Origin of the sequence: Neobacillus sp. 19 (genome assembly GCF_049463095.1) — a bacterium.
Lineage (GTDB): Bacteria > Bacillota > Bacilli > Bacillales > Cytobacillaceae > Neobacillus.
The window spans coordinates 1-56757 of sequence record NZ_JBMPZU010000043.1; the positions used below are offsets into that span (position 1 = coordinate 1).

Below are 56757 nucleotides of genomic sequence, written 5' to 3' on the forward strand. Positions count from 1 at the left end.
TATTCAAACAACGCATATAAAAACAGCAGCACCTCCTGGTATGATCAACGTATCAATTTAAGGAGGTGCTTTTTCATATGCCGCAGCAAAAACTCACAATCGTCCCCGTTACATTACATTCCGAAAACAAAAATACTTCTGCACCAAATCCAGTAGTGATTTCTCCAAATCCTACTTGCACGATCAAAACCGGCAACGCCGAAATCTCCTTCTTCAACGGCGTAGATGAGCACATCATCCAAACGGTTATGAGGGAGTTGAAAAATCCGTGAAACACGATTTTACTAGCGTAAAAAATATTTACATCATTTGCGGTAAAACTGATATGAGAAAAGGTATTGACGGACTAGCCACATTAATTCAAGATTCCTTTGAATTGGATCCATACGGGGATTCCATTTTCTTGTTTTCAGGATGGAGTAAAGATCGCTATAAATGCTTATATTTCGACGGTGATGGCTTCGCCATGCTATATAAACGTTTGGATAACGGAAAACTCCAATGGCCAAAGGATGAAAACGAAGTACGGAATCTCTCTCAAAAGGAGCTCAGGTGGCTCCTCGAGGGGTTATCTATCCAGCAGCCAAAGGCGATTCAGCAGTCACCAAAAGGTGCCTTCTAAATTCGTTAAAGCCCTTCATTTTATCTTTATTCCACTGTTCGAACTCGTTATAATAAAAGAAGTGAATCCGAACGAAAAGTGGTGAATGATGTGGCGAATACTTCTTCTACGAATGAAAATCAATTTGATAGAGTAATTCGATTGCTCGAAAGAGCAGTTGGCTCATTCGAATCAACAAAACCAGGAGCTATCCAAAAAATTGGATCAATCGTTGAAACAGAACGAAGCGTTAACGCAACAACTTCGGCACTTAACAAAACTCTTATATGGTTCTAAAACTGAAAAATCAAGATATAACGCACCAGAAGGGCAATCGTCATTATTTGATGATGACCCGTCTTTTAGCGAATCTGAGCACACAGAAGAACAAAGCCAACAGACCATTTCTTATACTGTTGTTCGAACTATTAAAAAGAAAAAACGAAATGATTCATTACGAGATGATATAGAAGTTGAAGCATTTCACTATCATCCAGAAAATATACAATGTGACTGTTGCCAGGGACAAATGATTGAAATTGGAAGTACAATCGTGCGCGAAGAAGCAGAATTTATTCCCGCAAAAATGAAGAAAGTCCAACACATAGAACATGCTTATGAATGTAAAAATTGTAAAGGTGATTCATTTCAAAAAGCCCAAATTAAACGTGGTAAGGCACCGCAGCCTTCCATTCAACGTAGCATCGCAAGCCCTAGCGTGCTTGCCAAAGTCATCTATGATAAATTTGCGCAATACCTCCCCCTTTACCGCCAGGTTAAGGAATGGGATCGTTACGGCCTGAATACCAACGATAAGAATCTTTCGAATTGGGTCATTCGTGCATCACACGATTGGCTATTGCCTATTTATGAAAGAATGAAAGATTTGATGATGAATAAATCGCTTTTACATATTGATGAAACATATGGACAAATACTCCACCGTTCCGATGGTAAATCGGGTCAAACCAATGCTTATAATTGGGTGTCTCGAAGTGTTCCTTGCCAAGGACCACCAATAACTCTCTTTCATAGTGCATTATCGCGAGCCCGATCCGTCCTTGAAGGATTCATTGAAGGCTTTTCAGGAACGATTATTTGCGATGGTTATTCTGCCTATGGCAAGTTGGAAGGCGTTACTTTCGCAAATTGTTGGGCCCACGTTCGCCGTTATTGGCTGAAGGCGGACAGCAAAAATGGCCGTATAGGTGTGAGCTTTTGTGACGATTTATACCGTCTTGAAAGGAAATTTAAACATTTGTCTCCGAGTAAGCGAAGAAAAAAACGCCAGAAATATTCGAAGCCAATTGTAGATAAATTCCTTGAATGGGTTGAAACGTCACCATTCTATGGAAAAAATGCGCTGGCGAAAGCAGCTGAATATACATTGAACAGGGCAAATGGACTTAGAGCATACCTGAACGACGGGCGCGTTGAAATCGATAATAATCCCGCTGAAAACGCCATCCGCCCTAACGTCGTGGGGAGAAAAAACTGGCTTTTCTCAGTCAGTGAAGCCGGCGCAAAAGCGAACGCCATTTGTCTCAGTATCGCAGAAACTGCCAAAAGTAACGGTGTAGATTTCTACGAATACTTGAAGAAACTTTTGACGGATCTGCCCAATCTTGGCATCCATCAAAAACCTGAAATTTTAGATCAATACATGCCCTGGTCAAAAGTGATTCAGGCCGAATGTGGGCAAAAATTGAAATAAGCCGTAAATTCGATTGAAAAAAATCGGGATTTACGGCTATTCGTGATGCGTACCGAAAGGTGCGCTTATTTTTTATAATTCGGGCTTACGATTGAACGAGTATTTGCGGATGCGAAAGAAAAGCATGGTATGCGCTGGACAACCTTAAGGGGTCTTAAAAAATTGTCCATGCAGGCGATGCTTACTTTTGCTGCCATGAATTTAAAGAAGATGGCAAACTGGACTTGGATTAGTCCAACAATGGCATAAAAATTGACCCCGGAGGGGTCCAATTCAAGAAAAAATTAACGAAAAAGTGCTTAAAAATGGAAAAAGGCAACCGAATGGGATCATTCGGAATGCCTTTTGTCTACAATCTGAGCACGCCGATAAGGCGTGCTATTCACTTATGCTTTTTACTTTCTCCACCAATTTGTCTATTCCTTTGCCAATTGTGTATAACGCTTTGTCCAAGCCCTCTTTCCATTCCGGGGCTTTTTCTTTTATCGCGGACCCAATTTTTTTGGCATTTTCATTTAATTCCTTGCTAATTTCCTTCGCCTGCTCATCAATGCTTGTCTTTGTTGCGGCCTCTCCGGCAAGCTGGGCATTGATGGAAGTCACATGAAAGCTTTCATCCGGTAGGTATGGCAATGACTCCTTCATTATTTCTTTAAAAATCGGTACCACATTAGATGAGCTCGAGCTTGGCAGATAATGTTCACGGTCTGTTTGGTCATAACCGATCCAGATGGCCCCGACAATGTTCCGTGTATATCCGACCATCCACTGATCCTTCGTACCGCTGACATCACCGAATGGGAGCTGAGTTGATCCTGTTTTTCCGGCGATTTCTACACCAGGGATATGGGCACGCTTGCCTGTCCCGGTTTCCATCACATTCAACAACATGGAGGTCATCTCGTCAGCAACCTTTTTAGATGTTACCTTTGTTGTTTTTACCTCCCGTTCAGCGATAATGTTCCCTGTTGGCCCGACGATTTTCGTAATTAAGTGGCTATCCTGCCGCTTGCCGCCATTTGGAAAAGCGGTAAACGCATTTGCCATTTGCAGCGGTGAAACCCCTTTACTCATGCCGCCAAGGGCGATGGCCAGATTTTCGTCTTCCTTTTCCAGAGGAATGCCAAAACGTTGTAACGCATCCAAGCCTTTATTTAAGCCAATTTCATTTAAGAGCCATACAGCGGGAACATTTAACGATTCTTCCAGGGCTTTGTACAGTTGTACCTTTCCTTGAAACGTCTTCGAGAAATTTTCCGGTTTGTAATTTCCGAAGGTTGTTGGTTCATCGACAAGTTCTGACGAATAGTTATAGCCATTTTCCAGTGCAGGTGTATAGACAGCCAGCGGCTTGATCGTTGAGCCAGGCTGGACCCGTAACTGTGTCGCCCTGTTAAAGCCACGGAACACATGCTCACCTCTGCCGCCAACAAGAGCTCTGACACCGCCTGAGGCCGGATCCATCAGGACAGACCCGCTTTGAACGAGGGTATTTCCCTTTCCTCTTGGGAACAAAGAGTTTTTACTATATACTTTTTCAAGTCCGGCCTGCAGGTTTTGATCCATTTCCGTATAGATACGGTATCCTCTTGTTAAGATCTCTTCCTGGGTGACTCCATATTTTGAAATCGCCTCATTTAAAACCGCATCCACATAATAGGGATATTTTCGCTCGACAAAGCTGCCGCCGCCATCGTTTAGTGAAATCTTTTCTTTCTTTGCGGTTTCGACCTCTTGGGCAGAAATGAATCCAAGCTCCTTCATTTTTCCTAAGACAACATTTCGTCGTTTTATCGCTAAATCATAGTTTTTGTAAGGATCCAGATAGTTTGGCGCATGGAGGAGTCCCGCAAGCATGGCTGCCTCACTTACACTTATATCCTTGACATCTTTATTAAAATATTTCTTCGAGGCATTGGCGATTCCCCAAGCACCGCTGCCAAAGTATACCTGGTTGATATACATTTGCAGAATTTCCTCTTTTGTATAAACCTTTTCAATTTTAACAGCTAAAAATAATTCCTCGGCTTTTCGTTTATAGGTGCGCTCTGGTGAAAGCAGGGCATTTTTTGTCAGCTGCTGTGTTAACGTACTGCCTCCGCCCGTGATTCTTCCGGCAAACAAGTTACTGAAAAAGGCCCGGGCAATACCCTTCACATCAAAACCGCTATGCTCATAAAAACGTTCGTCTTCAATCGCGACAACGGCATTCGGAACATATTTAGGCAATTCCGCTACTTTTACTCCTTTCGTCCGATTGGTAGCAACATTGCTCGCCACCTTGCCGCCTTTATCATAAATGACCGTCGGCTGGCTTAGGCCTTCTTTCAAGGATTCCACATTTGCCCTTGTTGCCAGCCAGCCAAAATAAAGGATGGTCCCTAATAGTACGACAAGTAGGATTAATAAAATAATTTGAGTCAAGTGTTTCTTTTTCCAAAAACGAATAATCATATCTCGAAATGGATGTAATTTCTCCATAGTATCTCCTTACTTTCAAAAGGAATTTTTGCTTAACCTATTATAAATTTTCTTGCAAAAAAAACCAACAAATGTGTATTAGCCTGATGACGGAAGGACTCAAAAATAATGGAAAAAAAGGTAAAACTGTGATAATCGTGGACAACCATTTCCTTGGCCAAGCATATGTTAATAGAAAGAAAATTTAGCATACAGGAAAGGGATGGGAGAATGATTAACTGGAAAGTTCGGTTTAGAAATCGAAACTGGGTCATCGCGTTTGTATCACAGCTTCTCATTGTAGCACAAATGGTGTTAGCAGGTTTAAATACAATGGGTTTAGTTGACTTTCAACTAACAGATGCAATCCAAAGCTCGATTTTAACGTTTGTGAATGCCGTGTTTGTTTTATTGTCCATGTTAGGAATTGTACAGGATCCAACAACAAAAGGCTATGGAGACAGTGTAAGGGCCCTAAAATATAAGGATCCGAATTAAACAGAAGGTCAGGTTCAATTGGAGCCTGACTTTTTCAATTGTGTAGAAAATTTCTTTACTTTAGATACATAAATTGGTTAACTAGGTAAATAGACTATAACTTCCGAGGGTATTTCATATGAATAAAATGAAAAATTATATTGGTCAATTTCATCCGATTGTATGGGTGTTATTAATTGGTACTGTATTAACAAGATGCTCCGCCTTTATGACGCTGCCATTCCTATCAATCTATTTATCGCGGCATATGGACATTTCTCCGATTATCATTGGCTTAACCGTTGGGATGAGCCCATTAATGGCAACTGCAGGGGGTTTCATTGGCGGCCATTTATCAGACCGCTACGGACGAAAGCCGGTGATGCTAATCTCACTATTTATGTTGGCCTTGGTCTATTACGGGTTTACCATTGCAACAGGGCAAGGCTGGTTTATCCTCTTCAATGCACTTAACGGGCTTTGTACATCATTCTTTGAGCCGACCTCCCAAGCCTTAATGGCAGATGTGAGCAGTAAGGAAAAGCGGATGAAGATTTATTCATTACGCTATACGGCCATGAATATCGGGGCATCCGTTGGTCCATTGATTGGTGCCTATTTGGCCAATACCTCTGCAAAACTATCATTTGGCATAACGGGTACGACGTATTTACTCTATGGGATTGTGTTGGTTTACTTTATGAATAAATTGATTATTCAACCTGAACAGCAACAAAGCAAAAAGAATGTATCGTTTGGTGATGCATTTCGGATTGTTAAAACGGATAAGGCGTTACGGTATTTAATTATTGGGATTATTTTGGTCAATATGGGGTATGTGCAAATTGATTCCAATTTACCGCAAATTTTAGAGGGATCGCTTGAAAACGGTGTAGTCATATTTTCCATGCTCATTACCATTAATGCCTTAATGGTTGTTTTTCTGCAAATGCCCATAAGCTATGTGGCGGAAAAATTCAGAGTAATGCAGGTCATGGTGGTTGGTGCCATGTTTATGGCTGCCGGATTAATCGGCTTTAGCTTTGTTGACGGCTGGGTTACGGCTGTTCTTGCCATGGTATTATTGACATTTGGTGAAATTTTGATCTTCCCGTCAAACAGTATGATGATTGATACACTTGCACCGGAGCATGTGCGCGGCACCTATTTTGGCGCAGCTCAATTCCGCAAAATTGGAAACTTTCTTGGACCGATTTTTGGCGGATTTCTACTCAGTCATTACCACGGTCAAATCATGTTCTTGGTGGTTTCGATTATCACCCTCAGGAAGCATCATCTTCTTTACAGCCGGGAATAAATCAAGAGTAACAACCGCCGGAAAGGCTGTTTAGCTATACAACATTCAGATTTAACCAATTTTTACCCACATATTGGTAATTTATTGCTATAATAGAATGGAAGAACTGAAGATTGATCGTAATTCTTTACTGATTTATCATGCAGGATAAATCGTATCCTTTTGCAAAGGAGTTCTCGACATGTCGCATTGGATTACCATGACTGTCCTTTCTTTCGCCATCCTGATGGTGTTAGAGGGAAGGAACCTATTATGGCTGGAATCGCATTGTATACGGTCCGAACATTGAAGCAAGAAGAAAGTGGAAGAATAGAGGAATGACGATGATTAGGTTCTTTAAGCGAAAACAAGTGATCGAAGTGGATCAAAGCAATGAAGAAAAGAGCTCGCATTTTTAACTAAATGCCGAGCTCTTTTTCATTTTGCTCCCACTACATTTAATTCGCTGGCGGATTACTTTGTTGTTTTTTCTTAATATAAGAAAACATGGATTTCAGAAGAAAAATGGTAATAAAAAATATCACAATCACATATTCTGCCGGTTCCATGACCCGAAAAGGATTGATCGTTTTCCAGAAAATACCTTTAGCAGTAATGCCCATCAGTAAGTCTAAAAAAATCATTAGCGATAACATCCCGACTGCCAATAAAAGAGCGACAAAAAATTGTTTCAATCGATTCACCTACATTCCAGATTATACTTATGTTTGCATCCGTAGAATTCCCTATGCAGAAAGATTCATGGTAAAAATGGATATTACAGATGACGTTGGGTAAAATAGCCAAAAGGAATTTGATGAAATGAGGTGGAGCTTGTGTCGATTTTATCAAATATGTTGAAAAAGAAACAAAAAAAGAGACAAAACGATAATTACCGGCAACAGCAAGATCCTCAAAAACCGGAAGAATTATCCATTCTCAGGAATTATCAAGACAATTTAAACAGAATTAAAGGTGAGTTGGGAAACAGTACGGATCTGGCTTTCCGCGAATTTCAATTTAACCGGATCAAAGGGTTATGTATTTATATGGATGGCTTAGCGGACCAAGAAATGGTCAGTGACTTTTTTATGGAATCTTTATTTAAAGGTGATATCGACCTTACACTTCATGATGCCTTTCAATGTTTAGCTGATAAGGTGGTAAGTATAGGGAATATTCAGATTATAACGGAATGGAATCAAATTTATGATAATCTCCTGTACGGAAATTCCTTGTTTTTTTTAGATGGCTATTGCAAAGTAATAAGCGTCGAAACAAAAGGGTGGGAAAAGCGCTCGATCACCGAACCTTCCACCCAATTATCGATTCGCGGTCCAAAGGATTCCTTTACAGAAACGCTACGAACAAATACCGCTTTAATCCGCAGAAGAATTACAAGTCCAAATTTGTGGTTAGAGACAATGAAAATTGGCAAGGTATCACAAACGGATGTAGGAATTATGTATCTGAAAGGAATTGCGAATGAAAAAATTGTTCAAGAGGTAAGGGAACGATTAAATAGAATTGACATAGATTCCATCCAGGCCTCAGGCTATATTGAACAGTTGATAGAAGATCAATCCTGGTCAACCTTTCCGACTACGTATCATTCGGAACGTCCGGATGTTATCTCATCACATATTCTCGAAGGACGGGTTGCGCTGCTTGTGGACGGGACACCGTTTGTTGTATCTGCTCCGGCAATTTTTATTCAATTTTTTCAGGCTCCGGATGATTATTATTCACGGTTTGATATCTCAACGGGAATCCGGTTATTAAGAATATTGTCCTTCTTTATTGCTTTAATTGGGCCGGCATTATATATTGCGATGACCACCTTTCACCAGGAGATGATCCCAACTTCGATGGCAATTGCGATTGCAGCCCAACGTGAAAATGTTCCATTCCCTGCATTTATTGAAGCATTAATCATGGAAATTCTCTTTGAAATTTTAAGGGAGGCCGGCTTGCGTTTACCAAGAGCGGTTGGGCAGGCTGTTTCGATTGTCGGCGCCCTTGTGATTGGTCAAGCTGCAGTCCAGGCAGGGATTGTGTCACCTGTTATGGTTATCGTTGTCTCGCTAACGGCGATTGCCAATTTTGCAACACCAAGCTTTGCCATGGCGATTGCGGCAAGATTAATCCGCTTTGTCCTAATGGGTTTAGCGACGGTATTGGGTTTCTATGGGATCATGTTAGGCCTGATGTTTATGGCGATTCATTTATGCTCACTAAGGTCATTTGGGATTCCTTACATGATGCCATTAGCACCATTTAATATTCATAATCAACAGGATGTGTTTGTCCGCTTTCCGATCTGGGCAATGAAAAACAGACCGATGTTTATTAGTAAAGGAAATATCGTAAGATCTGGGGGGAACCAAAAACCAAGCCCACCGAAACCGGAGGACAATAATCAATCTTCCAACGGTGAATCATGATGAGAAAAGTAGTTGTGCGCTCTTTCATGTTTGTCCTTTTACTGCCAATCTTAAGCGCCTGCTGGAATCAAAAGGAATTGACCGATTTAGCCTTTGTCATGGCAATCGGAGTTGACAAGGGGGAAGAGAAAAAGTTTAATGTTTCCTTCCAAATTGTGAATCCCGGAAATGTGTCATCCGGTCAAAATGGCGGGGGGCAGGGTTTGCCAATTGCTGTTTATAAAAGTTCAGGGGATACCCTTACGGAAGCTGCCAGAAATGCTACAAAACAAATTTCGCGCCGGTTGTATTACTCCCATACGAACCTAATTGCGGTAAGTGAAGATATTGCAAAGGATGGGCTACTTTATATAATGGATGCATTGGATAGGGATCCAGAGTTTCGAACGACCACCCAGCTTGTTGTCACGAGAGACACTTCTGCGGAGGTATTGGTTGCATCCCTTGCCAATCTTGATAAAATGCCTGTTAATAAGATTACCAAAGAGATTAAAGCAACAGAAGCGATGTTAGGAGAAAATACGAGTATCAATATCGACGATTTCCTGGCCGGACTTGTTAGTGATGGCAAAGAGCCGATTGTCAACGGCTTTAAATTGACCGGTAATGATAAAATGGCTGGGGAACTCAAGGATTTGCAGCATACAAGGGCAGATTCGGTGCTGAAAGCAGATGGTTTAGCTGTTTTTCGAGAAGGAAAATTAGTAGGCTGGATTGATAATAATAACGCACGCGGAGTAATCTGGATTTTGGATCGGTTGAAAAGCACGGGTGTAAACGTTACATGGAAAGGAAAAAAAAGTGCCATAACTGTGTCTCCTATCCGAAGTAAAACAAGGGTTTCGGTTAAGATTTTGAAGGGAAACCCCGTCATCTATATAGCAATTGAAAATGAGGGCTGGGTGAGCGAGGCAAATACTGATATCGATTTAACTGATCCAAATGAAATATTGAAAGTTGAAAAGCTAACTGGACAGGAAATCAAGCGGGAAGTTTTGTCATCAGTGAAAAAAGCACAAAAAATGAAGAGCGATATTTTTGGGTTTGGTGAAAGACTTCACAGGAAGAATCCAACCCTTTGGAACCAACTGAAACCCAATTGGAATGACCATTTCGCTGAGCTTGAAGTGCATGTAAAGGTTGATTCGTATATCCGCCGTGAAGGGATTCGCACTAAGCCGTTTTGGTCTGATCTTAATAATTGACCCTGGGAAAAGGGGATAACAGAATGGAAAAGGCAAAAATCAAAGCATCCCAATTGTTTATACTAGTGGTCTTATTTGAAATGGGCAGTGCTCTTCTATTTATTCCCGGATTTCAAGCAAAACAAGACGCATGGCTTGCTATTTTGTTAGGCTTAGCTGGCGGATTGGCGTTAGTTCTCATTTACTACCGGCTATATACGTATTACCCTGATCTCCCATTTACGAGTTATGTTCAGGAAATTACCGGGAAATGGATTGGCAGGCTGCTTAGCCTATTGTATATCATCTATTTTATGTACTTTGCTACAAGGGTATTGCGTGATTTTGGTGAGTTGTTAACGACAACCATATATTTCAATACCCCACTCATCGTTATCAATTCGTTAATGATGCTGACGATTATTTATGGTGTCCATAAAGGGATTGAAGTGATTGCAAGAATGGGGGAGCTGCTTTTCGGTGTCATTTACCTTATGGCATTTGCCGGTGCCGGTCTCATTTTATTTTCAGGAATCATTCATCTTGAATATCTGCAACCAATGCTAGAACATGGATGGAGGCCAATCTTCATCGCATTTCTTAGGGAAACAAGTGCACGGCCGTTTGGAGAAATGGTTGTCTTTTGCATGCTGCTTCCCTATTTAAATGATCAAAAAAAAGCGAAAGCCGCTTGTTTGGGCGGGATCATCTTAGCAGGAATCAATGTGGCAATTACAGCTGCTATTAATGTCGCGACGTTAGGGGTAGATTTATTTCTGCGCTCCAATTTCCCCTTGCTCACTACGATTGGTAAAATTCAATTGGCTAATTTTATTGAGCGGCTGGACGTATTATTTATCATTTATTTAGTTATTGCCGGGTATTTTAAAATTTCGTTGTTTTTTTATGCGGCAGTAATCGGAGCCACAGACCTTTTTAAGTTTAAAACTCATCAGAAGCTGAGTTTTCCGTTTGGATTAATTATCCTTTTTGCGTCGATTACAATTGCCTCGAATTATGCAGAACATCTTAAAGAAGGATTAGAGACGGTGCCCATTTATGTGCAATGGCCATTTCAAATTATCATCCCATTTATCTTGCTGGTCATTGCCTTTTTTCGTAACCGAAAGAAACAAATAACAAGCTCTTAAAGAAGCCTGTTCTTATTGATTGACCCTGGGAAAAGGGGATGAAGTAATGGAAAAGGCAAAAATCAAAGCATCCCAACTGTTTATACTTGTGGTCTTGTTTGAAATGGGAAGTGCTATTCTTGTGGGTCTCGGGGTATCAGCAAAACAAGACGCATGGATCGCCATGTTATTAGGCTTAGCCGGCGGTTTAGTCTTATTTCTCGTTTATTATCAGCTATATAAGTATTACCCTGATCTCCCATTTACAAGTTACGTACAAAAAATTACTGGGAAATGGATTGGCAGGCTGCTGGGCTTGTTGTATATCATCTATTTTCTATATTGTGCGTCAAGGGTATTGCGTGATTTTGGTGAATTGTTAACAACCACTATTTATTTTAATACACCGCTCATTGTAATAAATTCCTTGATGATATTGACGATTATTTATGGTGTTCATAAAGGGATAGAAGTGATTGCAAGAGTAGGGGAGTTATCTTTTGGCATCATCTACCTTATGGCAATTGCCGGCTTCAGTCTCATATTATTCTCGGGAATCATTCATCCTGAATTTCTTCAACCAATGTTAGAAAATGGATGGAAGCCCGTGTTAATCACGTTTATTAGGGGAACAATCACTTTTCCGTTTGGGGAAATGGTTGTCTTCATTATGCTGCTCCCCTATATAAATGATCAAAAAAAAGTAAAAGCGGCCTGTATGGGCGGAATGATCTTGGCGGGTATTAATGTGACGATAACAGCTGCCATCAATGTTGCTACACTAGGGGTAGACTTATTTCAGCGCTCGAATTTTCCTTTGCTTACCACGATTGGGAAAATTCAACTTGCTAATTTTATTGAACGGTTGGATGTTCTATTTGTCATCTATTTAGTCATTGCCGGATATTTTAAAATTTCGCTGTTTTTCTATGCAGCGGTGATTGGGACTGCAGATATATTTCGGTTTAAAAATCACCAGAAGCTGAGTTTTCCTATTGGATTCGTTATTTTGTTTGCTTCGATTACGATTGCCTCGAATTATGCAGAACATATTCAAGAAGGGTTAAGAGTGGTACCGGTATATTTGCACTGGCCATTTCAGATTATCATACCGTTCCTATTACTTATCATTGCCATTTTCCGCAATCGAAAGAAAAAAACAACAAGCTCATCATAAATGAGATTGTTGTTTTTTTGTGTGATCCTGACTGATTGGCAAAGATAGGTGAACTGTGGTTCCTTGATTCTTTTGACTTTCAAAACGAATAGACCCTTTGTGTGATTGAACGATTTTAAAGCTTACTGTCAGACCTAAGCCCGTCCCTTTTTCCTTTGAAGAGTAAAATGGTTCGCCAATCTTCTCTAATCTTTCCTTTGAAATTCCGCAGCCGTTGTCTTTCACGGTAATGAAAACCTGACTATTCTCTGACAGTTCCACCCCAATTGCAACGGTGCCGCCCTTGAACGATGCTTCAATTGCATTTTTAATAATATTGATAAATAATTGCTTAAGCTGATTTGGTTCGCATTCAAGATAAATCTCTTCCTCAGGAAAAATAGACTCGATTTGAACATTATAATAAATCGCTTCGGTTCTTAATAACGAGATGACATCATTCAAGAGCTTCTGAATGGCTGCACTTGTAAATTTAAGATGCTGTGGTTTCGCAAGCAGAAGGAGCTCGTCAACAATGTGATTGATTCGATTTAATTCGTCTAACATGATTTGATAATACAACTGATGCTGCCCGTCATCTACTTTTAAAAGCTGAACAAAGCCTTTTAAAGAGGTAAGGGGGTTGCGGATTTCATGGGCAACACTGGCAGATAATTCACCGACAACTGAAAGTTTTTCTGTTCTCCGTAAACGTTCCTCCGTTTTCCTTAAGGTGGTGACATCCCTGCCATACCCAATGATTCCGGTGACATTACCATCAATGATGATGGGGAGTGATGTACATTGTAATGTGATTGCTTTCCCAGACGCATGTGGGATGTTTATCTCATACATAACCGGCTTTACCTCTTCAACAACAATGGAAATAAAGCGCGGCAAGAATCTTTTATAATTTTTCGGTATAATGTCTTTTACATTCTTCCCAATAAACTCTTCCCGGGTGAGACCTGTGATGACATCAAAATGCGGGTTAAGATTGGTGATCTTTCCATCCAAATCCAGCATATAAACAATATCCGGACTATATTCAAAAAGTGATTTATATTGCTGCTGGCTTTCGGCCAATTGTCGAGCCATTACCTTTTTTTCAGTAATATCCCTTCCGATAATTACTAAACCTTGTCTTGAACCATCGGCATGGAAAAGCGGTACTTTAATGGTATCAAATATTTTCACTGAACCATCAGGAACGGGAAGGAACTCCTCAATACGGGTAATTTCACGATTTTTCCATGTTTCTTCATCAGAAATCTCACAGTATCTGAGAGCATCAGCATAGTAGTCCGAATACTCAGCTAATTCCGAATCCTTTTTGCCGCGATAATCGACATGTTCAAGCTGAAACAATTGCAAGCCAAAATCATTCGCTTCAATCCATCGTCCTTCGCCGTCTTTGAAATTAACAAAGTCAACCATGGAATTGATTAACGTGGATAACCGGTTCTGATCTTCTCGGGATTCCGATAATTCTTGCTTCTTATTAAGGAAAAAATAGATAAATCCTCCTGTGACAACTACATAAAAAATTTCTTTCGAGCGCTCTACAAACGGTATAAAGGAAGCAGGGACAAGCTGTTGAATTAAATAATTTGATCCGTATATCCAAATAAAACTAGTGATAAGATAAAGGATAACTAGCTTTTTTTTCTCCATTGAATATCTCCAGTTCTTTCAAGAAAACGATGTGTCCTTGAATAGTTGAAAATGATTTACTTCTATTGTATATAGTACTAGATATTGAATTATATTGGAATAAAGCAATCTGAAAAATAAAAAAGGCAGTGGAAATTGTGAGAGCAAATTCACTGCTTTTCTTTAGCTATATAATTCGTTTTCCCAGGATTAGCAAATCCCTTTCAATCCCATCCAATTCGGCTACATTTGGGAGGTGGGCCCACTTTTCAAATCCAAAGCTGTTGAAAAGTTTAATACTTGGTTCATTATGTCCAAAAATAAATCCAAGTAGAGTCTTGATTTCAAGCCTTGGGCAGGCATCAATTGCTTTTTGGATAAGAAATTTTCCAAGCCTCTTTCCGCGGAATTCTTGATGAATATAAATACTGATTTCTGCGGTATGTTGATATGCGGGTCGCCCGTAAAACGATTGAAAGCTTACCCACGCGCAAATCACGCCATTTGATTCTACGACCCATAGTGGACGAAAAACAGGAGAATGATTGTTGAACCATTGCATCCGGCTTTCTACCGATACTGGCTCTAAATCGGCTGTAACCATTCTGTCAGGAATCGTTGAATTATAAATTTCAATTATAAGTGGCATATCATGTATTTCTGCATCCCTGATGGTGAAATCTTCAAACATCGTTTTACTCCACTCCAATAAATCATGATGGTTATGGTTTTAATATTATAGGGCAGAGGGATCAATTACAATAAGAAATTTCAGTCATTTTGGAAAAAGAAAGACCCTTTCTCGAAATTGCATCGAGAAGGGGCCATTTTTCGTTTCTATGCCAAGACTTCTACCAGCGATGTGCCTTGGCATTGCTCCTTAAGATGATTGTGTTTTGCGTCATTTGCGTCTGCCCGTTCACCTGTGATTTTTGGCGTTTCGGCCGTGTAAAGGGGTGGTGAAATAACTCAGAGTGCGGATCTAAATGATCTTTGTAGCTCATCTAAAATCACCTCATCATAGGATACTTTGAAACGATGATATTCTGAATGAATATCACTCTTATCATTTGTAAAAAGATGAGGAATTAAACTAGGAAGATAAATAAAACTTTTGTTATCTGAAATTTCAGAATAAAATTGTGGTAACATTCCAGCCGGTAGGGATTTTTTGAAGCGGTCCCGCAAATAAAGTGAAATGAGGTGCTAGACAATTGTTTAAAGATTTAATAGGCAAACAATCGAGTAAGGTGAAAAATGTCGTTGAAAGGGGTGCCGTCAAGAAATTTGTGGAAGCCATCGGCGACCTTCATCCTATCTATTTTGATGAGGATACTGGAAGACTTTCCAGATATAAAAACAATCTTGCACCACCGACACCGACATTCCCAAGGGTATTGGACTATGGTGTGATCGAAGGCTTTCATCTGCCAGATAAAGGATTGATCCACGGCGAAGAATCATATCATTATGAAAGACCATTAATGGTTGGCGAGGAAGTTTATTGCTATTCCATCGTAAAAAAGTATTCAGAGAAAAAAGGCAGCTTTGGCGAAATGGGATTCCTTGTACTTGAAAGCTTTGGTGAAGACTTAGATGGGAACACCATTTTCAGTTCCATCTCAACGATTGTCATCTCTGAAGCTGTAAAGAGGGGGATGGAGAAGTGAGTATACTTTCACAGTTAAAGGTTGGAGAGCCGGTAAAAGAAATTCAGCTTGAGCCTGTCTCTAGAATGGATCTGATTAAATATTCCGGTGCCTCCGGTGATTTTAACCCGATTCACACGATAGATGAAGAAGCGAGAAATGCAGGCCTGCCGGGAATCATAGCCCATGGCATGTGGACGATGGGGAATTTAGCGAAGCTGTTTACCGATTATTATGAGGATGGATTTATTCAGGATTACTCGATTCGCTTTAAAGGCATGGTATTTTTGAATGACGTGATCACGCTTCAAGCGACATTAAAAGAAAAGCAGGACAACAAACTACACTTTCAAGTCCAAGCGGTTAACCAACAGGGGAAGGTAGTGTTAAAGGGTGAGGCAGTCTTTCACCAATATAAAATGGACTGACCAACAAATATTGATGAATTTTTTTAGGGGTGGAAATTTCGTGCATGTGAAGCAGCTGTTTGATTTAACGGTAAAGTTGCGATTGTCACAGGAGGCGGCAGAGGGCTTGGACTGCAAATTGCCGAGGGTTTTGCGGAAGCAGGGGCAAACGTGGTCGTATGTTCAAGGAGAGTGGAAGCCTGTGAGGAAGTATGCGCAGGATTGAAGAAGCTCGGAGTTGAGAGCATGGCGTTAAAATGTGATGTCACCAACCCGGAGGACGTTAGAAATGTGGTTGAGCGAACAAGGGAGAAGTTTGGCCGGATCGATATTCTTGTGAACAACAGCGGTGCATCATGGGGAGCCCCGGTGGAGGAGATGCCGTTAGAGGCCTGGCAAAAGGTGATGAATGTGAATGTCACGGGCACTTTCCTCATGTCACAGGCAGTCGGAAAAGTAATGCTTGAGCAGAAATCCGGAAAAATAATCAATATTGCCTCTGTGGCCGGCTTAAAAGGCATCAACCCGAAATATATGAATGCCATCGGATATAACGCCAGTAAAGGTGCAGTGATCACATTTACAAAGGATTTAGCAGTAAAATGGGGGCCGAAAGGAATTTATGTGAATGCGATTGCCCCGGGCTTTTTTCCAACGAAAATGTCTAAAGGCATTCTTGAGCATGGCGGTGAGGCCATACTTGAAGGAACCCCACTGCGGAAATTTGGCTCGGATACCGACCTAAAGGGGGTTGCATTATTTTTAGCAGCACCGGCATCAGATTTTGTGACCGGAGAGGTCGTGGTTGTTGATGGCGGGGCGCATGCGATGTAAATGAAATCAGCTATTTCACAATAGAGAAGGGGTATTCGCTGATTGGATCGGGGTATCCGCCAATAGCGGAAGTTTATCCGCTGATAGAAGGGGTGACCTGACAGTAAACGTAGCCTATCCGACAGTAAAGCGGTCTCATACGACAGAAAAGCAACTTCAACCGACAGTTACCAAAGCTTATGCGACAGTAACCCCCCTAGGTAACAAATAAACGCCAAGCTCATCAACCTGACGTTTACCATTTATATTTCAATCATATCTAGCTATTTCTTAAAATAACAATGTTCACTCGGCGATTGGCTTGTTTATGCTCTGCCGTATCATTCGGAAAGAGGGGCTTATACTCCCCATACCCAACAAATTGCAGTCGTTCCTTGGCAACGTCTTTTGCTTCAAAATAATGAAGGACGCTCACTGCCCTAGCAGAAGATAGCTCCCAGTTTGATGGGTATTGCGCATTGTTAATTGGAACATTATCGGTATGACCTTCAATGCTGATTGGATTGGGCACCGTATTAATCAAAACAATAATAGAATCCAGCGTTTGGTTGGAGGTGTCCTTTAGAATTGCCTTTCCGGGATCAAAAAGAATGACTTCCTTAAAGGTAATTTCCACTCCCCGTTTTGTATCTTGAAGGGTGACCCCCGCCTGTAAATGGTTGTCAGCGATGAATTTTTCAATTTTCCCCTTCAATTCTAAAAGCTCGGTCTCCTCCTTGCTTGGACCGGGAGCAGCACCTTGAGCAGGCTTCGGTTCTTTCACTTCTTGTTCGGGCAAATCTTTGTTTGGCGGCTGAACCGACAACCCGGCATTATGATTATCAATTTTCGTCCCGGTTAGTTCCGATTTAAAGGATTGCATGATCGACATGAATTTCTGTTTATCCACCGCACTTGAAGCAAATAAAACGATAAACAACGCCAGCAAAAGCGTCAAAATATCGGCATATGGAATCAGCCACGATTCGTCGATATGTTCTTCATGGTCATCGTCAAAATTTCTACGCTGTTTTCTCATGTGCTTTTTCCTCTGTCTTCTGATCAAGCTTTTTCCGTTCTTTTGGCGGGATATAAACCGTTAACTTTCGCTCTAATGCACTTGGCGAAACACCTTGATAAATCGCTAACAGCCCTTCAATCGTCAACAGCTTTAATTCCTGTTCCCGCTTGGAAAGCCGTTTTAATTTATTTGCCAGCGGGTGCCACAACACATAACCGGAAAAGATCCCGAGTAAGGTCGCGATAAAAGCGGCAGATATGGAATGACCCAGTTTTTCAACATTATTTAAATTTCCGAGCGATGCGACCAGCCCGATTACTGCTCCAAGAACCCCAAGTGTCGGGGCATATGTACCTGCTTGAGTAAAGATGAGCGCACCCGTCTTGTGGCGTTTATCAATAGCGGCCACCTCATCCAGCATCACTTCCTCAATGAAGTCTGCTTCATTGCCATCAATAATCATTTCCAATCCTTTTTTGAAAAAAGGATCCTTTGTCTCTCCGGCAATTTCCTCTAATGCCAGAAAGCCTTCCCGCTTCGCAACCTCCGCACATCTAACTAAATTGGTTGTTTGCTCTGCTTTTGATGGAAGTTTTGGTTCGAAAAAGGCGATTTTTAAGAGAGCAGGGAATTTTTTTATCTCACTTAATGGAAAGGCGATAAATAGTGCTGCTGCTGTGCCCCCAAAGATAATTAAAAACGCAGCTGGATTATTTAACGCCGACAACGTAGCTCCCTTTAAAATCATTCCAAATCCAATTGCTAGTAATGCAAGCAAAATTCCAATAATCGTAGACATGATTTTCTCCTTTAAAACTAGAATAAATAGATTTATAATGATATTGTACGTGAATCGGTAAAATTCGACAATTAGTTTTGAAAAATATCATTTTTTGATAGAGAGGGGACATGCCGTTTGAAGATTCAACCGAATCGTGGGGTGAACCAGGAACGGTTTTTTTCTATACGAGAAAAAGGAAAAGAAACATTGTCCTTTCATCATATTTTGCAAGAAAAACAAATGACGCTTTCTCAGGAAAGGCTTGAAACACTATTCAACGAGCTTGAGCAGCATGGCTCCCATTTAAGCCGCTCGCGGTCATTAAAAGATTTAATCGCTTACAAGCAGACCATCCAATCCTTTTTAAAAGAAGTTGCACAAAACAGTGTTGCCATCGAAGAACACACGGGCAGCTATCCAAACGGCCGGGAAAAACGGTTAAAGATGATTAAGCAAGTTGATCAACAGCTGCTTGAATTATCTGATTTAGTTTTGGAAAAGCAAGCTTCATCAATCGATTTGTTGGATAAAATGGGCGAGATTAAGGGGTTATTAGTGAATCTTTATTTATAGATAAGATAAAAGCGAGAGGGGCACGAGCATGCTTCGCGGGATTGAAACAGCGGCGTCGGGGATGATTGCGCTGCAACGAAAGCAGGATGCGTTAACAAATAATCTGGCCAATGCCGAAACACCCGGCTACAAGCAGGATGCCAGTCCATTTCGGGCGTTTCCGGATTTGCTATTAGAACAAATACATAATCAAAAACTTGAACCAGGTAAAAAAATTGGAACCCTTACGACGGGTGTCTATAACCAAGAAACATTAGCCTTATTTACCCAAGGCAGCCTTTTTAGTACAAACAGGTCCTTGGATGTAGCGATTAACGATTCGCTGCTTGCACCGATTGTATCCAATAATAAATCGATAAAACCGGCAATCCTGTTCGCTGTGCAAACAGCTGATGGCGGTTTTCACCTTACGAGAAACGGTAATTTTTCTGTCAATGCGAGCGGGCAGCTGATAACCGCCTCAGGTGATTTGGTTTTAGGACAAAATGGGGCGCCGATTTCTGATCCCGAATTAGCTTCAGGCAATGTCGCCATCAGCGAAAACGGTGAAATCATCCTCCATCCAAATGGCGCCAGCCCCGCCAAAAGTATTGGCTCGCTAGGATTGGTTGTCGTGAATGATCCAGCAAAACTTGTAAAAGAAGGCAATGGTTTGTTTACGATTGAAGGAGGAAATCCTTCGATGATTGCGCAAACGGTGCCGAGCGGTGTGCAATTGCAGCATAAAATGCTCGAACAATCGAATGTCGATCTTGGTCAGACGATCACAGAAATGATGGCGAATATCCGCCTGTATGAGGCAAACCAAAAAGTACTCCAAGCATATGATAAAACATTGGAACAATTAAATACTGTGGGAAGGGTATAAATCGAATGAATACATCCTTATATATTGCCTCTACAGGAGTCAAAGCCTATCAAGGAAAACTAGATACGATTGCCAATAATATCGCCAATGTCGAAACGACAGGCTATAAACGCAGGGAAGCCAATTTTTCTGATAATCTTGCAGTCTCGATTCAAAATCAACTTGAACAGCAAAAGGAAGTCGGACGGTCGTCACCTCCGGGCATTCGAACGACGTTTGGTTCAAGAATCGCCGCAACATCACTTGACACAACCCAGGGGCTAACGGTTGAAACAAATAATCCGTTCGATTTCATGATTGTTGGCGGCGGTTATTTTCAAGTCCAGCGCACAACCGGTAATACGACGGAAACCTTATTTACTAGAAACGGTGCTTTTCAGCAAAAGCCGATTGGCAATGGCCGTTTTCAGCTCGTTAATTCCCAAGGGGATGTGCTCCTTGATCAAACGGGAAGACCGATTGAGTTATCAAACGCTGAAAATTTTCATGTACAGAATAACGGTACGATTACAGGTACGGGTCAGAAAATAGGAATTGTGACGATTCAAAACCCTCAGCTGTTAACGGATGAAGGCGGTGTTTCCCGGCTCAGCGGCTCTACTGTTTCATTAGCCAATACGGTTCAATTGCAACAAGGATTTCTCGAATCGGCCAACGTTGATTTAACGAAAGAAATGACAGATATGATTAAGGCGCAGCGAGGATTACAAGCAAATGCCCGGTCCCTCGGCTATGCTGATCAAATGCTTGGAATGGCTAACGGAATAATGAGGTCATAAAAAAACGCTCGCATCATTATGCGGGCGTTTAACTAAAATTGTTATTGTGCTGCTTTCCTCATAAACGAGGTTAATTTTTTTTGTAACTTGTCCTCCATGCCAGAATTGAGAAAAATAAATTTGATCCCATATTGGTCTCGATTCGAGGCAACGGATTGATTTCTTTTTACCATACCTTCAATTAAAAAAGTTTCATCACCGAGAGTAAAATAAATCAATAACAAGGATTTTAATGCTAGTGAATCAGGTTTGGTCTCAATTCTGATCCCACTTGCACTGATATCGCAAATCATAGCTGCCTCTCTGGATGAAGAATAGAGTGGCTGAATATTACACATTTTATTATTAACGTATAATCGATAGGCTTGCCGCCTCTCGATACTTTGCGTTTGTGTGTCGGTTTTTGTTTTTCTCGTATTCTTCATATTCATTACAAGCATCATTGCAATGATAAGAATAAGGACCAATGAGAGTGCAAGCAGTATGTACATGTAATGTCATCCCCTGAAATCGTTTTCTAGTAAAATAGTACCATTAAAAACAATAGAATAAAAGGATAACTTTTCCACTAATCATTTTCATTCAACCTGCCGATACATTAAAATAGAGAGAATGACGCGAAGGAGCGGACCCTTATGAAAATCAATAATATCAATCAAATTAACAGGATCGGTGCAGCCTACAATGCCTATCAAAAAAATAATGAACAGCCTAAAAAAGCCAATGAAGAGAGACAGGCAAAATTTGAACAGGTAGAATTATCCAGTGAGGCACAAAAACAGCTTCAGCAGCAAAAGTCGGAAAAAATTGCGCAATTGAAGCAGCAAATTGCGAATGGTACGTACCAAGTGGACAGTGAAAAAGTCGCTGAAAAAATGCTGGCATACTGGAAGTCAGGAGCAAAAATCGATGAATAAGCTGACAGAGGTTTTGCAAGTATTGGCAAACCTTCATGAAACCTTACTTGAAACAGCGAAAAAGAAACAGCAAATCTTAATCAGTGGTGAGATCAATCCGCTTTTAACGGTGTTAGCGGAAGAATCGAAGCTGATTAAAAAAATTCAGGAAGCGGATCGGGAGCGGACGGCGCTGAGCGGAAATCACGTTTCGTTATCTGAATTAATTGAACAAGAGCGGGATGGGACTGTTAAAGAGGAATGGAGCGCCCTAAACGCACATTTACGTTCGTTACTTGCTGAAATTGAACGTGTCAATCAAACGAATCAGCAATTAATCGAGCAGTCATTAACATTTACAAACTATATGATGGAACAGATGCTGCCAAAAGCGAATGGAGCTGGCGTATACAGTCCAAAGAAAGACGCGCAGGAAACGCTGGGTTCTGTTCGCTTTTTTGATGCAAAGGCATAGGGGTGAAAGAAGATGGGTTCGACTTTTGGAGGATTAGAAATCGGCAAGCGGGCAATTTTAGCCCAGCAATCGGCATTGAATACGACAGGGCATAATATCGCGAACGCCAATACGGTTGGTTACACTAGACAGGAAGCGATCCTAAATGCATCCAATCCATATGCATACCCAGGAATGAATAACAGTACAGCACCGCAGTCGATTGGAACGGGTGTGGAAGTGAGCGAACTGCGGCGAATTCGCGATCACTTTCTAGATCAGCAATACCGCAATTCCCAGCAGACAGCGGGCTATTGGGATGCTAAGACAAATGCACTATCAAGTTTAGAAGCGATGTTTAATGAACCGTCGGATGCCGGTTTAAGTATGACGCTTGACCGGTTTTGGGGCAGCTTTCAGGAGCTCGCGAAAAATCCTGATAGTCTGGCCATTAGAACCGTTGTCGCAGCGAATGGGAAAGCCGTAGCGGATAGCTTTCAATCGATTACACTAGGAATTGACCAGATAGAAAATGGTTTAAAGAATGATTTGACGTTAAAAGTAACCGATATTAATTCTTCAATAAAAGAAGTGGCGGCATTAAACAAACAAATTTCATTGATGACGGCAGCCGGCCAACAGCCCAATGATTTATTAGACAAACGGGATTTATTAATTGATAAGCTATCAAAATTAATGAGCGTCCACACTTCGGCAGGTCCAAATGGGGTAGCGATTCTTTCGGTTGGCGGCGTTGCGATTGTCAATGGAATGACAATCGGCACAGTTTCCGTCAACCCGCAAACGGGCGAGGCAATGATTAATGGGAATGCCGTTGCCTTAGAGGGCGGCGAAATGAAGGGTATCTTGGATACATTGACAGGTAGTATTCCTTCAATAAGAAAAAACTTAGATATACTGGCAGGTACATTCGCGAAACAAATGAATGACTCGCAAACGAGTGACGATGCTAGAAATCTGGATGATATCGCCGCGAAAACGCAGCTAGAAAAGGTGCCGTTTTTTGTTGATAAAGACGATCCAACCAAGCCGCCAAAAGATGCTGCTAGTATGATGGTGAATCCTAAACTTTTAGCATCACCTGGAAAAATAGCTGCTGCAAAGTCGGATTTAATTGGCGATGGTTCAAACGCAAAAGCAATGGCTGATTTGCAATTCCAAAAAATTAATATTAACGGCAGCCAGACAACAATCGGTGATTTTTATCTGTCGATTGTTGGTCAATTGGGACTTGATGTGAATGGAGCAAAACAGGCGAGTGATCGTGCAGATGCAGTGGCAACGCAGGCTGATAGCCGGAGACAATCGATTTCTGGCGTTTCGATTGATGAAGAAATGACCAATATGGTTCGCTTTCAACAAGCCTATAATGCGGCCGCGAAATATGTTTCAGCTGTCAATGATATGCTAGATAAATTGATTAATGGTTTATAAGATGAACGGTAGAAAGGAGGACGGAGTATGCGCATAACACAGCTTATGGTGACACGGCAATTTAACCAAAATCTGCAGCGGAACAATGCCTCAATAGATTCATTACGCCAGCAAATCGCTTCAGGGGTGAAATATGAAAAGATATCCGATAATCCGATGGCCGCCATCAAAGGATTGTCACAACGGTCTTCGATTATGCAGCTAGAACAGTATCAGAGCAATGCCGAGGACGGAATCAACTGGCTCACCGCTGCCGATGACGCCTTAGATCAAGCAACAAACGTCCTTCAGCGCATTCGTGAATTAACGGTCAAGGCGAGCAATGATACGTCAGACGTGGTCGACCGAAAAAGCATCGCCACAGAAATTCGCTCACTAAAAGACCAGCTCGGCAGTGTTGCCAATACCAACTTCATGGGAAAGTATCTTTTTTCAGGAATGGATCAGAGCAAGGCTCCATACAGTGATGACGAATTAAGCGATGTGGTTGCTTCCGGCATGAATTGGGACGTCGGCCAAGGGATGTCAGTGAGTGTGAATGTAAATGCCGAATCAGTATTTGGTTTTTCAGTGGACGGGAAAAACTTATTCCAAACCCTGGATTCATTGATTCAAGAATTAGAGGACGGTCAAAACCCTACTAATCTATTGGGTTCGCTAGATAAGCAGTTTGATAATGTAGTAAACCAACGAACGATTGTTGGTGCTAATCAGAATTTACTAGAGTCAGCTGTCAATAAACTAGACCAAGCCAGCTTGCTTCAGCAAAAAATGCTGTCAAAGGCAATAGATACAGATTATGCCCAGGCATATATAGAATTAACTGCTCAGGAAACAGCTCTAAAGGCATCGCTTTCGGCAGGGGCGAGGATTATACAGCCGACATTGGTGGATTTTTTGAGATAAATCAAATAGTTGATAAAACTCGCTTTCTCTTTAGCGAGTTTTTTTGACGGCATTTTTAAGTATTTTATTTTTAAGGATAGACAACGGATGATCACATGCCGATACAAGTAAATAGAGAAAATTATAGCTAATGCAAAGGTGATCCAGATGATAATTAATCATAATTTAACTGCAGCAAACACTTTAAATAAAATGAATAAGCATGAAAAAGCGACGGCAAGTGCGACACAAAAATTATCTTCGGGATTACGAATTAATAATGCTGCCGATGATGCTTCTGGGATGGCCATCTCCCAGAAAATGAAATCACAAATTAGGGGACTTCAACAAGCGGAACATAATATTCAAGATGGAATTTCCCTTCTTCAAACAGCCGATGGAGGATTAGAACAGATTGAGAATCCGTTGCTGCAAAGAATGAGGGAACTCGCTATCCAAGCTGCAAACAGCACGTTAAGCAAAGAGGACCGTCAATCAATCCAAACAGAAATTGAACAAATTAAACAAGGGATCAATGACCTTGCAAATAACACAAACTTTAATGGGATCCCATTACTGAATCTGCCCGCAAAAAATATTAACCTACAAGTGGGTGCCGGATCAGGAGATACTATTAAAATAGAATTAACAGATGCCCGAACAACAACATTAGGTATAGATGCGGTGAAGGTAGATCCGATAGAAGAAGCAGAAAAAGCCATTGCAAACATCGATCTAGCTTTCGAAAAAGTTTTAAATGAGCGGACAAAATACGGTAGCTATCAAAATGGATTAGAGCATGTTCTAAACAATGTAGCAAATATGGTTTTTCATTTAACAGCTGCCAATTCACGAATTGAAGATGCGGATATGGCATTTGAATCAATGGAATTAGCAAAAAATAATATCCTCTTCCAAGCCTCCGGGGCAATACTAGCTCAAGCGAATAGCCAACCTAATTCGGTTTTACAGTTGTTGAAGCAATAGATAATACTAATTCGAGGCACTCTTTTGAGTGCTTTTTAAATGTATTGAGTTGTTGATTAGACAATATTCCTCAGAAAAATACAAAGTAAGATAAATTATTTCACATCTCCTCTATACAATTAAGAAAGCACTGTCGATACATAAATATAGAGAGGATGAAGTTCCTCATCACAAAAGGAGGGTACATAATAATGAGAATTAATCACAATCTTTCGGCAATGAACACCTATAGTCAATTAACAAGAAATGAAGCCGCACAATCTAAGTCTATGCAACAATTATCATCAGGTAAACGAATTAATAGTGCAGCAGATGATGCTGCAGGATTTTCTATTTCAGAAAAGATGAGAAATCAACTCCGAGGATTAGAACAAGCTTCTCGTAATTCTCAAGAGGGAATGTCTTTATTACAAACCGCCGATGGTGGTCTAAATGAAATACAAGATCAATTAACAAGAATGCGTGAATTAGTAGTTCAAGCCAAAAATGGTACTAACAATACTGAGGAAACAGATGCTATCCAAAAGGAAATTAATACACTAATCGATGGTATTCATTCAATTGCAACTGATACACAATTTAATGGACAGTCATTATTAAGTGGTACACTTGGGGCGAAAACAGCAACTGTAGGTGCAGATTTAACAAATGGAACAGGGAAATTTAAAATAGCAGATGTTACAGGTGCTGCAATTGGAAATGGATATAAAGTGGATACTAAAACGGCTGGAGAAATTACAGTTACAAATTCCACGGGTACATTATCCCAAACTATAAAAGTATCTAACCTTGCAACAGTTAATGTTGGAGACCAATATAATTTTGATAAATTAGGAATTAAATTGGAAGCGCAAAAGAATGATATATCAGGAGTTGATAGTGCTGCAGCTGGCGGGAAATTCGATGTAACAGGAAGCGGAATTTCCCTTCAAACTGGTGCAAATAGTGGTCAGAAACTTGATATTTCGATTAGCAGTGTAGACAGTAGTGATTTAGGTACTGCAGGAGGATTGAATATCCAATCTATTAATGTAAAAGATTTTACAACAAACAATTTTGCAACACAATTACAAGCAGTTGATGACGCAATTAAATTCGTATCAACTCAGAGAAGTCAAATTGGTGCTTGGCAAAATAGCTTACAACACACTGTAAATAACTTGGATGCACAAAATGAGAACTTAACTGCTGCAAGCTCACGTATCACCGACGTTGATATGGCAAAAGCTGTCATGGAAAACAGTAAAAACGGTATTCTTGCACAAGCGGCACAAGCAATGTTGGCTCAGGCGAATCAACAACCGCAAAGTGTTCTTCAGCTACTTCGTTAATAGAACAAATATACAAGGAGATTCTAGGGTTCCTAGAATCTCTTTTGTTATTAATATGGTATTTTTTTATGATCTATCTTAAAGCAAAGGTTAACAATATTACTGAAAGTTAATCCCGTAATTTTCTTGAAGAAATTTAAGGGGCACCAATGTTGTGGATTTAATGCTATTCTATAGACATTATTAGGAAGTGGATTCCTTAACGGTTCAATATTTTTTTTATAAAAATTTATGTAGGAATCATTGGAGATTATTAATTTGAGAAGATAAGGAAGAACATTCAGTTGTTTGTTAATTTCATATGTAGGCATAATAATAAATATATCGTTATGTAGATAAAGAGTTGATATCTTCGGAGGAGGCATTGCTACATCTTGATTAGGCTTTATTATTTTTCTTTTCATAGCAGGATGCATATAACGGCTTATTAATCTGTTAAAGTACAACATTTGTGTCTGATCATAGAGTAATAATCGGTTTTGACCGTCTTGTGAAAAGCGCAATGAAAATCTGTCGTATAATAAAGACTGAAGCTTTTGATTTTCATATGAGGAAAAATTATCGGTGGACAAAATAATTTTTCTATGAATGCCATTTTCTATTTTTAAATGACCATCATCCTGATACCACCATGCTAGCGATTCTTCAGTAAAATATGAATCAAGATAGTTAAAAGGGATTCGTTTTTTTCTTTTAGGATACCAAATCAAATCCAACTGTGTAATAATAGGACTTGTTTTTGACTGTACAAAGTAACATTCTGTAAAGCCTTTTTTTACACGAGGATCGTTTTTTCGGTAATATTTAGGTGGACTTAATGGAATAAAATCTTTTAATTGTTTATAACAATAATTCGCCCATTCAAAATCATCAACTTTATGGGTATATTGAAATCTCGGTTTTCTACCCACTTGCTTGGTAAAACTACCATCCCCGAGTAATTTTCCGCATATTTGTGAGTGTAATCTGCTATTAATGTCGGATTCCATGTTTCCATCTCCTTTTTATATAGAACCTATGTTCTTATTGTAACATAATATCAGATGAAATACTAAATATTTCAATTGAAATTACTCAACTTAATAACGAAAAATGCCGATACATGGTATTAGGTATTTAGAAAAAGAAATTATCTCATAAACCTATCATTATGTAATAGTTCTCAAAATGTAAAATAGTAAAATTCGCTTATATAATTTTTAATATTTCTTTCTAAAATAAAAAAATCACTATTTGTGTGAGGTGAAGATAATTGGATAGTTCTTCAATAACAAGGATTACTGGTATGGCAACAGGTCTCGACACTGACACAATGGTCAAAAAATTGATGAATGTCGAGAAAATCCCTCTTGATAAACTTAAACAAAAACAACAAAAGCAAACTTGGTTTAGTGATGCTTATCGCCAGTGGAATAAAGATTTGCTTTCATTTAATACAAATACACTTTTTAATATGAAGCTGTCGGGTTCCTACAATACGTTTGATGTTTCTTCAAGTCTATCAAATTCGGTTACTGGAACAGCTACCTCCAGTGCAATACCTGGGACCTATACTGTTAAGGTAAACAAGCTTGCTCAATCAGCGACATTTACAGGAAAAGATGTTCTGTTAAATCCTAATCAAACATTAGGGGATGCTGGACAGTTGGCGGCCAAGACATCGATAAAAATTAAGATTTATAATGACCCGAAAGATTCAACGATTTTTCAAGAGGCGGATATAGCGATTGATCCAGGTGACACGATAAGTAAGGTTGTTTCTAATATAAATAGCGCAGCTGATTCTTCGGGTAAAAACTTAGGTTTGCAGGCGTTTTATGATTCTACCTTAAAACAATTTATTGTAAGGTCAAAAGCTACTGGTGAAAATATTAAAATTGAAATAAATGATGATGGGACGACAGAAAGTCAAAATATTTTAAATAACACTTTAAAGATTGGGGCAGGGGTACAAAAAGGGCAAGATGCTGAGTTAACCTTTAATGGCGACCTGGTTAAAACGTCATCAAATAATGTCATGATAATGGGAATAAACCTTTCCTTAAAGAGCCTTAGTATGGATGCAAGTGGTACACCTGTTTCAAGTACAATAACTGTTTCCCAAAGCATCGATGCAGAAGTTAAAAACATTAAAGATTTTATCGATAAATACAATGAGCTTTTAGATAAATTAAATAAAGCAAATGATGAAGCGGTTTATCGTGATTTTCTGCCTCTTACGGATGATCAACGCAGCGAAATGTCCGAAAAGCAAATAGAACAATGGGAAGCAAAAGCAAAAAGTGGGCTACTCCATGGTGATAGTATTATTAAGGACCTAGTTAATAAAATGCGGAGTGTTATGAACTCCATAGTGGGCAATGGAAGTACATATAATTCCTTGTCAGCACTTGGGATTTCTTCTAAAAGCTATCAAGATAAGGGAAAGCTTTACTTGGATGAAACAAAATTACGTGCAGCTATACAGGCGGATCCAGATGGAATAAGAAATTTATTTTCACAAATTGGTGAAACGGATAAAGGGACTAATGGAATCATTCATCGACTATCCGAAACAATGACTCTAGGGATTAGTGAATTAACAAAAAAAGCAGGATTAACAGGAAGTTCACAGTATGACCAAAGTATGATTGGTAAGTTATTATCGAACATCCAAAAGGATATTACCCGTCAGAATGACCGGTTAAATAAAGCTGAAAACCAATACTACAAACAATTCGCCGCGATGGAAGCGGCGGTAAATAAATTTAACTCCCAGGGTTCGTGGTTATATTCACAATTTAGCGGTGGTCAATAAAGAAAAGGTCGATTTCGATTAAGCGAAATCGGCCTTTGTTAGTTGATCGAAGTAGTGTTGGACTCCGGTTACCCAATGATTATTCAATTGATTTGGGTCGTTGTCGGCGCCGATTGGTGCGTATTTTGCCCCAATTTGGGCGATGGTTGTTTTTCCTTCATTAAGGTAATTTTTTCGGAGATTGCGAGCCATGTCAAAAATGCTTTCCTCAACAGACGCATATGTTTTTAAGCCATTTTTCCCCATCATCCCGGCGACATTGTGTTTGTAATTTGCCGCATTTGATGACCCGTTGCCTGTTTCATGAATGGAAATCGCGGCAAGCAGGGCAGGGTTAATCTGATACTTTTTGCCGGCTTCAACAAAGATATTTCCCTTATTTTTAAGCGCACCATTTAGTTGGGCATCCATGGCAGTGGAATGGACATCATCAAATGGAAGTGAAGTTTCAGAAGTGTAAGTCGACAGCAGCCCTTCAAGATTCGCAGTTTGTGTGTTCAATGAATTTGGAATAACCCCCGCATTCATCATCGAAAAGAAATCCACGATGGAATCATTCTTCGTGCCGCCGATTTTGGCAAGTTCAGCTTCGAGAATGACTTGGCTTAAAAGTGAGGAAAAGGAACTGCTTGTTGTTTTAGATGGGGTGTTGTTCTGGCTGATATTTAATTTGATTAATTGATTACTAAATAGGGAAGGTATGTTCATGATTTTCGTTCCTTTCAAGCCTGCATACCATTTTATTTTACCTGATTTTGTCGAAATTGGAACGAAATAAAAATAATTTTGTCATATTTTGTTTTTTCGTGTTGTTTGATTGCTTGAAAACGATTATTCTTATGGTAGTAAAGTTATAGAATAGTAGGTGGCCATTAGGTGATTCAGCCTCCATTAGTGGATAGTCAATACATACAAAGTACAAATAGTAAATCTGAGAAAAAAGAACAGACAGCGGTGTTTGATGAATGGCTGCAAACCGCTCAAAACAAGACAGACAATGAAGAGGCTAGTGTTGATGCGCTTTTCGGATTAGTGGTGGCCACAATGCAACCTTCGATGGTCCAGCTGCCGACAAAACCAGGATTGCCTATACAAATAAACCCTAAATCTTTTAACCTAGATGCTAGTCCCTTAACCCGGCAACCGTTAATGGAAAATGCGCAACTATTTGACCAGCCATTTTTACAACAGGGAAATGATCAAGCATTGGGAAAAGTGGAAAATAACCAACCATTGATTCAGCTGCCAGTAGATTTTACTGAAAATGAGGTTCCTTTTCTTCAACAGAAGGTGGTCGAAGCAGCACCTCCTCATGCAAAATCCCAAGTACCTGTAGAATTGCTGGAAAAACCTGCAGAATTGCTTTCATCATTACAGCCAGAAATCCTTCAAATGGGTAAGAAAAACGAAGTACCGATTCATGGCATTACGAACGGGTTTATTCCTGCTGTCAATACAGAACCGACTGTTGCACCGTTGAGTAGGGTTCAATCAAGTGAAACACCTATCCCCACCGTACCAGTCCGTCTGACAAATTTTGATCAGGACGTACAGCAATTTTTCCAAGCGGCCATTAAAATGCATCAGGCGACAGAGGGAATAGAAGCAACCTTTAGCCTGCAGCCGGAGCAGTTAGGGAAAGTAGAGGTGAAAGTGCTGATTAAGGATGGCAAAGTGACAGCGGAATTTATTGCGAATACCCAGATGGGAAAGGATGTCCTGCTAACCAATGTACTTGCGCTTCATACGGCGCTGGAGCAGCAGGGATTTCAGGTCGATAAAATTGACGTTATCCAGCAATATAGCCATTTGGCGAATTCCTTTTCACAGAAGGGTGATTCTAACCAACGACAAAGTCAGCCCGATTCCCGCAAACGAAATGATCGCTTCGGCCAACAAAATGAGGAGAATTATCACGATTTCTCTGCCGAAATAGGATGGGGTTCACAAATTAACACAACGGTCTAGAGGTGTATTCATTGTCAACTATTCAATCCGTACATACATATTCGCAGCAAACAGCAAGTACTTCCCTGAAAAAAGAGATGGGCAAGGAGCAATTTTTAAAAATATTGGTGGCCCAGCTGCAAAATCAGGATCCGTCCCAACCGCAGAAGGACGGGGAAATGATTGCGCAAATGGCGCAACTAAGTGTGTTGGAGCAATTATCCAACTTAAATAATAATCTTTCTGCCTACTTATTTACGAATCATGATAATTTAGCGCAATATTCCAATATGCTTGATAAAAAGGTAACTTGGACCAATCCGGAAACAAAACAGCTGGAAAGCGGGATTGTTTCCGGGATTCAAACGAAAAACAATCAGGTTTATTTTCAAATTGGTACTCAAGAAGTGCCGGCAACTGCGATTCAATCAGTGGAAATTAATCATAATGAGGTGGAAAAATAATGTTACGGTCATTAAATACAGGGGTATCCGGCCTTCGTGCCTTCCAAACAAAGCTAGATGTTATCGGAAATAATATCGCCAACGTAAATACTGTCGGCTATAAAAAAGGCCGGGTGGTGTTTGAGGATTTATTTAGTCAAACGCTAAAAAGCGCAACGGCTCCAACACCTGGAGCAGGTGGAATAAATCCGCTGCAAGTAGGGTTAGGAACAAAGGTTGCCAGTGTGGACAACATCTTCACGCCGGGAAGCCCAACTTCCACTGGAAATGGTTCCGATCTTTATATTGACGGAGACGGCTTTTTTATGGTGAAAAAGGGAGCGGAGGAATTTTTAACAAGGGCTGGTAATTTCACTGTCGATAAAGATTACAATCTCGTCAATCCAGAGGGAATGATGGTTATTGATGACAGCAGTGAAACCATTTCCCTTGCAGGGTATGTATCCTATTCCATTGATGCGAATGGGAAAATTACGGGGGTTAAAACGGATGGAACAACTGGAGATGTTGCGACTATCGGTATAACAAGCGTAACGAACCCGAATGGTTTAATGAAAGTGGGAGGTTCATTATACTCCGTAACTGATAATACCCAAAAAGTGGCTAGCCCGGGTTATCAAATCCTTGCCGGCCAGCTTGAGATGTCCAATGTTGATTTATCTGAAGAAATGACAGATATGATTACCGCCCAGCGCGGCTTCCAGGCAAATGCAAAAATTATCACTGTTTCCGATTCGATTTTAGAGGAATTGGTGAACTTAAAACGTTAAACAGTAACGAAAAGGGGATAGGGGAGTGAAACGTTTCCCCCTTCCTCTACTTTTTTCTGGCACTAATAGATTGAGAGGAACATGGGAATGGCTGATCGTAATTCGATTTCACAGGAAGAATTGACTAAAGCTCATCGTACAGCGAATGTGAAGGTGTATGATTTTAAGCGGGCACAGCGGCGTCTTTCGTCAGAGCAGCTGCGTGTGCTTCAGAAAATTCATGAATCGTTTGCCTATCGTTTATCTTCAACATTTTCAACTCTGCTTCGTTCCATCACGCAGGTTGATATAACCGCGTCCGAACAGTCCAGCTATGAAGAATTTATTCAAACGCTGCCGGGCTTTTCGGTCCTTTCCGTGCTGGAAGCGGCTGGACAGGAGCAGCGAATGGCGGTAAACATACCGGCGGCTCTAGCGTTTGCGATGATTGACAGGCTTCTTGGCGGAAAAGGGAGCTGGGTGAATGAGGATCACAATGATATTACTTCACTTGAAAAAAATGTGTTGAAGCGCGTTGTCGAGGGGATCATTCAGAATTTGCACAAAGCCTGGACAGATATCATCACGCTGAAGTTGAAAAGTGCGGATGTTGAAACAAACCCGCAATTTTTACAGCTTGCAGACCCAACAGATGCTGTCGTCGTATTGAGCTTTGACGTCTGTTTTGGAGAAGTGGCAGAACGGATGAAGTTGTGTATCCCCTATACATTATTAGAACCATTTATTCCGAAGCTTTCTGCGCATAACTTGTTAGTCCAACATCAAGATATGAAGGATCACCAAGAAAATAACCTTATCCAGGAACGACTTGAACAATTAACCGTTCCCGTGCGGGTGGAGTTAGGGAGAGCCGCGATTTCGATAGAGGATTTTCTCGGTTTGGCCATCAATGATGTCATTCAATTGGACCAGCAGGTGGATGAACCACTGCACGTGAAAATTAATGATGAGACGAAATTTTTGGCTTTCCCTGGAACGAAGAAGTCACGGATGGCTATTAAGATTGAACAAGTGCTAGAAGGAGAAGAAACAAATGAATGATAAAGGCAAGCTTACACAGGAGGAAATGGAGTCACTTCTCGGAAGCGGTGAATCAAAGTCAAAGGAACCATTTCAATTTTCTGAGCTTACGGCAAATGAAACGCAGGAACCACTAGAGGATTCCATGAATTTACAGCATCTGCTCGATATCCCGCTCGATGTGGTCGTTGAGCTCGGCAGGACGAAAAAGAAAATCAGTGAGGTTCTTGAATTGACAAGCGGCTCGATTGTCGATTTGGACAAAATGGCCGGAGAACCAGCTGATATATATGTGAACAACAAACTTTTTGCAAAAGGGGAAGTGGTAGTGGTGGACGAGCACTTTGGCGTCAGAATAACGGAGATCCTGCCAACCCCATTTTAACTTCTAAACTAGGTGAATAGAAATGATTGAAGAAAAATTAGCGCTGCTAAAGGGATTTTATGAGCAGACGATAAATATGAAGAAAGCCGTAGAAGCTGGCCGTGATGCAGAGGTTTTTGCCATGCTTGAAGAGCGGCAGGAGTGTATTGCCGCTATTGATCAACTGGATCAGCAGGCTGGAAAAATCCTGATGAATGAAGAGGTAAGGCAGCAGCTACAACACCAAATGCTCCTGGAAGCTGAAATGAAGCACAAGCTCGAGCAAGCATTAAAGAAGCTCAGCCAGCGGATGCGCAGCCAGCAAAATGAAAGTTTTTTAACGAAACAATACGAAGAAATAATACCAGTTTCCAAGGGTATTTTTTATGATTCAAAAAAGTGAGGGAAAGTTGTAACATGCAAAATCCACAGGAAGTCTACCTAAGAAATCAAGTTAATACAGCCCGCCCAGAGGACCTTACACTCATGCTCTATAATGGTGCCATCAAATTTCTGAACCAGGCGAAAATGGCGATTGAAAAAAAGGATATTCCAAAGGCGAATAGTTCACTCGTCAAAACCCAAGACATTATCACAGAACTAATGACCACGTTAAATATGGACTATGAAATTTCCAAATCACTGGTATCATTATATGACTATATGAAAAATCGCTTGATAGAAGCCAATATAGCGAAGGACGTTGCAGCAATTGTTGAAATTGAAAGCATGCTTTTAGAACTAAGAAATACGTGGGCGATGGCGATGAAACAAGGGAAATCCTCCTAATGTGAATTCATTAGGAGTTATTTTTTCCTACATTAAAAAATTAATTTCCAACAAACCCAAAATAATGTAGAATAATATCGAACGTTGTCACATAAATGAAATATTTGTAGGTGAAATCAATGAATCAGGTAATCGGAATGATGTCACAAGCACTAGATGCTTCATCTTTAAGGCAAAAAGCGATTTCGAATAATATTGCAAATGTTGATACCCCCAATTACCATGCCCAAAGGGTGTCATTTGAGGACATGCTGCAAAAAGAAATACATAGCTCCTTTTCAGGAAATCGCACGAATGAAAAACATCTCGCCATTGGGAATTCTCTTCCTATTCCATCTCCTAAACTAGTAACTGAAAATACCATAATGAGGAATAATGGAAACGGTGTCGATTTGGATTTAGAAATGACGGAAATGAGTAAAAACAGCTTATGGTATCAATCACTTACATATGGAATGAATGAAGAGTTTAATTTATTGAAAATGTCTATTAGAGGAAGAGGGTAAGTAAAGTAGATGTCCATGTTTCAATCTCTTTCAATTAACGGCTCTGCGCTAACAGCACAACGTCTTAAATTAGATGTCATATCCTCGAATATTGCCAACGCCAATACCACAAGAGGAGAGTTTGTTGATGGCAAATGGGTACCATACCGCCGAAAAATGGTAGAACTTGCCCCCAATAAACCATCCACCTTCGATACTTACTTAAAGCAAGAATTAAACCTCACAGGGGTCCGTATCAATAAAATCACCGAAGATCAGACGCCCTTCAAAGCGGTCTACGATCCAGCAAACCCGGACAGCAATGAACAAGGGTATGTGATGATGCCGAATGTTGATATAACCAAGGAAATGGTTGATTTGATGTCGACTTCAAGAGCCTATGAGGCAAATGTAACAGCCTTTAATGCTGGGAAAACGATGCTGCAAAAAGCATTGGAAATTGGTAAATAGGGAGTATACATGTGATGAAGATTACAGGAATTGACCCAAGCAGTAGTTTATTATCGTTACAAAAGCCACAAAAAACGGATGGCGGGGCATCATTTGAATCGATGTTAAACCAATATATCCAGCAGACCGATCACGCAGTAAAAGATTTTGAAGCGAAATCGATTTCCTTAGCAAAAGGGGAAGATATCAACTTGCACGATGTCACGATTGCCGCACAAAAAGCCAGCATCGCGGTTCAATTAACGACACAAGTTCGCGACAAAGCAGTAGAAGCCTATCAAGAAATAATGAGAATGCAAATCTAAAAGCGGAAGCACTGCCAGCTAAGTTTAGAAAAGAATGCGATATATATTAAGAAGGAAAAAGTGGAGAAAGCATGAATCAGCAGATACGTGAATTTAGTGGGAAAATCACTGATTATTGGAACTCAGTCAGTAAGAAAAATAAGATTCTAACAATTTTACTCTTTATTTTTATTGTCTTGGCATTGTCTCTCAGCATTTACTTTGTTTCCAAGCCAAAGCTTGTTCCGCTCTACACGAACGAAATGAGCCAGCAGGAAATCGGTGATATCAAGGCTGAACTTGATCGTGAAGGGTACACAGAATACCAGTTGGACAATAACGGGACAACGATTTTAGTTGCAGAAAAGGATGCCTCCAATTTACTCGTTTCCCTGGCGGCGAAAGGACTTCCGAAAACGGGATCCATCAGTTTTGCAGAAATGACCAAGAATATGCAATTTGGTGCAACAGACCGGCAGCTCGATGCCATGGAGAGGGAAGCGCTGCAGGGTCAAGTTGCAAGTTTACTCTCACATGTTAATGGTGTGAAAAGTGCACAAGTCATGGTATCAACGCCTAAAGAGACGTTGTTTATTAAACCTGATGAAAAAGAAAAGGCAACGGCTTCCGTGGTTATTACACTTCAGCCCGGTACCGACCTGGAAACGAAGCAAATTCAAACCTTATACCATCTAGTATCAAAAAGCATTCCTAATTTGCCTAAAGAGAATATTGTCATGACCGACCAATACGGTAATGGCTTAGACGATGTTTCTCAGGAGAATGCTAGCGCCACGGGTTCCTATGAAGATCAGCGGAAAATTCAAAAGGATGTGGAAGCGGATATTCAAAAAAACCTTCAGCAAATGCTGGGGACCATCATCGGCCAGAATAAAGTACTTGTTCAAGCCTATGTCCGTTTAAATTTTGACCAGGTGAAAACAAAGGAAGATCTTGTTGAACCAGTTAATAAAGAAACGAACGAAGGGATTGCCATCAGTGCTGAAAAAATCCAAAAAACCTATAGTGGGAAGGATAACTCGGCAGGGGTTAGCGGAACAGGGCAATCTGACACGCCGGGATATGCCGGAACCGGATCCGGGCAGGAAAGTAAGTCAGATGATATTGAAAGCCGGGTTAATTATGAAGTGAATCGTATTTCGAAGGAGATTGTCCAAAGTCCTTATAAAATTGAGGATATGACAATTAATGTTGGTGTCGAACCGCCTGATCCTAAGAAGCCGAGTTCATTAACAATTTGAGACGAAAGAAAATATCCAACAAATCCTTTCCAATGTGGTTCGAACCGCATTAAGCGATAATCCGAATGTAACGGATCAAAATGCAGCCTCACGGATTACGGTGTTTCCAAGAGAATTTAGCGGCAAAACGACACCAGCTGCCGAACCTGAAAAGGGTGCCATGCTGCCCGATTGGCTCCTTTATAGTCTAATTGGTGCCGGGGCACTGCTCCTCTTTTTGATCCTGTTTTTTGTTTTACGCAGGAAGAAGACCGTGGAACCAGAGGATGACGTGTTCCCGATGTTTGAGCCGCAAATGATTAAAACAGTGGCAGATAAAGAGGAAGAGAAGGTTGCCCTGAAACAGCAAATCGAACAAATGGCGAAAGAGCAGCCGGCAGAATTTGTTGGCTTGCTTAGGAATTGGATGAAGGAATAACAGAAAGGATGCACTAAGATGGAAAAATATACGAACATCCAGAAGGCAGCCATCTTACTGCTTTCCTTAGGTCCGGATGTGACCGTCCAAGTGATGAAGCATATGGAAGAACGAGAGATTGAGAGTATTACAACGGAGATTTCCAATTTACGTAAGGTTCCACCTGAAGTTACCGAGAAAATAATGAAGGAATTTCATGATCTTCTCATTGCATCAAGGGTCGTTTCTTACGGCGGGGCTGACGTCGCAAAGGAATTATTGCTTCGGACGTTTGGTGAGGAAAAGGCAGCCAGTTTTATGAATCGGATCGATGAGGTGAAGCGCCCGGATGAAAAGCCATTTGAATTCTTAAACCAAGTGGATGCGAAAAAGATTGTTCACTTGTTGCAGGCAGAAAATGCCCAAACCATCGCGCTCGTCTTAACTTATATTGATTCTGAAAAAGCAGCATCGATTCTATCGTTAATTTCACCGGAACGGCAGTTCGAAATTTCAAAGCGGATTGCGCTAATGGGAACCACCTCACCGGAAATCATCCGGCAGGTAGAACAGGCGTTAGCTGACAAACTGTCAACGAGTGACTCAAGTGACTTGAATAGTCAAAATGGCATCGATTCGATTGTTACTATTCTCAGCAGCGTTGACCGCGGCACGGAGAAGAATATACTTGAAACCTTACAGGATCAGGACCCGGATCTTGCCAATGAAATCAAACAGCGGATGTTTGTCTTTGAGGATCTTGCCATTCTCGATAATCGCTCCGTTCAGCGGATTTTGATGGATGTCTCCAATCAAGATCTTCCGCTTGCGTTACGTGGTGCCAGTGAAGGCGTTAAAAATGCCATCTTCACGAATATTTCCAAGCGCCGCCTAGAAGGGCTGGAGGAAGAACTGGCAAGCACGGATCCGGTTCGTCAGAAAGAAATCGAAGATGCGCAGAGCCGGATTGTCAGCATCGTAAGAAAATTGGAGCATGAAGGTGTCATTATCATTTCTCGAAATCAACAGGCAGGGGAGCCGGTTGAAGAGAGTATGAAAGAGGAAGAGAACCTTGTCAGCTAAGATCGTAAAATCATTACATGTTGTGAAGAAAAGTGGACCCAAATTAATCACTTTGCCAAATAATCAACTACTAAAGGAAGAACCAATAGATGGAGCGAAGGAGCAAGATTTCTTTTTCAATCAACAGCTGGAAATGGAGCTTGCCCGGCAAAAAGCACAAATTGCTGCAGAATTAGCTGAATGGAAAAGCCAGGAACAAGAGCAATTCACCCACCAGCTGGAAGAAGAAAAAATGCGCGGCTACCAGGAGGGCTATCAAAGTGGCTTTGACGAGGGGAAAGGCCATGCTGAGCTTCAATATCGCGAGCTTCTTGAACAAGCCGGAACCATTGTCGAACATGCCTATCAAGAAAAACAAGTGGTGATTCAAGAGGCAGAACCGTTCGTGATTGAGTTGAGTTTGGAGATTGCCAGAAAAATTTTGCAACAGGAACTGCAGCAAAACCAAGAGGCACTGCTGCCGATGATCAAGCAAGTGCTTTCTTCTGTCTATGAATCAAGCTCCTTAACCATCAATGTTTCGCCCGTAGACTTTGCTTTTGTTCAAAAACAGCGGGAACAATTGTTATCCGTGGTGGACGGGAAAATTGAGATCAAGATTGTTCCTGATTATTCTGTCAAGCATGGCGGGTGCATCATCCATACTTCTTCAGGCAGTGTCGATGCCAGAATCGATGTCCAATTAAGTGAAATCAAAAAAGCGTTACTAATCTATCAGCAGGAGCTGCAGACAAGTGAGTAAGTGGAATCTTCAGTCCTATATGGATGTCCTTGAATCGGTAAATCCCATCAAAATGAATGGAAAAGTAACCCAAGTGATAGGACTGACAATCGAATCGCTGGGACCTGATGTGACATTGGGCGATATTTGTCATATTCATTCGAATCAGCAACAAAAGCCCATCAAAGCAGAGGTGGTAGGTTTTCGCAACCACAAGGTGCTGCTAATGCCACTGGGGGAAATTCATTCGATTGGCCCGGGCTGTGATGTGGTTTCGACTGGGAGACCATTAACGGCAAAGGTAGGCACTGACCTGTTAGGTAGAGTGTTAGACGGGCTTGGTAATCCGTTAGATGGCAGTCATCTTCCTGCCGGTCTATTGGAAGCAAAAGCAGATAACCTGCCGCCGAATCCATTATTAAGACCGAGAATTACGGATCCATTGAGTGTCGGTGTCCGGACGATCGACGGATTGTTAACGGTTGGAAAAGGGCAGCGGGTCGGCGTGTTTGCAGGGAGCGGTGTCGGAAAGAGTACGCTGCTGGGGATGATGGCGAGAAACACCGAGGCCGATGTGAATGTCATCGGCCTGATTGGGGAGCGCGGGCGCGAAGTTCTCGACTTCATAGACCGAGACCTAGGAGCGGAAGGCTTAAAAAAATCGGTTGTCATTGTCGCGACCTCTGATCAGCCGGCACTCATCCGGATTAAAGGAGCGATGATAGCCAACGCGATTGCCGAATTTTTCCGTGATCAGGGAATGAATGTAAATTTGATGATGGATTCCGTCACGCGGATCGCGATGGCGCAGCGGGAAATTGGTTTGGCAATCGGGGAACCGCCCGCCACGAAAGGATATACTCCGTCAGTGTTTGCTATGCTGCCGCGATTACTGGAGCGGGCGGGCACGAATGAACACGGAAGTATTACCGCCTTTTATACGGTGTTGGTTGACGGTGATGATATGAATGAACCGATCGCGGATACGGTTAGGGGAATTTTGGACGGGCATATTGTCTTAGACCGAAATCTCGGCCGGAAAGGAATTTATCCGGCGATTGATATTCTATCGAGTGTCAGCCGTGTGATGAAGGATATTGTTCCCGCTGAACATTTACAGGCAGCGGAAGTGGTCAAACAACATACAAGTGTATACCAAAAAGCGGAGGATTTGATCCAAATTGGTGCCTATAAACGAGGAACGGACAGGGAAATTGACATGGCCATCGATGCCAAGGCTTGGATTGATCAATTTCTGAAACAAAGCACAACGGAATCACCTTCTATGGCAGCAACGATTGAACAGTTACAATCAAGATTTGGAGGGAGCGGCAGATGACCTTCCAATTTGCATACGAACATATTTTAAATCTGAAAGAAAAGGAAAAAGAGCAGGCGTTTTTAGAGTATGGCCGTTTAGTGAAGCAAAAGGATCAATTGCAGGCAGATATTTATTTGCTGGAGCAGGAGCATGATCAACGCAATGAAAGATCCCAGTGCCTGACTTCCTTATTAGAAATCCAGCAGCAATCACACTATATGAATCTCTTAATCCTGAAGATTGACGGGGCAAGAGAAAAGCTGCAAAAAATGGAAGATGAGCTCCGGAACAGGAAGGAAAAATATATGCAAAAGCACAAGGATGAACGGATGTGGACTTTTTTGCGCGAAAAAGCCTATGATACCTTTTTGCAAAAAGAGAAGAAAATCGAGCAGGAACAGCTCGACGAAATCGCAACCATCCGCCACTTTCATCAGCGAATCAAAGAATCGTCACAAACTTAACAATAGAAAAGGGGCATCGCAGCGTGAAGGATGGAAGAACCGAAGCGTATGGAGCTGTCCAATCGGTGCAGTTTTCGCCTATTATCGAACAGCCGACCATTGCTCAAGAAAAAAGACAACTAACATTATTGACCGACGTGTCCGTTCAAGTATCCTTTGAACTTGGCCGGACAAAGAAAACGGTTCGAGAGATTCTTGAACTGAAAAAGGGGTCTGTCCTCAGTTTGGACAAGCTAGCCGGCCAGAATGTGGATATGCTGGTAAATAGCATGCCAATGGCCACAGGAGAATTAGTGGTAATAGAGGAGCAGCTGTCCGTAAAAGTAGCAGAGATTGTCTCAAAACAGCAGCGGGAAAAAAACTTGAAGTGAAAGGGGAAAGGTTTGTGCATCAATGGAAAAAATGGCTGGTATTGCTCACAGCGCTATTTCTCATGGTTAACATGCCTGTACAGTCGGCGTTGGCAAGTGAAAAAACGGTGTATGAACAATTCCAAAAAAATTCACAGCAAGAAAAAAACCTGACCCCTGCCAGAACGGAATCACCAGCCGCCTCAACAGGGCTATATGCCTTGCAATTTATCGGGTCGTTTCTATTAATTATCGCCCTAATCTATCTTTTATTGCGCTTTATTTCGCGAAGGACAAAAGTCCACGGCGCTGGCGGCATCTTTCATGCGATTGGCGGCCACCCGCTTGGGACGAATCGCTCCGTGCAGATCCTGATGATTGGAGATACGTTATACATACTAGGTGTAGGTGAAAGTATCAACGTCATTCGCACGATTCCTCCAGGCGAGGAGCAAACCAAACTGTTAGCGTCCGTTGCCCAGACTCCCGTTGATCTCACCAGCCAATGGAAAGGTAAGTGGAAGTGGAAATGGGACCAGGATTTCTTCAAACGAAAAACAAAGCAGGAAAAATGGAATGAATTTTTCATCAAGCAGCTAAAGGATGTCCAATCAAACCAAGCTGACAGGCAAGACCGATCATGAAAGGGGGAGATGGGCATGAAAAAAGTGTTCCTTCTGACACCTTTAGTGTTTTTTCTTTTTTCAATAAGTTCTTTAGCTGTACAGGCAGAAACGACCTTACCGGGAATTAGTTTCAGCGGGGCGGGCAATGATTCATCAATGACCGTGAAGTTGATCCTTCTGTTAACAGTTTTATCTGTCGCTCCAAGTATCCTCTTATTAATGACGTCGTTTACGAGGATCGCGATTGTCCTTTCCTTTGTCCGCAATGCCCTAGGGACGCAGCAGATGCCGCCGAACCAAGTGATAATGGGGATCAGCTTATTGCTCACTTTTTTTATTATGGGACCGACGCTGCAGCAGGTGAATGAACAGGCATTGCAGCCATTTTTTAAAGGAGAAATCAGCCAGAGTGCGGCAATGGATAAGGCAAGTTTGCCGATGAAGGAATTTATGGCGAAGCAGACGCGGGAAAGTGATTTAAAGCTGTTCTTGGATTACAGCAAGAAGAAGAATATCAACAGCATCGCGGACATCCCGTTAACCACCCTTGTCCCGGCCTTTGCCATAAGTGAGCTAAAGACAGCATTTCAAATGGGGTTTCTTATTTTTATCCCTTTTGTCATTATCGATATGATTGTCGCAAGTATTCTGATGGCGATGGGCATGATGATGGTGCCGCCATCCCTGATTTCTTTGCCGTTTAAAATCCTCCTGTTCATCCTGGTGGATGGATGGCATTTAGTGGTGGAGTCATTGTTTGTCAGCTTTAAATAAGGAAGTGTATTGCTATGACAGCTGAAGGTCTAATGGGACTTGGGCAAAATTCAATTTATCTCACCCTCATGGTGGTAGCACCGATTTTAGGAATTGCCTTAATTATCGGACTGATTGTAAGTATTATCCAGACGGTAACGCAAATTCAAGAGCAGACATTATCATTTGCCCCTAAGATTATTGCAGTCTTCTTGGGACTCTTGGTGTTTGGTCCTTGGATGCTTACCCATTTAGTAGATTTTACTAGAAATATTTTAACTAACTTACCGAGTTTCATAGGATAAGGCGATGCAATATTTTGACTATATTCCCGGATTTTTACTTGTGTTTGTTCGGCTGACAGGCTTTTTTGTTTCGGCACCATTATGGATGGAGCGGCAAGTACCGGCACCCTTTAAATGGGGAACAGCGTTATTTATTTCAATCCTCGTCGTGGTAATGATGGATTTACCAGAGGGACTTGCGCTCGATTCAAGTTATATTTTGCTAATTATGAAGGAAGTCATAATCGGGCTTTGTCTCGGCTTTTTTGCGGCGATACTCTTTTATGCTGTCCAGCTTGCCGGCAGCTTTATTGATTTGCAAAGCGGTTTTGCCATGGCGTCGATGTTTAACCCGCAGTCCGGTATTCAGGAACCGATTACTGGCCGCTTTTATTACATACTAGCAATGGTCTTTTTTTTATCTGTCAACGGTCATCATATTCTGATCCAAGGGGTTATGGCGAGTTTTCAATGGATTCCTATTGATTCGATGTTCCCGAGTGATGCATCTAGTAATCTTGTTATTCTCTCCTTGGATTCTATTAAAAATATGTTTTGGCTTGCTTTTTTAATCGCTGCACCGATAATGGGCTCGATTTTTTTAGTCGATATCGCTTTAGGGATCTTAGCTAAGACCGCACCGCAGATGAATCTTTTTGTCATTGGGATTCCGGTGAAAATGATTATGCATTATATTGTCCTCTATGTTACACTGTCGGCCTTTTTTTATGTGTTAGGGAAACTGTTTACAATCATGACTCAGTCGTTAGGAAACTTGTTGCATATATTTGGCTAATAAAGGAAATAGAGCATGTTTTTAAAATTAGATTTACAATTTTTTGCGGAAAAAACAGAAAAAGCAACGCCCCGGAAAAAGCAGGATGCCAGGAAAAAAGGCCAGGTGGCTAAGAGTACGGATTTAAACAATGCGATCGTGCTGCTTGCATCGTTTCTGATTCTGGCAATCTATGGAAAGCAGATGGCGGTTCGCTTGTATCAGCTATTTCGCTCAGGTTTATCCGATTTGCTACTGATGAACCTGACCGAAGAATCGGTTCCCATGCTGTTTGTCGGTCTGCTTAAAGAAAGTGCTTTTATTGCGGTGCCCGTCATCTTTATTGCATGGCTTGCTTCTTTGGTGTCTAATCTATCCCAGGTCGGGTTTCTGATTGCACCCGAAGCTCTTAAATGGGACCTAAAAAAACTGAACCCGATTTCGGGAGCGAAGCGGTTATTTTCAGCAAGGACGCTTGTAGAATTCGTGAAATCATTGTTAAAAGTAATCGCTGTAGCTGTTGTGGCCGGCTTGATGCTCTGGTCCGAAAAGAGTGAATTTCTTAAGCTTCCACAATTGGATCCCCTTCAAATTGTCGGTTTTATCTCTTCATTGATGATTCGCATGGGACTGGCAATTTCCGCTGTCTATTTGGGGATTGCGGCAATGGACCTTGTCTATCAACGATTTGATTTCGCCAAAAAGCTGCGGATGTCGAAGCAAGAAATTAAAGATGAATATAAAAAGACGGAAGGCGATCCGCTAATTAAGCATAAAATCAAGGAAAAACAACGGCAGATGTCAAGGGCAAGGATGATGCAGGAGATTCCAAACGCACAAGTCGTTGTTACGAACCCGACGCATTATGCCGTGGCGATTGCCTATGAACAGGGGAAAATGCAGGTTCCGATGGTTGTTGCAAAGGGGGCCGATTTTTTAGCACTAAAAATTAAGGAAGTCGCAAAGGACCATCAGGTTGTCATCATGGAAAATAAGCCATTGGCGAGAGCTCTATATGCTAGTGTCGAAATTGGCGAAGAAATTCCCGAGGATCTGTTTAAAGCGGTGGCCGAAATATTAGCTTATGTGTATCGAATCAAAGGAACATTAAGCAATCAGCGAAGGTGAAAGTAATGAAACTTAAAAATCTTGTCGTATTGGTGGCCGTGATCATGATTGTCGTCATGATGGTGATTCCGATGCCGACATTTATGCTTGATATCCTATTAATCTTAAATCTATCGATCTCCATTTTAATCCTATTAATTGCTATGAATACGAAGGAATCGCTTGATTTCTCGATCTTTCCATCGCTCTTGCTATTAACGACACTTTATCGGCTGGCATTGAATGTGTCAAGTACACGGTCGATTTTGTCAAAAGCAAAAGCAGGAAACGTGATTGAGGCCTTTGGGAACTTTGTCATTGGCGGGAATGCGGTCGTCGGTTTCATCGTCTTTTTAATTTTGGTCATAATTCAATTTCTCGTGATTACGAAGGGGGCAGAACGGGTAGCTGAAGTGGCTGCGCGCTTTACCTTGGATGCCATGCCGGGAAAGCAAATGAGCATTGATGCCGACTTAAATGCCGGGATGATCAGCGAGAAGGATGCCCGGATCCGCCGGCAAAAGATTGAACGAGAAGCCGACTTTTACGGTTCCATGGATGGGGCGAGTAAATTCGTTAAAGGGGATGCGATTGCCGGAATTATTATTCTGTTCATCAATGTGATCGGCGGTTTCATCATCGGAATGACGATGCACGGAATGGATTTCTCCCAATCGTTGAGCACGTTTACCCTGCTATCTGTTGGTGATGGTTTAGTCAGTCAGATTCCTGCCCTATTAATCTCTACGGCGACAGGAATCATGGTGACAAGAGCAGCATCTGACGGAAGTCTTGGGGATGACCTGACAAAGCAAATCTTTGCCTATCCTGTCCTTTTGTACATAGTGGCGGCAGTGATTGCCCTGCTTGGCATTGTGACCCCGATTGGTATTGTCCTTACATGGGGAATTGCCGGATTAATTGCTTTCGGCGGTTATTCGATGCAGCGGAGCCGTGTCAAATCTGAGGAAGCGAAGGAAACCCTTCAATCGGAGCAAGAGCTGGCGGAGGTACGCAAGCCGGAAAATGTCTTTAACCTCTTGCGTGAGGATCCGATTGAATTTGAGTTTGGCATCGGACTGATCAAACTAGCCGATGCCAATCAGGGCGGCGACTTATTAGACAGAGTGGTAGCGATTCGGAGGCAGATTGCCATGGAATTAGGTTTAGTCGTGCCTGTCATTCGAATCCGTGATAATATCCAGCTCCGCCCCAATGGCTATAGTATCAAAATCAAAGGGAATGAAGTAGCGAACGGTGAGATTCTGCTCGATCATTTCCTGATGTTAAATCCCGGTGCTGAAGAACATGGGATTGAAGGCATCGAAACTACGGAGCCTACATTTGGTCTGCCGGCCTTATGGGTGAATGAAGAAATGAAGGACCATGCCGAGCTTTTTGGCTATACAGTCGTTGACCCCTCCTCCGTCATCAGCACACATTTATCCGAAACGATTAAATCTTATGCCCATGAAATATTAGGACGGGAAGAAACGAAACAATTAATTGATCATGTGAAAGAAGGCTATCCATCATTAGTGGAGGAGCTTGTCGGTCAGACATTGTCGGTCGGTGAGATCCAGAAGGTGCTGCAAAAGCTGTTAAAGGAGCAAGTGTCCATCCGGAATCTATCAACGATTTTCGAGGCATTAGCCGATAATGCCGTCTATACGAAAAATCCGGATATTTTAACGGAATATGTCCGCCAAGGCTTGTCACGGCAATTAACCACACAGCATACCCAAAACGGCGTCATTCATGCGCTTCGTGTCGGCGCCGGAATTGAGAAGAAATTAGCCGAGTCGATTCAGCGCACGGAGCATGGGGATATTTTAGCGATCGATCCTGAATCAAGCCAGCAAATGCTTCATTCCTTTACAGAGTCGATTCAGCAATCATCCCAAATGGGAATCCGCCCGGTCATCCTGACATCTGCAGGGATTCGAATGTATGTGAGACAGGTGACAGAAAGGGCTTTTGCCGATATACCCATCCTTTCCTATAATGAGCTGGAACCAAGTGTGGAAGTTCAAAGTGTTGGAGTGGTGAATGTATGATTATTAAAACATATGTGGTTGATCATTTATCCGATGCTTACCCGCTGATTTTTCAAGATTTGGGGAAAAATGCGATTATTTTAAAAACAAAACCGGTGAAGGCATCAGGGCTTTTCTGGTTTCTGCGTCGCCGGAAGGTTGAGGTGGTTGCTGCAAGTGATCTTGCGGCGGAAAGCAAAGAAGCAGCAGAGGTTGTTCCTGATGAACAAGAGCTAGTGACAGTGGATCCGCACGAAGAGGTGTTAAAGGAATTGTCCGAAGTAAAAGGGTTAATTCGCAAGTTTGTGAATGTTGCTCCGGCATCTACAAGTATTCCTGAGCCGCTTGAAAAATGGGTCGTGAGGCTGCGGGACCAGGAAGTTGATGAGGAAGTTATCCACTATATTATCAAAAGAATAACGCTGAAATTTGCGAGTTTTGAGGATCTTCCTAGTGAAACCATTGAACAAACCTTATTGGCCATCATCGAGCAGCTTTTAGAAGAAGGAATCACTAAAGAGGCCAGCTCAAGCCCCTTCTTGATTACATTAATAGGCCCGACTGGAGTCGGTAAGACGACAACGATTGCCAAGCTGGCAGCAGCAAGGGTATTGCAAGGACGGCAGCGAGTTGGTTTGTTAACCACTGATACATACCGAATTGCCGCCGTTGAACAGTTAAAAACCTATGGAAACATCTTAAATGTCCCTGTTGAGGTTGTGACCAACCCGGAAGGGCTCCCGCATGCGATTGACAGCTTAAAGGGCTGCCAAATCATGCTGATGGACAGTTCGGGAAGAAATTACCTTGAAGATGAATATATCGATGAGATTAATCAATATCTTCATTTTGATGCACCGCAGGAAAATTATTTAGTCCTGAGTATGACGACTCGCTGGCGAGATATGAAGGTAGTCATTGAGAAGATGAAGTCCGTTCCGATTGATAAACTTATTTTAACAAAATGGGATGAAACGACCTGTTTCGGTGCCGCCCTAAATATCTTATACCACTATCCATATCCATTATCTTATATAAGTATCGGCCAGGCAGTGCCGCAGGACATCATGGCGGCAAAGGCAAATGAGATGGCAAAAAAGATATTGGGGGTTGATAAGCATGCAGCAAGACCAAGCCTATAGCTTGAGGCAGTTATCGAAAACCTTGTCAGAACCTGTAAGGCACTCTCGTGTTGTAACGGTTGCAAGCGGGAAGGGCGGAGTAGGAAAATCCAATTTCGCGTTAAATTTTGCCCTTAGTTTAATGGAATTAGGACAAAAAGTCGTTTTAGTTGATCTTGACCTCGGGATGGCGAATATTGATATTTTAATGGGGATGACCCCGAAAGCTCATTTGCTTTCCATGATTAAACAAAAGCAAAGTGTCTGGGATGTATTAGAAAAAGGACCGAATGGCTTAGAATATATTGCCGGCGGGTCAGGATTTACCAAGCTATTGCAGCTCCAGGAAGAGGAGAGAAGCTACTTTTTTGCTGAGTTGGAAAAACTGCATGGGTATGCGGACACCATCATTATTGATACCGGAGCAGGTCTGACACTCGAATCACAGCAATGCCATCTTTCCGCGGATGAGGTAATGTTACTTACAACCTGTGAACCGACTGCCATCGCCGATGCCTATTCCGTTGTCAAAATATTGCATGGTCGGCAGCCATCCATCTCCATTCAACTTGTGATTAATCGTGTGGTCAATCCAAAGGAGGGAATGGAAGTGGCAAGTAAATTCAAAGCAGCGGTCCATTCCTTTTTACAGATGGACATCAAAATATTCGGTGCGATACCCGAAGATCCCCATGTGCTCCAGTCCGTTTTAAAACAGGTTCCGTTTTGTTTGGCTGCACCCCGTTCTCAAGCATCCCAAACACTCAGAAGACTTGCTGAACGGTTTGTTACCGGAAGCACGTCAGAGGATGGACACGGCGGTATCAAAGGCTTTGTCCGTAAATTGTCAAGGATGCTAAATTTTTAATCAATGGAGGAACTAAAGATGGAAGAGATACTTGAACCTTATATTCCATTGGTTAAAATGGTTGTAACAAAGATGAAGAAGCAATTATCGGACCAGGCGGATGAAGGTGAACTGTTCTCTTCCGGGATGGTGGGCCTGTGGGATGCATCCCGGAAATTTGACCCCTCTCAAGGAGTAAAGTTTGAAACCTATGCCGTTCAACGGATTCGCGGCGCAATCATTGACGGGCTGCGGCAAACCGATCACGCATCACGTTCGATTCGAAAAAAAGAAAAATTATTTCGCGATGGATGGGAAACATTAGAACAAACCCTATTAAGGAAGCCAACAGCCCAGGAAATGAGTGCACATCTCGGTATTTCTGTGAAGGAATATGAAGAAACACTTCTTCTTTTGGCTTCTATTAAACAAGAATCCCTTAATGTTCCGAATAATGAAGGCGAAAAAGAGGCTCCGGTCTATCTTCAAATTGAGGACCATTATTTTCAAAAACAAGAGGAATGGCTGGTGACAAAGGAACGAAGGCAACAATTAGCGGCACTAATTGATGCACTGCCGGAAAGAGAAAAACTTGTCTTGTCCTTAGTCTATTACGAAAACTTAAGTTTAACAGATGTCAGTAAAGTATTGGATGTCCATAAATCCCGAATTTCACAGCTCCATTCACAGGCAATCAAACGATTGCGCACGTTTGCTGTAACCCATGGGTTTACGATTTGATGCTTCACTAGATATTTTTTTTTGAAACCTCTAACGTAATCATATATAATTTTCGTTAGGGTCATTCTCATGGCTATTGGGTTGTCCTACATAATTTTATACGGATTGGGAGTAGTAAGATGGAAAAAGTATTGATTTTTGGTCATAAAAATCCGGACACAGATACGATTTGTTCTGCGATTGCTTATGCAGATTTAAAAAAACAATTAGGAATGGACGTCGAGCCGGTTCGTCTTGGCCAAATTAATGGTGAAACACAATTTGCGCTAACAAAATTTAACGCAGATGTTCCTCGTTTGGTTGAAGCGGTTGCTGCTGAAGTCAGCTCCGTTATCTTAGTCGATCACAATGAACGCCAGCAAAGTGCCAATGATATCGCAGATGTTCGTGTGCTTGAAGTCATCGACCATCATCGGATCGCGAATTTTGAGACAAGCGACCCATTATATTACCGCTGCGAGCCTGTTGGCTGTACCGCAACGATCTTAAATAAAATGTATAAAGAAAATGGTAAAGAGATTAAACCTGAAATTGCTGGCCTGATGTTATCCGCGATTATTTCTGACTCTTTATTGTTTAAATCACCTACCTGCACACCAGAAGATGTGGCGGCTGCACGTGAATTGGCAGAAATCGCTGGAGTCGATGCGGACAGCTATGGCTTGGACATGTTAAAAGCAGGCGCTGATGTTCGCGATAAATCCGTGTCAGAGCTATTAAGCCTCGATGCAAAGGGATTTGAGATGGGCGCAAGCAAAGTAGAAATTGCCCAGGTGAATGTGGTGGACACTGCGGATGTTCTTGAGCGCCAAGCGGAATTGGAAGCGGCCATATCGGCAATCATCGAAGAAAAGAATTTGGATTTATTCCTATTTGTGGTAACGGATATCTTAACAAATGATTCAGTTGGTTTAGCTTTAGGCAGTAAAGCTGAAGCAGTCGAAAAGGCTTATAACGTCAACCTCGTAAATCATACCGCAACATTAAAGGGTGTTGTATCCCGTAAGAAGCAAATCGTCCCTGTATTAACAGATATTTTTACTAAATAATTGAAGAAAACCGTTCATGCTGTTTTGCGGCATGAACGGTTTTTTTTCCTCACCTTTTATTCAGGCTGTTTTTGAGGTTCTTCCTTCTTATGATTCATCAGGAAAAAGGTTAATGGCTGATCGGAGCCTGTCATCAATTTATAGACATATGAAGAAGTTACTTTGTAGCCATCCTCAATTCTCTCCGCTAAATAATTCGTTCGTTCAAAAAGAATCGAGCGAATATGGTTCACCTGCCGAGCCAGTTTATCTAATAAGGCTTCCTGATTATCCAATCGCTTAAGTACACCGCTTTGAAAGTCGTCTTGTTTCTCCAATTTCTCGGCAGCGATTTTTTGCAATTCCAGTTGTTCATTCATTTGCAGCGAAAGCTGCTGATTAACCTCTTCATTCTTTGTTAACCGGTTGCTTAAGGTCCTGCAATTGTGAGTCAATCTGGTTCCATTGATTTATTTTTGATTCCTCTTGCTGGGAATAACGCAAACCTAATTCAGCCAGTGCTTCTGTAAGGGCAGCATTGGCTTTTTGCTGTTCATTTATCAGCTCTGATAAGGAATCTTGCCGAGATAACTGCTGATTTGGTTCCTTGGGACTCTGATTATTTTTATATACTTCCGGATAATTCTTTTTATTTATATATAATCCCATACCACTCTCCGCCTTTAATTTTTTTTGATGTGTTATTGTATGCTTTACGGTACGGACATGAATGGGCTAGTCCAGTAAGATTGCTCATTATTTAAAAAACAAGGCGGAGTTAGGAAGGAAAAGCGGGAAAATATAGTCGTATTTTAGCCGCGGTATTATTTAGTTTTTATACTGCTAAAAATTTATGATTAAATACCTTAACAGCAGCCTCTGCTACTTGAATATCATGTGGAACGGTACTACCGCTAACCCCAACTGCTCCAATAACTTTTCCATCATGGACAAGTGGGATTCCGCCGCCGAATACAACAAGCCGGCCATTGTTGGTTGTATTTAAACCATAAAGTTCAGCTGCAGGAACGGTGGCATCAGCTAAATTGGCTGAAGGCATTTTTAAAGCTACTGATGTCCATGCCTTATTTTGAGCAATGTCAATGCTGGCTAACCAAGCATCATCCATCCGGTGGACTGCAACCAAATTTCCACCCTCATCCACTACTGAAATAACCATAGAAACCCCAATGCTTTTTGCTTCTTTTTCAGCACCTGCAATTAATTCTTTCGCTAAGTCTAATGTCATTTTGGTCATTTTATAATTACCTCCCTAATTTGGTTTTCTTATATTTGCATAAAAATTAATTTTTTAACATTCCATGTGGGTCAATGACGAATTTCTTGGAAGCCCCCTGATCAAATTCAGCATAAGCACCGGGTGCTTGATTTAAAGAAATCAAAGTAGCATTCACAGCTTTGGCAATTTGTGCTTTTCCGCTTAGGATGGCCATCATTAAGTCGCGGTGATATTTCATAACCGGCGTTTGACCTGTCACAAAAGTATGTGCTTTTGCCCAGCCAAGTCCTAAGCGAACCTTTAAGGTTCCAATTTTTGCATCTGCATCGATGGCGCCAGGATCGCCGGTCACATAAAGTCCTGGAATCCCAAGGCGTCCGCTGGCACGGGTAACTTCCATTATCGAGTTCAATACAGTTGCCGGGGCTTCGCCCGCACCAGCGCCATGTCCATGGGCTTCAAAGCCGACACAGTCAATAGCACAATCAACTTCTGGAACCCCTAAAATTTGTTCAATCTGTTCGCCAAGATTTGGGTATTCTTTAAGATTAACAGTTTCACAACCGAAGCTCCTCGCCTGAGCCAGCCGCTCACTATTCAAGTCACCGACGATGACCACTGATGCCCCTAAAAGTTGAGCAGAATGAGCCGCTGCTAAGCCAACAGGTCCAGCTCCAGCAACATATACTGTGGAACCAGGCTTTACACCAGCACTTACCGCTCCGTGGTAACCTGTTGGAAAAATATCGGAAAGCATCGTTAAATCAAGAATCTTTTCTAGTGCTTGATCCTTAACAGGGAATTTTAGCAGCTGGAAGTCTGCATAAGGGACCATAACATATTCGGATTGGCCGCCAACCCAGCCGCCCATGTCGACATAACCGTAAGCTGAGCCCGGACGGTCCGGATTCACGTTCTCGCAAATGTGAGTATTTTGCTCTTTACAGCTGCGGCAGCGACCGCAGGCAATGTTAAATGGGACCGAAACAAGGTCGCCTTTTTTAATAAATTCCACGTCACGCCCAACTTCAATGACTTCACCTGTGATTTCATGACCGAGAACTAGTCCTGACGGAGCAGTCGTCCGCCCGCGCACCATATGCTGGTCACTGCCGCAAATATTGGTGGTTACGACTTTTAGAATCACTCCATGGTCACATTTACGACCAACGTTTAAAGGATTTACTCCGGGTCCGTCTCTTAAAACTAAGTCAGGATAGCTAATATCTTCAACAGCTACACGTCCTGGGCCTTTGTACACTACCGCTCTGTTTCCTGCCATTTTGCGTTCCTCCATTCATTTGCTTTTATATTTAGGATATGGATTGCCAACAACAGATAGAGTTCTTAGGTGAACATTTAAGTTTGAATATTATCTATCTTAATTTAATTCTAAAAAATAATTCTTTTTTATGGAAGAACGCACTTTTTTGTGAGATGGTTACTTATAGGATACTTTTAGGATACATAGGGAAGGGGGACAATGAATGGATGATTTACGATCGGAAGTAAAAAAGAAAATCGAAAATGGTGAATTTAATTGTGAAAAAGAATTTACTCTTTCCCTAATAAGCGGCAAATGGAAAATAACCATTATTTACTATTTAGGGACGGATGGCACTTTACGATTCACTGAAATTAAGCGATTATTTCCAAAAATTACACATAAAGTTCTTACAACCCAGATTCGAGAGTTAGAGGAAGACGGGATTGTCCATCGAAAAGTTTACCCTGAAGTTCCACCAAGAGTAGAATATTCACTAACAGAATTGGGTCAAAGCCTCATGCCTCTCGTCTTTATGATGTACGATTGGGGAAAGCAGCATATTAAATACTTTGCGAAGCGCGAGTAATGTATTTGGTGTTTCATAATATAGCAGGTTAATAGCCAGGCCCATTAAACTTGGGTTCCTGGCTTTTTATCGTTGAAACAGTAAAAATACTGCAAACATAGGATTGTCAGAATTGTGACAAAAATCGCTTTCCTTGTGTGAATTTTTTGTAAACGATAGGTGAACTCACCCTAAAAATTTCCTTGGTCGCTTACTATTAAGCTATAGATTTTCACCTTAAACCTGATTCATAAGGGAGTTGACGGGCTTGGAATTAACAAGGAGATCTTTATTGAAAGCAACGGCTGTTTCTATGACGCTGGCAGCAGCGGGATGCAGTAAAAAGGACAAAAGTTCAGTACTAAACAGTGCACAAGCAGCAAGTATTGAACCAGATGAATGGAAGACCACTGTGTGCCGTTTCTGCGGTACAGGGTGCGGTATTTTAGTCGGTGTGAAGGACCGAAAGATTATTGCCACTAAAGGGGATCCGGAAAACCGTTCAAACAAAGGGCTAAACTGTATTAAAGGATACTATGTCGGAAAAATCTTGTTTGGCAAAGACCGGTTAACAAAGCCACTGATTCGTGAAGATAAATCCAAAAAAGGCACAATGGAAGGATTCAGGGAAGCCTCGTGGGAAGAGGCATTAGACTTAGTCGCGAAAAACATGAAAGAGGCCTACGATGCTGATCCGAAATCCGTAGCTTTTTATGGGTCGGGACAACAAACGATTATGGAAGGGTATGCATCCGTAAAGCTATGGAAAGCAGGTCTGTTGAGCAATAATATTGACCCGAACGCCCGCCATTGTATGGCTAGTGCTGTAGCCGGCTTTATGACAACCTTCCAATCCGATGAACCGATGGGCTCCTATCGCGATTTAGATGAAACAGATGTGTATGTCACATGGGGAGCCAATATGGCGGAAATGCACCCGGTTCTTTACTCGCGCCTGACAGCTCGCAAACTGAAAAACAGCGCTGTCAAGCACTATGACATAACGACAAGACAGTCACGGACCTCGGAGCTTGCTGATGTCGTCATGATATTCAGGCCGCAAACTGATTTAGCCATTGCCAATGCCATTGCCAATTACCTGATCCAAAACGATTTATATGATCAAACATTTGTCAATGAACATACACAGTTCAAAGCAGGTACAGAAAACCTCGGTCATACCTTTGATGATAATTACGAAGCCACAGATGTGGGAAAAGCAGCTGATCAGGATTGGGTTATTCCCTTTGAAGAGTTTAAGACAAGGGTATCGGAATATACGTTGGAAAAAGCAGCGGAGATGTCTGGTGTGCCTGCGAAAGATATTGAAACGCTTGCAAAGGAATTTGCTGATCCTAAGAAAAAAATTATGTCCCTTTGGACAATGGGTGTCAATCAGCATACTCGCGGTACCTGGATGAACAATCTCATATATAACATTCATTTGCTCACAGGGAAAATTTCTAAGCCGGGCAGCGGTCCATTTTCGTTAACGGGTCAGCCAAGTGCCTGTGGAACGGCACGTGAAGTAGGGGTGTTCTCCCATCGATTGCCGTCAGACTTAGTTGTAAAAAATCCGGAACACCGCCGTTACACCGAAATGATTTGGAACCTGCCGCAAGGATATTTGGATCCTATTGAAAACCCGGGCATGCACACGATGAAAATGTTCCGTGAGTTAGGAAACGGCAAGATTAAATTTTTATGGAGTATGTCTAATAACTGGGGGCAGACAAATCCGAAGTTAAACAGATATCGCGGAAAAGATGCGAATGGGAAAGGTGTCATTGATGGATTTATCGTTGTTTCCGATGTGTATCCAAACCGCTCGACGGAAATGGCAGATGTGGTGTTCCCGGCAGCCATGTGGGTTGAGCGTGAAGGTCAATTCGGGAATGCTGAACGACGGACGTCGATTTTTGAAAAATGTGTGGATCCGCCGGGTGAAGGCCAAATGGGATTTATGGGCGATTGTTCAGGTAGCAAAGCGAGTGCTGGATCGGAAAACTGATTGGCGACAAGCCGGCATTTGATGTTTTGTTTGGTATGGTATGGGATAAAAAGAAAAATGATCTTCTTAAGGACCAGCATGAAGTGAATCGCCTTTTGTGGGAGGAATACCGCTTATTCACGAATCCACATGAGCATCCAAATAAAGCAGCCCAGGAACTCGGGGCCAAACTGAAAATGAAAGCGAAACAAATGGCTCCATATGAGGAATATTTGAAACAGCACGGGATTTGCTCGGCCGGTCCGAAACGTGGATGGCAAATGGCTCGACGAACTCACGCGCTATTCCGTATGGGAAGCAGGAGGACGGCTTCGATCAATACGGGGTGGAGGAGTTTGGCCATAAAGGGAAT

At 41.7% G+C, this 56757-nt stretch carries 63 protein-coding genes and 4 pseudogenes; 53 read left to right on the top strand and 14 right to left on the bottom strand.

Annotated features, from left to right (window positions below; genetic code table 11):
* Positions 1–77 precede the first annotated feature (77 nt).
* The 4 genes and pseudogenes from ACO1D1_RS13715 to ACO1D1_RS13730 all read left to right on the top strand — a co-directional run.
* Positions 78–272, top strand: coding sequence for a hypothetical protein (locus ACO1D1_RS13715; protein WP_149872886.1), 195 nt, complete (start codon positions 78–80; stop codon positions 270–272).
* Entirely contained in the window at positions 269–622 is a 354-nt protein-coding gene (tnpB, locus tag ACO1D1_RS13720; protein WP_223821044.1) for an IS66 family insertion sequence element accessory protein TnpB, read from the top strand. The genes ACO1D1_RS13715 and tnpB overlap by 4 nt, the downstream gene beginning before the upstream one ends.
* 90 nt (positions 623–712) lie before the next feature.
* Positions 713–2315, top strand: a pseudogene (gene tnpC / locus ACO1D1_RS13725) (IS66 family transposase).
* Positions 2316–2402: 87 nt separating this feature from the next.
* Positions 2403–2564 (top strand): annotated as a pseudogene (locus ACO1D1_RS13730) (transposase); the annotation flags it as partial.
* A gap of 129 nt (positions 2565–2693) precedes the next feature.
* Here ACO1D1_RS13730 and ACO1D1_RS13735 read toward each other — a convergent pair.
* Entirely contained in the window at positions 2694–4796 is a 2103-nt protein-coding gene (locus ACO1D1_RS13735) for a transglycosylase domain-containing protein (protein WP_149869875.1), read from the bottom strand.
* Between the two features lie 210 nt (positions 4797–5006).
* On the opposite strand from ACO1D1_RS13735, the gene ACO1D1_RS13740 reads away from it, so the two are divergent.
* Positions 5007–5273: a phage holin gene (locus ACO1D1_RS13740; RefSeq protein WP_149869876.1), complete on the top strand. Its 267-nt coding sequence runs from the start codon at positions 5007–5009 to the stop codon at positions 5271–5273.
* A gap of 118 nt (positions 5274–5391) precedes the next feature.
* A complete protein-coding gene (locus tag ACO1D1_RS13745) occupies positions 5392–6570 on the top strand; it encodes an MDR family MFS transporter (RefSeq protein ID WP_423336215.1) in 1179 nt (392 codons plus the stop codon).
* A 437-nt stretch (positions 6571–7007) separates the two neighbouring features.
* Here the strand turns inward: ACO1D1_RS13745 and ACO1D1_RS13750 are convergent, their stop codons facing one another.
* On the bottom strand, positions 7008–7244 hold the full coding sequence (locus tag ACO1D1_RS13750; protein WP_149869878.1) for a hypothetical protein: 237 nt from the start codon (positions 7242–7244) through the stop codon (positions 7008–7010).
* Positions 7245–7403: 159 nt separating this feature from the next.
* Here ACO1D1_RS13750 and ACO1D1_RS13755 point away from each other — a divergent pair, with 159 nt between their 5' ends.
* The 4 genes from ACO1D1_RS13755 to ACO1D1_RS13770 are packed head-to-tail and all read left to right on the top strand — an operon-like array spanning position 7404 to position 12484.
* Positions 7404–8993, top strand: coding sequence for a spore germination protein (locus ACO1D1_RS13755; RefSeq protein WP_423336216.1), 1590 nt, complete (start codon positions 7404–7406; stop codon positions 8991–8993).
* A complete protein-coding gene (locus ACO1D1_RS13760; RefSeq protein ID WP_149869880.1) occupies positions 8990–10198 on the top strand; it encodes a Ger(x)C family spore germination protein in 1209 nt (402 codons plus the stop codon). Before ACO1D1_RS13755 ends, ACO1D1_RS13760 begins: the two co-directional genes overlap by 4 nt.
* A gap of 23 nt (positions 10199–10221) precedes the next feature.
* On the top strand, positions 10222–11328 hold the full coding sequence (locus ACO1D1_RS13765; protein WP_423336217.1) for a GerAB/ArcD/ProY family transporter: 1107 nt from the start codon (positions 10222–10224) through the stop codon (positions 11326–11328).
* A 46-nt stretch (positions 11329–11374) separates the two neighbouring features.
* Entirely contained in the window at positions 11375–12484 is a 1110-nt protein-coding gene (locus tag ACO1D1_RS13770; protein ID WP_149869882.1) for a GerAB/ArcD/ProY family transporter, read from the top strand.
* On the opposite strand, the gene ACO1D1_RS13775 is transcribed toward ACO1D1_RS13770, so the two are convergent.
* The 3 genes from ACO1D1_RS13775 to ACO1D1_RS13785 all read right to left on the bottom strand — a co-directional run bounded on the left by ACO1D1_RS13775 (position 12479) and on the right by ACO1D1_RS13785 (position 15120).
* Positions 12479–14137 carry a PAS domain-containing sensor histidine kinase gene (locus tag ACO1D1_RS13775; RefSeq protein ID WP_423336218.1) on the bottom strand — a complete coding sequence of 553 codons (1659 nt, stop codon included), beginning with the start codon at positions 14135–14137 and terminating at the stop codon, positions 12479–12481. The genes ACO1D1_RS13770 and ACO1D1_RS13775 overlap by 6 nt on opposite strands.
* 166 nt (positions 14138–14303) lie before the next feature.
* Positions 14304–14807 carry a GNAT family N-acetyltransferase gene (locus ACO1D1_RS13780; protein WP_423336219.1) on the bottom strand — a complete coding sequence of 168 codons (504 nt, stop codon included), beginning with the start codon at positions 14805–14807 and terminating at the stop codon, positions 14304–14306.
* A gap of 160 nt (positions 14808–14967) precedes the next feature.
* A complete protein-coding gene (locus ACO1D1_RS13785) occupies positions 14968–15120 on the bottom strand; it encodes a YpzG family protein (RefSeq protein ID WP_149869885.1) in 153 nt (50 codons plus the stop codon).
* A 210-nt stretch (positions 15121–15330) separates the two neighbouring features.
* On the opposite strand from ACO1D1_RS13785, the gene ACO1D1_RS13790 reads away from it, so the two are divergent.
* The 3 genes and pseudogenes from ACO1D1_RS13790 (at position 15331) to ACO1D1_RS13800 (ending at position 17006) form a co-directional block, all read left to right on the top strand.
* A complete protein-coding gene (locus ACO1D1_RS13790) occupies positions 15331–15786 on the top strand; it encodes a MaoC family dehydratase N-terminal domain-containing protein (RefSeq protein WP_423336220.1) in 456 nt (151 codons plus the stop codon).
* Positions 15783–16193, top strand: a complete 411-nt coding sequence (locus ACO1D1_RS13795) for a MaoC family dehydratase (protein ID WP_423336221.1) — start codon at positions 15783–15785, stop codon at positions 16191–16193. Before ACO1D1_RS13790 ends, ACO1D1_RS13795 begins: the two co-directional genes overlap by 4 nt.
* A 40-nt stretch (positions 16194–16233) precedes the next feature.
* Positions 16234–17006: pseudogene (locus ACO1D1_RS13800) on the top strand (SDR family oxidoreductase).
* Positions 17007–17265: 259 nt separating this feature from the next.
* Here the strand turns inward: ACO1D1_RS13800 and ACO1D1_RS13805 are convergent.
* Positions 17266–18024: an OmpA family protein gene (locus tag ACO1D1_RS13805; protein WP_423336222.1), complete on the bottom strand. Its 759-nt coding sequence runs from the start codon at positions 18022–18024 to the stop codon at positions 17266–17268.
* The gene (motA, locus tag ACO1D1_RS13810) at positions 18008–18805 is read right to left on the bottom strand and encodes a flagellar motor stator protein MotA (protein WP_423336223.1); all 798 of its coding nucleotides are present in this window, start codon (positions 18803–18805) and stop codon (positions 18008–18010) included. Before motA ends, ACO1D1_RS13805 begins: the two co-directional genes overlap by 17 nt.
* A 117-nt stretch (positions 18806–18922) precedes the next feature.
* Between motA and ACO1D1_RS13815 the strand changes: the two genes are divergently transcribed.
* The 3 genes from ACO1D1_RS13815 to ACO1D1_RS13825 are packed head-to-tail and all read left to right on the top strand — an operon-like array spanning position 18923 to position 21007.
* Positions 18923–19360, top strand: coding sequence for a YaaR family protein (locus ACO1D1_RS13815; RefSeq protein WP_423336224.1), 438 nt, complete (start codon positions 18923–18925; stop codon positions 19358–19360).
* A 28-nt stretch (positions 19361–19388) separates the two neighbouring features.
* Complete coding sequence (locus ACO1D1_RS13820; protein ID WP_423336225.1) at positions 19389–20228, top strand: flagellar hook-basal body protein; 840 nt, start codon at positions 19389–19391, stop codon at positions 20226–20228.
* Positions 20229–20233: 5 nt separating this feature from the next.
* Entirely contained in the window at positions 20234–21007 is a 774-nt protein-coding gene (locus tag ACO1D1_RS13825) for a flagellar hook-basal body protein (RefSeq protein WP_423336226.1), read from the top strand.
* A gap of 41 nt (positions 21008–21048) precedes the next feature.
* Here the strand turns inward: ACO1D1_RS13825 and ACO1D1_RS13830 are convergent, their stop codons facing one another.
* Positions 21049–21498, bottom strand: coding sequence for a PilZ domain-containing protein (locus ACO1D1_RS13830; RefSeq protein ID WP_423336227.1), 450 nt, complete (start codon positions 21496–21498; stop codon positions 21049–21051).
* 144 nt (positions 21499–21642) lie between these two features.
* Between ACO1D1_RS13830 and flgM the strand changes: the two genes are divergently transcribed.
* From flgM to ACO1D1_RS13860, 6 genes are all read left to right on the top strand, one after another.
* On the top strand, positions 21643–21924 hold the full coding sequence (gene flgM / locus ACO1D1_RS13835; protein ID WP_423336228.1) for a flagellar biosynthesis anti-sigma factor FlgM: 282 nt from the start codon (positions 21643–21645) through the stop codon (positions 21922–21924).
* Complete coding sequence (locus ACO1D1_RS13840; RefSeq protein ID WP_423336229.1) at positions 21917–22378, top strand: flagellar protein FlgN; 462 nt, start codon at positions 21917–21919, stop codon at positions 22376–22378. The genes flgM and ACO1D1_RS13840 overlap by 8 nt, the downstream gene beginning before the upstream one ends.
* 12 nt (positions 22379–22390) lie before the next feature.
* Positions 22391–23812 carry a flagellar hook-associated protein FlgK gene (flgK, locus tag ACO1D1_RS13845; RefSeq protein WP_423336230.1) on the top strand — a complete coding sequence of 474 codons (1422 nt, stop codon included), beginning with the start codon at positions 22391–22393 and terminating at the stop codon, positions 23810–23812.
* A 27-nt stretch (positions 23813–23839) separates the two neighbouring features.
* Complete coding sequence (gene flgL, locus ACO1D1_RS13850; RefSeq protein ID WP_423336231.1) at positions 23840–24718, top strand: flagellar hook-associated protein FlgL; 879 nt, start codon at positions 23840–23842, stop codon at positions 24716–24718.
* A 147-nt stretch (positions 24719–24865) separates the two neighbouring features.
* Positions 24866–25684: a flagellin gene (locus ACO1D1_RS13855; RefSeq protein WP_423336232.1), complete on the top strand. Its 819-nt coding sequence runs from the start codon at positions 24866–24868 to the stop codon at positions 25682–25684.
* 191 nt (positions 25685–25875) lie between these two features.
* On the top strand, positions 25876–27015 hold the full coding sequence (locus tag ACO1D1_RS13860; protein ID WP_423336233.1) for a flagellin: 1140 nt from the start codon (positions 25876–25878) through the stop codon (positions 27013–27015).
* 50 nt (positions 27016–27065) lie between these two features.
* Here ACO1D1_RS13860 and ACO1D1_RS13865 read toward each other — a convergent pair whose 3' ends face one another.
* Entirely contained in the window at positions 27066–28004 is a 939-nt protein-coding gene (locus ACO1D1_RS13865; RefSeq protein WP_423336234.1) for an endonuclease, read from the bottom strand.
* A gap of 263 nt (positions 28005–28267) precedes the next feature.
* Between ACO1D1_RS13865 and fliD the strand changes: the two genes are divergently transcribed.
* Positions 28268–29812 (top strand): flagellar filament capping protein FliD, encoded by a 1545-nt coding sequence (fliD, locus tag ACO1D1_RS13870; protein ID WP_423336235.1) that lies wholly within the window; start codon positions 28268–28270, stop codon positions 29810–29812.
* A gap of 18 nt (positions 29813–29830) precedes the next feature.
* On the opposite strand, the gene ACO1D1_RS13875 is transcribed toward fliD, so the two are convergent.
* Positions 29831–30520 carry a glucosaminidase domain-containing protein gene (locus tag ACO1D1_RS13875; protein WP_423336236.1) on the bottom strand — a complete coding sequence of 230 codons (690 nt, stop codon included), beginning with the start codon at positions 30518–30520 and terminating at the stop codon, positions 29831–29833.
* Between the two features lie 168 nt (positions 30521–30688).
* On the opposite strand from ACO1D1_RS13875, the gene ACO1D1_RS13880 reads away from it, so the two are divergent.
* The 27 genes and pseudogenes from ACO1D1_RS13880 (at position 30689) to ACO1D1_RS14010 (ending at position 51343) form a co-directional block, all read left to right on the top strand.
* The gene (locus ACO1D1_RS13880; protein ID WP_423336237.1) at positions 30689–31780 is read left to right on the top strand and encodes a flagellar hook-length control protein FliK; all 1092 of its coding nucleotides are present in this window, start codon (positions 30689–30691) and stop codon (positions 31778–31780) included.
* An 11-nt stretch (positions 31781–31791) separates the two neighbouring features.
* The gene (locus ACO1D1_RS13885; protein WP_423336238.1) at positions 31792–32223 is read left to right on the top strand and encodes a flagellar hook capping FlgD N-terminal domain-containing protein; all 432 of its coding nucleotides are present in this window, start codon (positions 31792–31794) and stop codon (positions 32221–32223) included.
* Positions 32223–32993 carry a flagellar hook-basal body complex protein gene (locus ACO1D1_RS13890; RefSeq protein WP_423336239.1) on the top strand — a complete coding sequence of 257 codons (771 nt, stop codon included), beginning with the start codon at positions 32223–32225 and terminating at the stop codon, positions 32991–32993. The genes ACO1D1_RS13885 and ACO1D1_RS13890 overlap by 1 nt, the downstream gene beginning before the upstream one ends.
* 87 nt (positions 32994–33080) lie before the next feature.
* Entirely contained in the window at positions 33081–34034 is a 954-nt protein-coding gene (gene fliM / locus ACO1D1_RS13895) for a flagellar motor switch protein FliM (protein ID WP_423336240.1), read from the top strand.
* A gap of 118 nt (positions 34035–34152) precedes the next feature.
* Positions 34153–34398, top strand: a pseudogene (gene fliN / locus ACO1D1_RS13900) (flagellar motor switch protein FliN); the annotation flags it as partial.
* A gap of 22 nt (positions 34399–34420) precedes the next feature.
* Entirely contained in the window at positions 34421–34780 is a 360-nt protein-coding gene (locus tag ACO1D1_RS13905) for a hypothetical protein (RefSeq protein WP_423336241.1), read from the top strand.
* Positions 34781–34794: 14 nt separating this feature from the next.
* The gene (gene fliS / locus ACO1D1_RS13910; RefSeq protein WP_423336242.1) at positions 34795–35166 is read left to right on the top strand and encodes a flagellar export chaperone FliS; all 372 of its coding nucleotides are present in this window, start codon (positions 34795–34797) and stop codon (positions 35164–35166) included.
* Positions 35167–35285: 119 nt separating this feature from the next.
* Entirely contained in the window at positions 35286–35672 is a 387-nt protein-coding gene (gene flgB / locus ACO1D1_RS13915) for a flagellar basal body rod protein FlgB (protein ID WP_423336243.1), read from the top strand.
* A gap of 9 nt (positions 35673–35681) precedes the next feature.
* Positions 35682–36122 (top strand): flagellar basal body rod protein FlgC, encoded by a 441-nt coding sequence (gene flgC, locus ACO1D1_RS13920; protein ID WP_423336244.1) that lies wholly within the window; start codon positions 35682–35684, stop codon positions 36120–36122.
* Between the two features lie 14 nt (positions 36123–36136).
* Positions 36137–36427, top strand: a complete 291-nt coding sequence (fliE, locus tag ACO1D1_RS13925; protein WP_423336267.1) for a flagellar hook-basal body complex protein FliE — start codon at positions 36137–36139, stop codon at positions 36425–36427.
* 71 nt (positions 36428–36498) lie between these two features.
* Complete coding sequence (gene fliF / locus ACO1D1_RS13930; RefSeq protein WP_423336245.1) at positions 36499–37668, top strand: flagellar basal-body MS-ring/collar protein FliF; 1170 nt, start codon at positions 36499–36501, stop codon at positions 37666–37668.
* 34 nt (positions 37669–37702) lie between these two features.
* Positions 37703–38086 (top strand): hypothetical protein, encoded by a 384-nt coding sequence (locus ACO1D1_RS13935; RefSeq protein WP_423336246.1) that lies wholly within the window; start codon positions 37703–37705, stop codon positions 38084–38086.
* Between the two features lie 18 nt (positions 38087–38104).
* A complete protein-coding gene (fliG, locus tag ACO1D1_RS13940) occupies positions 38105–39148 on the top strand; it encodes a flagellar motor switch protein FliG (RefSeq protein WP_423336247.1) in 1044 nt (347 codons plus the stop codon).
* Positions 39138–39890 carry a FliH/SctL family protein gene (locus tag ACO1D1_RS13945; protein ID WP_423336248.1) on the top strand — a complete coding sequence of 251 codons (753 nt, stop codon included), beginning with the start codon at positions 39138–39140 and terminating at the stop codon, positions 39888–39890. Before fliG ends, ACO1D1_RS13945 begins: the two co-directional genes overlap by 11 nt.
* A complete protein-coding gene (gene fliI / locus ACO1D1_RS13950; protein ID WP_423336249.1) occupies positions 39883–41208 on the top strand; it encodes a flagellar protein export ATPase FliI in 1326 nt (441 codons plus the stop codon). Before ACO1D1_RS13945 ends, fliI begins: the two co-directional genes overlap by 8 nt.
* Positions 41205–41654: a flagellar export protein FliJ gene (gene fliJ / locus ACO1D1_RS13955; protein ID WP_423336250.1), complete on the top strand. Its 450-nt coding sequence runs from the start codon at positions 41205–41207 to the stop codon at positions 41652–41654. Before fliI ends, fliJ begins: the two co-directional genes overlap by 4 nt.
* A 23-nt stretch (positions 41655–41677) precedes the next feature.
* Positions 41678–42025 (top strand): FliM/FliN family flagellar motor switch protein, encoded by a 348-nt coding sequence (locus tag ACO1D1_RS13960; RefSeq protein ID WP_423336251.1) that lies wholly within the window; start codon positions 41678–41680, stop codon positions 42023–42025.
* Between the two features lie 14 nt (positions 42026–42039).
* On the top strand, positions 42040–42648 hold the full coding sequence (locus tag ACO1D1_RS13965; protein WP_423336252.1) for a flagellar biosynthetic protein FliO: 609 nt from the start codon (positions 42040–42042) through the stop codon (positions 42646–42648).
* Between the two features lie 15 nt (positions 42649–42663).
* The gene (fliP, locus tag ACO1D1_RS13970; protein ID WP_423336253.1) at positions 42664–43404 is read left to right on the top strand and encodes a flagellar type III secretion system pore protein FliP; all 741 of its coding nucleotides are present in this window, start codon (positions 42664–42666) and stop codon (positions 43402–43404) included.
* 14 nt (positions 43405–43418) lie between these two features.
* Positions 43419–43688 carry a flagellar biosynthesis protein FliQ gene (gene fliQ, locus ACO1D1_RS13975; protein ID WP_423336254.1) on the top strand — a complete coding sequence of 90 codons (270 nt, stop codon included), beginning with the start codon at positions 43419–43421 and terminating at the stop codon, positions 43686–43688.
* Between the two features lie 4 nt (positions 43689–43692).
* Complete coding sequence (gene fliR, locus ACO1D1_RS13980; protein ID WP_423336255.1) at positions 43693–44463, top strand: flagellar biosynthetic protein FliR; 771 nt, start codon at positions 43693–43695, stop codon at positions 44461–44463.
* Positions 44464–44478: 15 nt separating this feature from the next.
* The gene (flhB, locus tag ACO1D1_RS13985) at positions 44479–45570 is read left to right on the top strand and encodes a flagellar biosynthesis protein FlhB (protein WP_423336256.1); all 1092 of its coding nucleotides are present in this window, start codon (positions 44479–44481) and stop codon (positions 45568–45570) included.
* Positions 45571–45575: 5 nt separating this feature from the next.
* A complete protein-coding gene (gene flhA, locus ACO1D1_RS13990) occupies positions 45576–47606 on the top strand; it encodes a flagellar biosynthesis protein FlhA (protein ID WP_423336257.1) in 2031 nt (676 codons plus the stop codon).
* Positions 47603–48727 (top strand): flagellar biosynthesis protein FlhF, encoded by a 1125-nt coding sequence (gene flhF / locus ACO1D1_RS13995; RefSeq protein WP_423336258.1) that lies wholly within the window; start codon positions 47603–47605, stop codon positions 48725–48727. Before flhA ends, flhF begins: the two co-directional genes overlap by 4 nt.
* A complete protein-coding gene (locus tag ACO1D1_RS14000) occupies positions 48705–49574 on the top strand; it encodes a MinD/ParA family protein (protein WP_423336259.1) in 870 nt (289 codons plus the stop codon). The genes flhF and ACO1D1_RS14000 overlap by 23 nt, the downstream gene beginning before the upstream one ends.
* Before the next feature lie 18 nt (positions 49575–49592).
* Complete coding sequence (locus tag ACO1D1_RS14005) at positions 49593–50294, top strand: sigma-70 family RNA polymerase sigma factor (RefSeq protein WP_423336260.1); 702 nt, start codon at positions 49593–49595, stop codon at positions 50292–50294.
* Between the two features lie 119 nt (positions 50295–50413).
* Positions 50414–51343: a manganese-dependent inorganic pyrophosphatase gene (locus ACO1D1_RS14010; RefSeq protein ID WP_149869940.1), complete on the top strand. Its 930-nt coding sequence runs from the start codon at positions 50414–50416 to the stop codon at positions 51341–51343.
* Positions 51344–51399: 56 nt separating this feature from the next.
* Here ACO1D1_RS14010 and ACO1D1_RS14015 read toward each other — a convergent pair whose 3' ends face one another.
* The 4 genes from ACO1D1_RS14015 to fdhA all read right to left on the bottom strand — a co-directional run bounded on the left by ACO1D1_RS14015 (position 51400) and on the right by fdhA (position 53844).
* On the bottom strand, positions 51400–51702 hold the full coding sequence (locus ACO1D1_RS14015; protein ID WP_423336261.1) for a hypothetical protein: 303 nt from the start codon (positions 51700–51702) through the stop codon (positions 51400–51402).
* A gap of 28 nt (positions 51703–51730) precedes the next feature.
* Positions 51731–51991: a hypothetical protein gene (locus ACO1D1_RS14020; protein ID WP_423336262.1), complete on the bottom strand. Its 261-nt coding sequence runs from the start codon at positions 51989–51991 to the stop codon at positions 51731–51733.
* Between the two features lie 166 nt (positions 51992–52157).
* Entirely contained in the window at positions 52158–52580 is a 423-nt protein-coding gene (locus ACO1D1_RS14025; protein ID WP_423336263.1) for a GlcG/HbpS family heme-binding protein, read from the bottom strand.
* 46 nt (positions 52581–52626) lie between these two features.
* Positions 52627–53844 (bottom strand): formaldehyde dehydrogenase, glutathione-independent, encoded by a 1218-nt coding sequence (fdhA, locus tag ACO1D1_RS14030; protein WP_423336264.1) that lies wholly within the window; start codon positions 53842–53844, stop codon positions 52627–52629.
* 205 nt (positions 53845–54049) lie between these two features.
* Between fdhA and ACO1D1_RS14035 the strand changes: the two genes are divergently transcribed.
* From ACO1D1_RS14035 to ACO1D1_RS14045, 3 genes are all read left to right on the top strand, one after another.
* Positions 54050–54415: a winged helix-turn-helix transcriptional regulator gene (locus tag ACO1D1_RS14035; RefSeq protein WP_149869944.1), complete on the top strand. Its 366-nt coding sequence runs from the start codon at positions 54050–54052 to the stop codon at positions 54413–54415.
* A gap of 271 nt (positions 54416–54686) precedes the next feature.
* Complete coding sequence (locus tag ACO1D1_RS14040; RefSeq protein WP_423336265.1) at positions 54687–56405, top strand: molybdopterin-dependent oxidoreductase; 1719 nt, start codon at positions 54687–54689, stop codon at positions 56403–56405.
* Between the two features lie 35 nt (positions 56406–56440).
* Positions 56441–56757: hypothetical protein (locus tag ACO1D1_RS14045; protein WP_423336266.1), on the top strand; the 317-nt coding region annotated here is incomplete at its 3' end.

Coding starts and splice junctions, on each gene's coding strand:
- ACO1D1_RS13715 (WP_149872886.1), top strand. CDS start 78: ATGCCGCAGCAAAAACTCACAATCGTCCCCGTTACATTACATTCCGAA.
- ACO1D1_RS13735 (WP_149869875.1), bottom strand. CDS start 4,796: ATGGAGAAATTACATCCATTTCGAGATATGATTATTCGTTTTTGGAAA.
- ACO1D1_RS13740 (WP_149869876.1), top strand. CDS start 5,007: ATGATTAACTGGAAAGTTCGGTTTAGAAATCGAAACTGGGTCATCGCG.
- ACO1D1_RS13745 (WP_423336215.1), top strand. CDS start 5,392: ATGAATAAAATGAAAAATTATATTGGTCAATTTCATCCGATTGTATGG.
- ACO1D1_RS13755 (WP_423336216.1), top strand. CDS start 7,404: ATGTTGAAAAAGAAACAAAAAAAGAGACAAAACGATAATTACCGGCAA.
- ACO1D1_RS13760 (WP_149869880.1), top strand. CDS start 8,990: ATGATGAGAAAAGTAGTTGTGCGCTCTTTCATGTTTGTCCTTTTACTG.
- ACO1D1_RS13765 (WP_423336217.1), top strand. CDS start 10,222: ATGGAAAAGGCAAAAATCAAAGCATCCCAATTGTTTATACTAGTGGTC.
- ACO1D1_RS13770 (WP_149869882.1), top strand. CDS start 11,375: ATGGAAAAGGCAAAAATCAAAGCATCCCAACTGTTTATACTTGTGGTC.
- ACO1D1_RS13775 (WP_423336218.1), bottom strand. CDS start 14,137: ATGGAGAAAAAAAAGCTAGTTATCCTTTATCTTATCACTAGTTTTATT.
- ACO1D1_RS13780 (WP_423336219.1), bottom strand. CDS start 14,807: ATGTTTGAAGATTTCACCATCAGGGATGCAGAAATACATGATATGCCA.
- ACO1D1_RS13785 (WP_149869885.1), bottom strand. CDS start 15,120: ATGAGCTACAAAGATCATTTAGATCCGCACTCTGAGTTATTTCACCAC.
- ACO1D1_RS13805 (WP_423336222.1), bottom strand. CDS start 18,024: ATGAGAAAACAGCGTAGAAATTTTGACGATGACCATGAAGAACATATC.
- motA (WP_423336223.1), bottom strand. CDS start 18,805: ATGTCTACGATTATTGGAATTTTGCTTGCATTACTAGCAATTGGATTT.
- ACO1D1_RS13820 (WP_423336225.1), top strand. CDS start 19,389: ATGCTTCGCGGGATTGAAACAGCGGCGTCGGGGATGATTGCGCTGCAA.
- ACO1D1_RS13825 (WP_423336226.1), top strand. CDS start 20,234: ATGAATACATCCTTATATATTGCCTCTACAGGAGTCAAAGCCTATCAA.
- ACO1D1_RS13830 (WP_423336227.1), bottom strand. CDS start 21,498: ATGTACATACTGCTTGCACTCTCATTGGTCCTTATTCTTATCATTGCA.
- flgM (WP_423336228.1), top strand. CDS start 21,643: ATGAAAATCAATAATATCAATCAAATTAACAGGATCGGTGCAGCCTAC.
- ACO1D1_RS13840 (WP_423336229.1), top strand. CDS start 21,917: ATGAATAAGCTGACAGAGGTTTTGCAAGTATTGGCAAACCTTCATGAA.
- flgK (WP_423336230.1), top strand. CDS start 22,391: ATGGGTTCGACTTTTGGAGGATTAGAAATCGGCAAGCGGGCAATTTTA.
- flgL (WP_423336231.1), top strand. CDS start 23,840: ATGCGCATAACACAGCTTATGGTGACACGGCAATTTAACCAAAATCTG.
- ACO1D1_RS13855 (WP_423336232.1), top strand. CDS start 24,866: ATGATAATTAATCATAATTTAACTGCAGCAAACACTTTAAATAAAATG.
- ACO1D1_RS13860 (WP_423336233.1), top strand. CDS start 25,876: ATGAGAATTAATCACAATCTTTCGGCAATGAACACCTATAGTCAATTA.
- ACO1D1_RS13865 (WP_423336234.1), bottom strand. CDS start 28,004: ATGGAATCCGACATTAATAGCAGATTACACTCACAAATATGCGGAAAA.
- ACO1D1_RS13875 (WP_423336236.1), bottom strand. CDS start 30,520: ATGAACATACCTTCCCTATTTAGTAATCAATTAATCAAATTAAATATC.
- ACO1D1_RS13890 (WP_423336239.1), top strand. CDS start 32,223: ATGTTACGGTCATTAAATACAGGGGTATCCGGCCTTCGTGCCTTCCAA.
- fliM (WP_423336240.1), top strand. CDS start 33,081: ATGGCTGATCGTAATTCGATTTCACAGGAAGAATTGACTAAAGCTCAT.
- ACO1D1_RS13905 (WP_423336241.1), top strand. CDS start 34,421: ATGATTGAAGAAAAATTAGCGCTGCTAAAGGGATTTTATGAGCAGACG.
- fliS (WP_423336242.1), top strand. CDS start 34,795: ATGCAAAATCCACAGGAAGTCTACCTAAGAAATCAAGTTAATACAGCC.
- flgB (WP_423336243.1), top strand. CDS start 35,286: ATGAATCAGGTAATCGGAATGATGTCACAAGCACTAGATGCTTCATCT.
- flgC (WP_423336244.1), top strand. CDS start 35,682: ATGTCCATGTTTCAATCTCTTTCAATTAACGGCTCTGCGCTAACAGCA.
- fliE (WP_423336267.1), top strand. CDS start 36,137: ATGAAGATTACAGGAATTGACCCAAGCAGTAGTTTATTATCGTTACAA.
- fliF (WP_423336245.1), top strand. CDS start 36,499: ATGAATCAGCAGATACGTGAATTTAGTGGGAAAATCACTGATTATTGG.
- fliG (WP_423336247.1), top strand. CDS start 38,105: ATGGAAAAATATACGAACATCCAGAAGGCAGCCATCTTACTGCTTTCC.
- fliJ (WP_423336250.1), top strand. CDS start 41,205: ATGACCTTCCAATTTGCATACGAACATATTTTAAATCTGAAAGAAAAG.
- fliP (WP_423336253.1), top strand. CDS start 42,664: ATGAAAAAAGTGTTCCTTCTGACACCTTTAGTGTTTTTTCTTTTTTCA.
- fliQ (WP_423336254.1), top strand. CDS start 43,419: ATGACAGCTGAAGGTCTAATGGGACTTGGGCAAAATTCAATTTATCTC.
- fliR (WP_423336255.1), top strand. CDS start 43,693: ATGCAATATTTTGACTATATTCCCGGATTTTTACTTGTGTTTGTTCGG.
- flhB (WP_423336256.1), top strand. CDS start 44,479: ATGTTTTTAAAATTAGATTTACAATTTTTTGCGGAAAAAACAGAAAAA.
- flhA (WP_423336257.1), top strand. CDS start 45,576: ATGAAACTTAAAAATCTTGTCGTATTGGTGGCCGTGATCATGATTGTC.
- flhF (WP_423336258.1), top strand. CDS start 47,603: ATGATTATTAAAACATATGTGGTTGATCATTTATCCGATGCTTACCCG.
- ACO1D1_RS14000 (WP_423336259.1), top strand. CDS start 48,705: ATGCAGCAAGACCAAGCCTATAGCTTGAGGCAGTTATCGAAAACCTTG.
- ACO1D1_RS14005 (WP_423336260.1), top strand. CDS start 49,593: ATGGAAGAGATACTTGAACCTTATATTCCATTGGTTAAAATGGTTGTA.
- ACO1D1_RS14010 (WP_149869940.1), top strand. CDS start 50,414: ATGGAAAAAGTATTGATTTTTGGTCATAAAAATCCGGACACAGATACG.
- ACO1D1_RS14015 (WP_423336261.1), bottom strand. CDS start 51,702: ATGAATGAACAACTGGAATTGCAAAAAATCGCTGCCGAGAAATTGGAG.
- ACO1D1_RS14020 (WP_423336262.1), bottom strand. CDS start 51,991: ATGGGATTATATATAAATAAAAAGAATTATCCGGAAGTATATAAAAAT.
- ACO1D1_RS14025 (WP_423336263.1), bottom strand. CDS start 52,580: ATGACCAAAATGACATTAGACTTAGCGAAAGAATTAATTGCAGGTGCT.
- fdhA (WP_423336264.1), bottom strand. CDS start 53,844: ATGGCAGGAAACAGAGCGGTAGTGTACAAAGGCCCAGGACGTGTAGCT.
- ACO1D1_RS14035 (WP_149869944.1), top strand. CDS start 54,050: ATGGATGATTTACGATCGGAAGTAAAAAAGAAAATCGAAAATGGTGAA.